45 protein-coding genes (1 of these 45 only partly in view) are annotated in these 57,671 nt (G+C 60.0%); 26 read left to right on the forward strand and 19 right to left on the reverse strand.

What is annotated here, in order from left to right:
• The 5 genes from ACRC4F_RS08950 to betI all read right to left on the reverse strand — a co-directional run.
• A protein-coding gene (locus ACRC4F_RS08950) for a TldD/PmbA family protein (RefSeq protein ID WP_438658974.1) crosses the window boundary here: on the reverse strand, nt 1-101 show its beginning. It extends 1,237 nt beyond the left edge of the window; only the first 101 of its 1,338 coding nucleotides appear in the window; its start codon is at nt 99-101; the stop codon falls past the left edge of the window.
• Entirely contained in the window at nt 101-1,543 is a 1,443-nt protein-coding gene (locus ACRC4F_RS08955; RefSeq protein WP_438658975.1) for a TldD/PmbA family protein, read from the reverse strand. Before ACRC4F_RS08955 ends, ACRC4F_RS08950 begins: the two co-directional genes overlap by 1 nt.
• A 289-nt stretch (nt 1,544-1,832) precedes the next feature.
• Nucleotides 1,833-3,536 carry a choline dehydrogenase gene (betA, locus tag ACRC4F_RS08960; RefSeq protein WP_438658976.1) on the reverse strand — a complete coding sequence of 568 codons (1,704 nt, stop codon included), beginning with the start codon at nt 3,534-3,536 and terminating at the stop codon, nt 1,833-1,835.
• A gap of 151 nt (nt 3,537-3,687) precedes the next feature.
• Nucleotides 3,688-5,160 (reverse strand): betaine-aldehyde dehydrogenase, encoded by a 1,473-nt coding sequence (gene betB, locus ACRC4F_RS08965; RefSeq protein WP_438658977.1) that lies wholly within the window; start codon nt 5,158-5,160, stop codon nt 3,688-3,690.
• Nucleotides 5,161-5,268: 108 nt separating this feature from the next.
• Nucleotides 5,269-5,862, reverse strand: a complete 594-nt coding sequence (gene betI, locus ACRC4F_RS08970; protein ID WP_438658978.1) for a transcriptional regulator BetI — start codon at nt 5,860-5,862, stop codon at nt 5,269-5,271.
• A 379-nt stretch (nt 5,863-6,241) separates the two neighbouring features.
• Here betI and ACRC4F_RS08975 point away from each other — a divergent pair, with 379 nt between their 5' ends.
• Entirely contained in the window at nt 6,242-8,191 is a 1,950-nt protein-coding gene (locus tag ACRC4F_RS08975; protein ID WP_438659019.1) for a BCCT family transporter, read from the forward strand.
• A 198-nt stretch (nt 8,192-8,389) separates the two neighbouring features.
• Here ACRC4F_RS08975 and choV read toward each other — a convergent pair whose 3' ends face one another.
• From choV to ACRC4F_RS08990, 3 genes are all read right to left on the reverse strand, one after another.
• Nucleotides 8,390-9,568, reverse strand: coding sequence for a choline ABC transporter ATP-binding protein (gene choV / locus ACRC4F_RS08980; protein ID WP_438658979.1), 1,179 nt, complete (start codon nt 9,566-9,568; stop codon nt 8,390-8,392).
• The gene (choW, locus tag ACRC4F_RS08985; RefSeq protein WP_192416755.1) at nt 9,565-10,410 is read right to left on the reverse strand and encodes a choline ABC transporter permease subunit; all 846 of its coding nucleotides are present in this window, start codon (nt 10,408-10,410) and stop codon (nt 9,565-9,567) included. The genes choV and choW overlap by 4 nt, the downstream gene beginning before the upstream one ends.
• 66 nt (nt 10,411-10,476) lie before the next feature.
• Entirely contained in the window at nt 10,477-11,424 is a 948-nt protein-coding gene (locus ACRC4F_RS08990; protein ID WP_438658980.1) for a choline ABC transporter substrate-binding protein, read from the reverse strand.
• Nucleotides 11,425-11,859: 435 nt separating this feature from the next.
• Here ACRC4F_RS08990 and ACRC4F_RS08995 point away from each other — a divergent pair, with 435 nt between their 5' ends.
• Together ACRC4F_RS08995 and ACRC4F_RS09000 are read left to right on the forward strand one after the other, a co-directional pair.
• Nucleotides 11,860-13,236 (forward strand): L-serine ammonia-lyase, encoded by a 1,377-nt coding sequence (locus ACRC4F_RS08995; RefSeq protein ID WP_438658981.1) that lies wholly within the window; start codon nt 11,860-11,862, stop codon nt 13,234-13,236.
• Nucleotides 13,237-13,812: 576 nt separating this feature from the next.
• The gene (locus ACRC4F_RS09000; RefSeq protein ID WP_438658982.1) at nt 13,813-14,916 is read left to right on the forward strand and encodes a GlxA family transcriptional regulator; all 1,104 of its coding nucleotides are present in this window, start codon (nt 13,813-13,815) and stop codon (nt 14,914-14,916) included.
• Nucleotides 14,917-15,041: 125 nt separating this feature from the next.
• Here ACRC4F_RS09000 and ACRC4F_RS09005 read toward each other — a convergent pair whose 3' ends face one another.
• From ACRC4F_RS09005 to choX, 6 genes are all read right to left on the reverse strand, one after another.
• Complete coding sequence (locus ACRC4F_RS09005) at nt 15,042-15,305, reverse strand: hypothetical protein (protein WP_438658983.1); 264 nt, start codon at nt 15,303-15,305, stop codon at nt 15,042-15,044.
• 401 nt (nt 15,306-15,706) lie between these two features.
• Nucleotides 15,707-16,867: a gamma-butyrobetaine dioxygenase gene (locus ACRC4F_RS09010; RefSeq protein WP_438658984.1), complete on the reverse strand. Its 1,161-nt coding sequence runs from the start codon at nt 16,865-16,867 to the stop codon at nt 15,707-15,709.
• A 14-nt stretch (nt 16,868-16,881) separates the two neighbouring features.
• Entirely contained in the window at nt 16,882-17,358 is a 477-nt protein-coding gene (locus ACRC4F_RS09015) for a thioesterase family protein (RefSeq protein WP_438658985.1), read from the reverse strand.
• Nucleotides 17,359-17,582: 224 nt separating this feature from the next.
• Nucleotides 17,583-18,548, reverse strand: coding sequence for an L-carnitine dehydrogenase (locus ACRC4F_RS09020; RefSeq protein ID WP_077747265.1), 966 nt, complete (start codon nt 18,546-18,548; stop codon nt 17,583-17,585).
• Nucleotides 18,549-18,699: 151 nt separating this feature from the next.
• Nucleotides 18,700-19,587, reverse strand: a complete 888-nt coding sequence (locus ACRC4F_RS09025) for a 3-keto-5-aminohexanoate cleavage protein (protein ID WP_017341199.1) — start codon at nt 19,585-19,587, stop codon at nt 18,700-18,702.
• A gap of 75 nt (nt 19,588-19,662) precedes the next feature.
• Entirely contained in the window at nt 19,663-20,607 is a 945-nt protein-coding gene (gene choX, locus ACRC4F_RS09030) for a choline ABC transporter substrate-binding protein (RefSeq protein ID WP_438658986.1), read from the reverse strand.
• A gap of 210 nt (nt 20,608-20,817) precedes the next feature.
• On the opposite strand from choX, the gene ACRC4F_RS09035 reads away from it, so the two are divergent.
• Nucleotides 20,818-21,768 carry a GlxA family transcriptional regulator gene (locus tag ACRC4F_RS09035; RefSeq protein ID WP_438658987.1) on the forward strand — a complete coding sequence of 317 codons (951 nt, stop codon included), beginning with the start codon at nt 20,818-20,820 and terminating at the stop codon, nt 21,766-21,768.
• A gap of 110 nt (nt 21,769-21,878) precedes the next feature.
• Here the strand turns inward: ACRC4F_RS09035 and ACRC4F_RS09040 are convergent, their stop codons facing one another.
• On the reverse strand, nt 21,879-22,295 hold the full coding sequence (locus ACRC4F_RS09040; protein WP_438658988.1) for a DUF3010 family protein: 417 nt from the start codon (nt 22,293-22,295) through the stop codon (nt 21,879-21,881).
• 225 nt (nt 22,296-22,520) lie between these two features.
• Between ACRC4F_RS09040 and ACRC4F_RS09045 the strand changes: the two genes are divergently transcribed.
• From ACRC4F_RS09045 to ACRC4F_RS09055, 3 genes are all read left to right on the forward strand, one after another.
• A complete protein-coding gene (locus ACRC4F_RS09045; protein WP_438658989.1) occupies nt 22,521-23,492 on the forward strand; it encodes a tyrosinase family protein in 972 nt (323 codons plus the stop codon).
• A gap of 296 nt (nt 23,493-23,788) precedes the next feature.
• Nucleotides 23,789-24,085: a helix-turn-helix domain-containing protein gene (locus ACRC4F_RS09050; RefSeq protein ID WP_438658990.1), complete on the forward strand. Its 297-nt coding sequence runs from the start codon at nt 23,789-23,791 to the stop codon at nt 24,083-24,085.
• A complete protein-coding gene (locus ACRC4F_RS09055) occupies nt 24,082-25,320 on the forward strand; it encodes a type II toxin-antitoxin system HipA family toxin (protein ID WP_438658991.1) in 1,239 nt (412 codons plus the stop codon). Before ACRC4F_RS09050 ends, ACRC4F_RS09055 begins: the two co-directional genes overlap by 4 nt.
• Nucleotides 25,321-25,325: 5 nt before the next feature.
• Here the strand turns inward: ACRC4F_RS09055 and ACRC4F_RS09060 are convergent, their stop codons facing one another.
• Nucleotides 25,326-25,727: a lysozyme inhibitor LprI family protein gene (locus tag ACRC4F_RS09060; RefSeq protein WP_094470273.1), complete on the reverse strand. Its 402-nt coding sequence runs from the start codon at nt 25,725-25,727 to the stop codon at nt 25,326-25,328.
• A 236-nt stretch (nt 25,728-25,963) separates the two neighbouring features.
• On the opposite strand from ACRC4F_RS09060, the gene ACRC4F_RS09065 reads away from it, so the two are divergent.
• From ACRC4F_RS09065 to ACRC4F_RS09115, 11 genes are all read left to right on the forward strand, one after another.
• Entirely contained in the window at nt 25,964-26,941 is a 978-nt protein-coding gene (locus tag ACRC4F_RS09065; RefSeq protein WP_008033250.1) for a dipeptidase, read from the forward strand.
• 78 nt (nt 26,942-27,019) lie between these two features.
• Nucleotides 27,020-27,550 carry a DUF5943 domain-containing protein gene (locus ACRC4F_RS09070; protein WP_008033249.1) on the forward strand — a complete coding sequence of 177 codons (531 nt, stop codon included), beginning with the start codon at nt 27,020-27,022 and terminating at the stop codon, nt 27,548-27,550.
• Between the two features lie 15 nt (nt 27,551-27,565).
• Nucleotides 27,566-29,626, forward strand: coding sequence for a dimethylglycine demethylation protein DgcA (gene dgcA / locus ACRC4F_RS09075; protein WP_415758822.1), 2,061 nt, complete (start codon nt 27,566-27,568; stop codon nt 29,624-29,626).
• A 171-nt stretch (nt 29,627-29,797) separates the two neighbouring features.
• Nucleotides 29,798-31,747 carry a dimethylglycine demethylation protein DgcB gene (gene dgcB, locus ACRC4F_RS09080; protein ID WP_438658992.1) on the forward strand — a complete coding sequence of 650 codons (1,950 nt, stop codon included), beginning with the start codon at nt 29,798-29,800 and terminating at the stop codon, nt 31,745-31,747.
• Entirely contained in the window at nt 31,747-32,967 is a 1,221-nt protein-coding gene (gene etfA / locus ACRC4F_RS09085) for an electron transfer flavoprotein subunit alpha (protein ID WP_438658993.1), read from the forward strand. The genes dgcB and etfA overlap by 1 nt, the downstream gene beginning before the upstream one ends.
• A gap of 15 nt (nt 32,968-32,982) precedes the next feature.
• On the forward strand, nt 32,983-33,753 hold the full coding sequence (gene etfB / locus ACRC4F_RS09090) for an electron transfer flavoprotein subunit beta (protein ID WP_438658994.1): 771 nt from the start codon (nt 32,983-32,985) through the stop codon (nt 33,751-33,753).
• A 195-nt stretch (nt 33,754-33,948) separates the two neighbouring features.
• On the forward strand, nt 33,949-34,515 hold the full coding sequence (locus ACRC4F_RS09095) for a GNAT family N-acetyltransferase (protein ID WP_438658995.1): 567 nt from the start codon (nt 33,949-33,951) through the stop codon (nt 34,513-34,515).
• Between the two features lie 79 nt (nt 34,516-34,594).
• Nucleotides 34,595-35,764 (forward strand): retroviral-like aspartic protease family protein, encoded by a 1,170-nt coding sequence (locus ACRC4F_RS09100; RefSeq protein ID WP_438658996.1) that lies wholly within the window; start codon nt 34,595-34,597, stop codon nt 35,762-35,764.
• A gap of 972 nt (nt 35,765-36,736) precedes the next feature.
• Nucleotides 36,737-40,189, forward strand: coding sequence for a GMC oxidoreductase (locus ACRC4F_RS09105; RefSeq protein WP_438658997.1), 3,453 nt, complete (start codon nt 36,737-36,739; stop codon nt 40,187-40,189).
• 181 nt (nt 40,190-40,370) lie between these two features.
• On the forward strand, nt 40,371-42,239 hold the full coding sequence (locus tag ACRC4F_RS09110; protein WP_438658998.1) for a hypothetical protein: 1,869 nt from the start codon (nt 40,371-40,373) through the stop codon (nt 42,237-42,239).
• 27 nt (nt 42,240-42,266) lie between these two features.
• Nucleotides 42,267-43,511, forward strand: a complete 1,245-nt coding sequence (locus ACRC4F_RS09115) for a metallophosphoesterase family protein (protein WP_438658999.1) — start codon at nt 42,267-42,269, stop codon at nt 43,509-43,511.
• 107 nt (nt 43,512-43,618) lie between these two features.
• On the opposite strand, the gene gbcA is transcribed toward ACRC4F_RS09115, so the two are convergent.
• A complete protein-coding gene (gene gbcA, locus ACRC4F_RS09120) occupies nt 43,619-44,914 on the reverse strand; it encodes a glycine-betaine demethylase subunit GbcA (protein WP_438659000.1) in 1,296 nt (431 codons plus the stop codon).
• Nucleotides 44,915-45,198: 284 nt separating this feature from the next.
• On the opposite strand from gbcA, the gene gbcB reads away from it, so the two are divergent.
• Nucleotides 45,199-46,299: a glycine-betaine demethylase subunit GbcB gene (gbcB, locus tag ACRC4F_RS09125; protein ID WP_438659001.1), complete on the forward strand. Its 1,101-nt coding sequence runs from the start codon at nt 45,199-45,201 to the stop codon at nt 46,297-46,299.
• A gap of 211 nt (nt 46,300-46,510) precedes the next feature.
• On the opposite strand, the gene ACRC4F_RS09130 is transcribed toward gbcB, so the two are convergent.
• Together ACRC4F_RS09130 and ACRC4F_RS09135 are read right to left on the reverse strand one after the other, a co-directional pair.
• Nucleotides 46,511-47,335 (reverse strand): SDR family oxidoreductase, encoded by an 825-nt coding sequence (locus ACRC4F_RS09130; RefSeq protein WP_438659002.1) that lies wholly within the window; start codon nt 47,333-47,335, stop codon nt 46,511-46,513.
• A 253-nt stretch (nt 47,336-47,588) separates the two neighbouring features.
• A complete protein-coding gene (locus ACRC4F_RS09135) occupies nt 47,589-48,629 on the reverse strand; it encodes a threonine aldolase family protein (RefSeq protein WP_438659003.1) in 1,041 nt (346 codons plus the stop codon).
• 133 nt (nt 48,630-48,762) lie between these two features.
• Between ACRC4F_RS09135 and ACRC4F_RS09140 the strand changes: the two genes are divergently transcribed.
• The 7 genes from ACRC4F_RS09140 (at nt 48,763) to purU (ending at nt 57,536) form a co-directional block, all read left to right on the forward strand.
• On the forward strand, nt 48,763-49,479 hold the full coding sequence (locus tag ACRC4F_RS09140) for a TraX family protein (protein ID WP_438659020.1): 717 nt from the start codon (nt 48,763-48,765) through the stop codon (nt 49,477-49,479).
• Nucleotides 49,480-49,762: 283 nt separating this feature from the next.
• Nucleotides 49,763-51,016: a serine hydroxymethyltransferase gene (glyA, locus tag ACRC4F_RS09145; RefSeq protein ID WP_438659004.1), complete on the forward strand. Its 1,254-nt coding sequence runs from the start codon at nt 49,763-49,765 to the stop codon at nt 51,014-51,016.
• A 23-nt stretch (nt 51,017-51,039) separates the two neighbouring features.
• Entirely contained in the window at nt 51,040-52,290 is a 1,251-nt protein-coding gene (locus ACRC4F_RS09150) for a sarcosine oxidase subunit beta (protein WP_007947735.1), read from the forward strand.
• Between the two features lie 14 nt (nt 52,291-52,304).
• Nucleotides 52,305-52,634 (forward strand): sarcosine oxidase subunit delta, encoded by a 330-nt coding sequence (locus ACRC4F_RS09155; RefSeq protein WP_438659005.1) that lies wholly within the window; start codon nt 52,305-52,307, stop codon nt 52,632-52,634.
• Nucleotides 52,631-55,648 carry a sarcosine oxidase subunit alpha gene (locus ACRC4F_RS09160; protein WP_438659006.1) on the forward strand — a complete coding sequence of 1,006 codons (3,018 nt, stop codon included), beginning with the start codon at nt 52,631-52,633 and terminating at the stop codon, nt 55,646-55,648. The genes ACRC4F_RS09155 and ACRC4F_RS09160 overlap by 4 nt, the downstream gene beginning before the upstream one ends.
• 136 nt (nt 55,649-55,784) lie before the next feature.
• Nucleotides 55,785-56,417: a sarcosine oxidase subunit gamma gene (locus ACRC4F_RS09165; protein WP_438659007.1), complete on the forward strand. Its 633-nt coding sequence runs from the start codon at nt 55,785-55,787 to the stop codon at nt 56,415-56,417.
• A 261-nt stretch (nt 56,418-56,678) separates the two neighbouring features.
• Nucleotides 56,679-57,536: a formyltetrahydrofolate deformylase gene (purU, locus tag ACRC4F_RS09170; protein ID WP_438659008.1), complete on the forward strand. Its 858-nt coding sequence runs from the start codon at nt 56,679-56,681 to the stop codon at nt 57,534-57,536.
• The last annotated feature ends 135 nt before the right edge of the window (nt 57,537-57,671 follow it).

Here is a 57,671-nt window from a genome sequence, read left to right on the forward strand (position 1 = left end):
GCGGCGTAGCTGAGCGTGAACTGTTCAGGCTCACGAATCGCATCGCGCAGCCAGTTGACCAAGGCCTTGAACGACTCGGCCTGATTGTTTGAAGTACCCATCAGGCGTCTCCCCCGAATACATCCACGTTGCTGAATACGCAGGCTGGCGAGGCATGGCCGACGCGGATCACCTGGTTCGGTTCGCCCTTGCCGCAGTTCGGCGTGCCCAAAACCTTGAAGGTGCTGGCGTCGCCGACGGCGCTGAGGCTCTTCCAGAAGTGCGCGGAAATCGCCCGGTAGTTCGGGTTCTTCACCACACCTTTGAGCTCACCGTTTTCAATCAACTGCGCCCACTCGCAACCGAACTGGAACTTGTTGCGTGCATCGTCGATGGACCACGAGCGGTTGGTGCTCATCAGGATGCCATTTTCGATGTTGCCGATCAGTTGTTCCAACGGTTGATCGCCAGGCTCGATATTCAAGTTGGCCATGCGGTCGATCGGCGGACGGTTCCAGCCGCACGCGCGGCTGTTGGCGACGCCGTCCATGCCCGCACGGAATTGCGACAGCGCGCCGCCCAACGGACGCAGCAACAGACCTTTTTTAATCAGGAATTGCTTGCTCGCGGCGGTGCCATCGTCGTCATGGCCGTAGCTGGCGAGCTGCTCGGGAATGTCGGGATCGAAGGTTACGTTGAGCAGTTTCGAACCGTATTGCAGATGGCCGAAGTCTGCTGCCTTGACGAAACTGGTGCCGGCGTAATTGCGTTCATCGCCGAGGATGCGGTCCAGCTCCAGCGGATGACCGATGGACTCGTGGATCTGCAGCATCATCTGGTCGGGCATGAGCAACAGATCGCGCGGACCTTGTGGAGTGTTGGGGGCCAACAGCAATTGTAGCGCCTGATCGGCGATTTTCGGCCCGGCACCGACCAGGCCACAGCGACTGATCACATCAAAGCCACCCTGCTGGCCGAAGTTCTCGCGGCCGAGGGTGCGGGTCTGGCTGTCGCTGCCGTCGTAGGCGGTGACTTCCAGGCTCGGGTAAACGAAACGCTGGGCCTGACGCAGTTCGGCGCCAGCGCTGCTGAGGTAGATTTGCTCAACGTTGGTGATGCCGATGCTCACCTGCCAGTTCACCAGTCGCTCGTCCTTGGGCACGGACGCGGATTCGGCGCCGAGCAGTTGATAGCAATCGCTCAGGGACGGGAAGGGCTGGTCGAAGTTCGGCGAAAAGTAGTCGGCGCGGTCGCTCGAGACAATCTGCGCGCTCAGGTCGAGCAATGCGTGGGGCTTGAGTCGGCGGGCTTGCTGCTCGGCCTTTTCCAGCGCGGCTTGCAGGCCTTGTTGCGATAGGTCGTTGGTCGCAGCGTAGGCTTCGACGCCGTTGACGCGCACGGTCAGCATCGCGCCTTCGTCACGGCTCAGGCTTGGAGGTTCGGCGACATTCTTGCGCACCGACAGGTACTGGCCGGACTCGCGCACATAACGCAGAGAAAAGAATTCAGCGCCCGTACGCAAGGCAGCGAAGCGCTGCTTGAGCTGGGGGTGGAAATCGAACATTCGGGAACCTCCTTGGTATGGAGTGGCGGTGCAGCGGTGTTGCGAAGGGGGGTGAAACGTTTGCGTGGCGCTAGATTAGGCCTGGGCGGGGGGTAGGATCAAGCTTGGATCGGTGTAGGAAGGGATTGCCGGGGTGTGTCAGAAAGAGATGTGTTGTTTGGTCGGGCCCCATCGCCGGCAAGCCGGTCTCGCTCCCACAGGGGTTGGGGTTGATCGCAAATCTGCAATCCAACCCAAAACCTGTGGGAGCGAGCCTGCTCGCGATTGGCCATGACGCGGTGTAACGGTATTACTGAGCGGTAAGGCTCACATCCCGCATCGGCTTGCCACGCACTGGCGCATCGCCGGCCACGAAGTAGTCAGCCTTGCTTCGCGGCAACGGCTGGCGACCACGGATCTTGTCGGCGATTTTCTCGGCGATCATGATCGTCGGCGCGTTCAGGTTGCCGGTGGTGATGATCGGCATGATCGAGGCATCGACCACACGCAGGCTCTGCATGCCGTGCACACGACCTTCGCCATCGACCACGGCCATGTCGTCGGTGCCCATCTTGCACGAGCAGGACGGGTGGAACGCGGTTTCAGCGTGTTCGCGGATGAACTTGTCGAGCTGCTCATCGGTTTGCACGTCGATGCCCGGGCTGATTTCGCGGCCACGGAAGGCGTCCAGTGCAGGCTGTTGCATGATTTCACGGGTCAGGCGGATGCCATCGCGGAATTCCTGCCAGTCCTGCTCGGTGGCCATGTAGTTGAACAGGATGCTCGGGTACTCGCGCGGATCCTTGGACTTGGCCTGAATGCGACCGCGGCTCGGCGAACGCATGGAACCCATGTGCGCCTGGAAACCGTGCTCTTTCACGCCGTTGCTGCCGTTGTAGTTAATGGCAACGGGCAGGAAGTGATACTGGATGTTCGGCCAATCGAATTCTTCGCGGGTACGGATAAAACCGCCGGCTTCGAACTGGTTGCTGGCGCCGATGCCGGTGCCGTTGAACAGCCATTCGGCACCGATGGCCGGCTGGTTGTACCAGAGCAGCGACGGGTACAGCGAGACCGGTTGGGTGCAGGCGTATTGCAGGTACAACTCGAGGTGATCCTGCAGGTTTTCGCCGACGCCTGGCAGGTCGTGGACCACCGGGATGTCGAGCTTGTTCAGCAGTTCGGCCGGGCCGACGCCGGAGCGTTGCAGGATCTGCGGCGAAGCGATGGCGCCGGAGCACAGCAGCACTTCTTTGCGGGCGCGGGCTTCAACGCGTTCTTCCGCGGCGCCGATCAGGTAACGCACGCCAACGGCACGCTTGCCTTCGAACAGGATCTTGTCGGTCAGGGCGTGGGTGACGATGGTCAGGGTCGAACGCTTCTTGGCGACGTCCAGGTAACCGCGAGCGGTGCTGGCGCGACGGCCGTTCGGCGTCACGGTACGGTCCATCGGGCCGAAGCCTTCTTGCTGGTACCCGTTCAAGTCTTCGGTGCGCGGATAACCGGCTTGCACGCCTGCTTCAACCATCGCGTGGAACAGCGGATTGTTGCCGGCTTTCGGCGTGGTCACGCTGACCGGACCGTCGCCACCGTGGTAGTCGTTCGGGCCGATGTCGCGGGTTTCGGCCTTGCGGAAATACGGCAGGCAGTTCAGGTAGTCCCAGTCTTCAAGACCTGGAAGCTTGGCCCAGTTGTCGTAATCCATCGCGTTGCCACGGATGTAGCACATGCCGTTGATCAGCGAAGAACCACCCAGGCCCTTGCCGCGACCGCATTCCATCCGGCGACCGTCCATGTGTGGCTCTGGATCGGTTTCGTACGCCCAGTTGTAGCGACGACCTTGCAGCGGGAACGCCAAAGCGGCCGGCATTTGCGTGCGGAAGTCCAAGCGGTAGTCCGGGCCGCCCGCTTCGAGCAGCAGGACTGTGACGCCTTCGTCTTCAGTCAGACGGGTCGCCAAGGTGTTACCGGCCGAGCCGGCACCGATGATGATGTAATCGAATTCTTGGGACATTGAATGCACCCTCTTTGAAGTTGGTCAGGTCAGGCCATGGCGAGTGCTGCGCACTCGATCGCCAGCGGGCTGGCTCCCACAGGAGTTCGCATTCCAATGTGGGAGCCAGCCTGCTGGCGATGACGGCCTGGCAGGCGAAGCAAATGTCGCCTTAGAACACCGAGGCGTAATCGCCCAGTTCGACCTGTACCGATTTGATGCGTGTGAAGTTGTTCAGCGAGCTGATGCCGTTCTCACGGCCCACGCCCGACTGCTTGTAGCCACCGACCGGCATCTTCGCGTCGGACTCGCCCCAGGCGTTGATCCAGCAGATACCTGCTTCCAGTTGATGAATCACGCGGTGAGCGCGGTTCAGGTCCTTGGTGACGACGCCAGCGGCCAGGCCGAAGTCGGTGTCGTTGGCACGACGGATCACTTCTTCTTCAGTGTCGTAAGTCAGAATCGCCATGACCGGGCCGAAGATTTCTTCGCGAACGATGGTCATCTCGTCGGTGCAGTCAGTGAACACCGTCGGTGCCACAAATGCGCCTTTGGCGAACTCGCCTTCAGTCAGACGGGAGCCGCCGCACAGAACGCGAGCGCCTTCTTCCTTACCCTTGGCGATGTAACCCAGCACGCTTTCCATGTGGGCGAAGCTGACCAGCGGACCGAAGTTGGTGTTCTCGTCTTCCGGGTTGCCGATGCGGATGCGCGCAACGCGCTCAGCGATCTTGGCTTCGAAAGCGGCTTTCAGGTGAGTCGGTACGAACACGCGAGTGCCGTTGGTGCAGACCTGACCGGAGCTGTAGAAGTTGGCCATCATCGCGGTGTCGGCGGCGCGATCGAGGTCGGCGTCGTCGAAGATGATCAGCGGGGATTTGCCGCCCAGTTCCATGGTCACGTCTTTGAGCGACGATGCGGAAGCGCTGGCCATGACCTTCTTGCCGGTGTCGGTGCCGCCGGTGAAGGAGATTTTTTCGATGCGTGGGTGCTCGGTCAGCCAGGTACCGACTTCACGGCCGCTGCCGGTCAGTACGTTGAACACGCCGGCCGGCAGGCCTGCTTCGGTGTAGATCTCGGCCAGTTTCAGCGTGGTCAGAGAAGTGACTTCGCTTGGCTTGAAGATCATCGCGTTACCGGCTGCCAGGGCAGGAGCGGATTTCCACAGGGCGATCTGGATCGGGTAGTTCCACGCGCCGATACCGGCCACAACGCCCAACGGCTCGCGACGGGTGTAGACGAACGAAGTGGTGCGCAGCGGGATCTGCTCGCCTTCGATGGCGGGCACCAGGCCTGCGTAGTATTCCAGCACGTCAGCACCGGTGACGATGTCGACGTACTTGGTTTCGGAGAACGACTTGCCGGTGTCCAGGGTTTCCAGGGCGGCCAGTTCATCGTTGCGCTCGCGCAGGATGTCCACGGCACGACGCAGGATGCGCGAACGCTCCATGGCGGTCATCGCGGCCCAGATTTTCTGGCCTTTTTCAGCGCTGACAACGGCGCGCTCAACGTCTTCTTTGGTCGCACGTTGTACTTTTGCGAGGACTTCACCGTTAGCCGGGTTGATGGCTTCGAAAGTGGCGTCGCTGCTGGCGTCGCTGTAGCCGCCATCGATGTAGAGTTTTTGCAGTTCGAAACGGGCCATAAAGTCCTCGCAAGAGCATAAGTGGTTGGCGTTGGCCACCGGGCGTGCCCTATAGCTTTGGGCAACGCTGGTCAGCGGCGGTTCAGGGGCTGAGCGGTTATGTGTGCTCTAACTCACCTGCTTGGCCAGTTGAAAATCCATGTATTCGTAAGCGATCTGGTGCGCTTGCCCGGTGTCGAAAGCATCTCCCGACAGCGCGCCGCGCAACCACAAACCGTCAATGAGGGCTGCCAGGCCCCGGGCTGCACTGCGCGCGTCATCGAGCGGCAATACGCGGCGGAACTGGCAGCACAGGTTGGAATACAGACGGTGATCGTTGATCCGCTGCAACCTGTGCAAAGACGGGTGGTGCATGCTGGTGGCCCAGAAGGCCAGCCAGGTTTTCATTGCCGGGCCATTGACCTGGCTGGCGTCGAAGTTGCCTTCGATGATCACCTGCAGATGCGCCCGTGGGCTGTCATCTGTCAGCGCCTGACGGCGCGCGGTGACGTTCTCGCTCAGGACACTCATCAGGTACTGCGCCGTGGCAGCGATCAGGCCGTTCTTGTCCTGAAAATAGTGACTGATGATGCCATTCGAGACACCGGCCAAACGGGCGATCAGCGCAATGCTGGCGTCCCCCATTCCGACCTGATCGACAGCCAGCAATGTGGCTTCGATCAATTGCTGGCGGCGGATGGGTTGCATACCGACCTTGGGCATCTTGCACATCTCCTTAGGCCTACCGATGGACGTCAAACGTCTATCGGATTGAGGGCCAGTCTATTTTGTTTTGATTGAACGTTCAATCAACAAAGAATAAGATCTGCGACAAATCGTCGCTGCCTACAGGTTTTTCCTACGTGTAGTGGGCGGAAAAACGACATCCGAAATCGCTCGAAACCCACGCGCACTGGCGCTCCCGGGCTTCGGGCTTTTTTCGGGGTGTCTTTATATCACCCGTCGGTCGGCTGCCAACTAACCGATTAGTCGGGTACCGCGTTGCCTTGCGTTCTTCTCTCGCACTGCCTGGAGCATCTGTGCCATGAGTTCTGCCTCTCTTATAAAGACCCCACCCGAGAAGGTGACGGTCAACGGTTGGGTGTTCTACACCTCTACCGCGTTGATTCTGTTGTTGACCGCCATTCTGATCATCGCCCCGCAAGAGGCCGGCAGATTGCTCGGCATCGCCCAGGCCTGGTTGTCCCGTAGCTTCGGCTGGTACTACATGGTGGTGATTGCCGCCTATCTGGTATTCGTTGTTGGCCTGGCGTTTTCGTCTTACGGCAAACTCAAGCTGGGCAGCAAGGACGACACCCCGGACTTCAGCTACGGCGCCTGGGCGGGGATGCTGTTCTCGTCGGGTATCGGCATCTCGCTGCTGTACTTCGGTGCATCCGAGCCGCTGGATCACTACTTCAACCCGCCGGAAGGCGTGGCCGGCAGCAACCTTGCCGCACGTCAGGCGGTACAGCTGACGTTCCTGCACTGGGGCCTGCATGGTTGGGCGATCTACGCCTTGGTCGGTTTGGCCGTGGCTTACTTTGCTTACCGTCATAACCAGCCGCTGGCGTTGCGTTCGGCGCTGTACCCGCTGGTTGGCGAGCGTTGGGTCAAAGGCGCGGCCGGTCACGCGGTGGACGGCTTCGGCATGTTCGTGACCCTGCTGGGTCTGGTGACGAACCTGGGGATTGGTTCGCTGCAAGTGTCGTCGGGCCTTGAAAACCTGTTTGGCATGGAACACAGCAACACCAACCTGCTGATCGTCATCATTGTGATGAGCACCGTGGCGACCATCGCCGCCGTGTCCGGCGTGGAAAACGGCATCCGTCGTCTGTCCAACCTGAACATCGTACTGTTCAGTGGCCTGTTGATTTTCGTGCTGCTGTTCGGCCCGACCCTGCACCTGCTCAACGGCTTCGTGCAGAACATCGGTGACTACCTCAACGGTATCGTGCTGAAAACCTTCGACCTCTATGTGTACGAAGGCAGTGGCGAGAAGAGCGAGCGCTGGATGGGCCTGTGGACCCTGTTCTACTGGGCCTGGTGGATTTCCTGGGCCCCATTCGTCGGCATGTTCATCGCGCGCATTTCCCGTGGTCGCACGGTGCGTGAGCTGGTGGCCGGCGTGCTGCTGATTCCACTGGGTTTCACCTTGGCATGGCTGTCGATCTTCGGTAACTCGGCCCTGGACCTGGTGATGAACCATGGGGCGGTGGAGCTCGGGAAGACGGCGCTGGAACAGCCGTCGATGGCGATTTACCAATTGCTTGAGCATTACCCGGCGTCGAAGATTGTGATCGGCGTGTCGATCTTCGTCGGTTTCGTGCTGTTCCTGACCCCGGCGGATTCCGGTGCGGTGATGATGGCCAACCTTTCGTGCAAGGGCGGCAATGTCGACGAAGATGCACCGCACTGGCTGCGGATCTTCTGGTCGGCGGTGATCACGCTGGTGACCATCGGCCTGCTGTTCGCCGGTAACTTCGAAGCCATGCAAACCATGGTGGTGCTGGCCGGCCTGCCGTTCTCGGTGGTGCTGGTGTTCTTCATGTTCGGCTTGCACAAGGCCATGCGCCAGGACGTGCAGATCGAACAGGAGCAAGCGGAGCTCGCAGCGCGTGGTCGTCGTGGTTTCAGCGAGCGTCTGACGCAGCTGGACCTGCAACCGAATCAATCGATTGTTCAGCGTTTCATGGACAAGCAGGTCAGCCCTGCGCTGGAAGATGCGGCGGTGCAATTGCGGGCTCAGGGGCTGGACGTGCAAACGTTGCTCGGCAAGTCCAAGCGTTGCATGGGCGTACGGATCGAGATGGAAGAGGGCAACCCTTTTGTCTACGAAGTGAGCCTGGATGGTTATCTGGCGGCGGCGAGCGACACGGTCTCGGCTGAAAGCGCTGATGAACCGCGCGCACGCTACTACCGCGCCGAGGTGTACCTGCACAACGGCAGCCAGGATTACGACTTGATGGGCTTCACTCAGGATCAGATCACCCGTGACGTGCTCGATCAGTTCGAAAGCCATCGGCAACTCCTTGGCCGGGTCTATAGCTGAGTTTCGATAGGGCGCAGTGTTTCGATCTGAAGCATCGCGTCGGCTTCATCGCCAGCAGGCTGGCTCCCACAAGGGAATGCATTCCAATGTGGGAGCCAGCCTGCTGGCGATGGGGGTTTCAACTTCAATACGGCATCACCCGATATCCCATAAACAAAAACGCCGCGATCCTCTCGCGGCGTTTTTGTGTCTGCTGCCTTACCCCAGGTTCTTGCCGAGCAGCGCGTGGTACAGCTCGCTGTCGCCCAGAATCCCGACAACCTTGTTGTTGTCGTGCAACACCAGCTTATTGCCCGTCTGGTAACGAATCTGCAGCGCATCGCGCATACCGATGTTCGAGTCCACCAGCGTTGGCCGACGACCCAAGCCCTCAACCGCTTGCCCTGGAATCCAGTTCTGCAGGTCCAGGCTCGCACCGTTCTGGCGTGCGCCTTTGATGGTGTTGCCCTCGGCCAGGTCCAGCCACGAGTCGCCGCCCGGATCGAGGCACACCGAACCGTTGATGCGTTTGCAGTTGTCCAGGGTGCGCATCAGGCTGCGACCGCACAGCACGTTCAGCGGATTGGTATGCGCAACGAAGGTCCGCACGTAGTCGTCCGCCGGGTTCAACACGATCTCTTCCGGCTTGCTGTACTGCACGATACGGCCATCTTTCATGATCGCGATCCGGCTGCCCAGCTTCAGGGCTTCATCGAGGTCGTGGCTCACGAACACAATGGTTTTGTTCAGCTTGCTTTGCAGTTCCAGCAGTTCGTCTTGCAGGCCCTGGCGGATCAGCGGGTCGAGTGCCGAGAACGGTTCGTCCATCAGCAGAATGTCGGCGTCCATCGCCAGCGCACGGGCCAGGCCCACGCGTTGTTGCATGCCACCGGACAGCTCGTTGGGTTTCTTGTTGCGCCACTGGGTCAGGCCCACCAGCTCAAGCTTGTCGTCCACCAGTTTGCGCCGTTCCTTCTCGGGACGACCCTGCATCTCCAGGCCGAAACTGATGTTTTCGCGAACGGTCAACCAAGGCATCAGCGCGAACTTCTGGAACACCATCGCAATGCGCTTGGTGCGCATCATTTTCAGTTCTGCCGGAGTGCAGGAGGCGATGTCGATCTGCTTGCCTTCGTGCTCGACGAACAGCTTGCCGCGGCTGACAGTGTTAAGGCCGTTAATGCAGCGCAGCAGACTGGACTTACCCGAACCGGACAGGCCCATCAGTACGCAGATTTCACCTTTTTCGACGTCCAGGCTGGCCTTTTCCACGCCAACGATCTGCCCGGTCTTTTTCAGGATCTCGTTGCGGGTCATGCCTTGATCCAGCAGCTTGAGTGCCTCGCGTGGATCCTTGGAGAAGATTACGTCGACGTCTTCGAAGCGAATAATGCTCATGCGTCACCCCCTACTTTAGCGTCGGGTTGTTTGCAGATACGGTCGAGCATGATCGCCAGCAGTACGATCGCCAGGCCTGCTTCGAAGCCCAGGGCGATATCAGCAGTGTTCAGTGCGTTGACCACGGGTTTGCCCAGGCCGTCGGCGCCTACCAGTGCCGCGATCACCACCATCGACAACGACAGCATGATGCACTGGGTGATACCGGCCGCGATGCTTGGCATGGCGTGGGGCAGTTCGATTCGCGAGAGCAGCTGACGTCGCGAGCAGCCAAAGGCCTTGCCGGCGTCCATCAATTCTTCCGGGACATCACGAATGCCCAGGTAAGTCAGGCGGATAGGCGCGGCAATCGCGAACACTACCGTCGAGATCAGGCCCGGGACCACACCCAGACCGAAGAGGGTCAGGGTAGGAATGAGGTACACGAAGGTCGGCACGGTCTGCATCAGATCGAGCACCGGCCGCATCAGTGTGTAGAACATCGGTTTGTGCGCGGCGACGATACCCAACGGTACGCCGATAACCACGCAGACCAGGGTCGCGAAGAGCACCTGGGCGAGGGTTTCCATGGTTTCCTGCCAGTAACCCAGATTGAGGATGAGCAGGAAGGAGGCGATGACGAAAACGGTCAGCCCCCACTTTCGTTGAATGAAGTGTGCCAGTAGCGCGATGAGGCCGATCAATGCCAGCGGGTTGAACCAGGTCAGCGCGAAAGTCACGCCGTGGATCATCGTTTCCAGTGACACGGCGATTGCGTCGAAGGTGTTGGCGCCGTGTTGCGTCAACCATTCAACGAAGCCCGCGATGTACTGGCCTAGAGGTATTTTCTGATCAATCAGCATGGTAGTGAACGTCCGCATGCAAGGAAATAAACAGCCCGGACGGCCTGGGCCGTCCGGCGTAAGCGATTACTGGGCGAGCTTGGCTTTCACGGCCTCCAGGCCTGGTTTACCGTCAATGGTGGTCACGCCAGCGAGCCAGGTATCGAGGACCTGTGGATTCTTTTTCAGCCAGGCCTTGGCGGCCGCGTCAGGCTTCATTTTGTCGTCCAGGACGTTGCCCATCAGCGTGCTTTCCATGTCGAGGGTGAACACCAGGTTTTTCAGCAACTGGCCCACGTTGCTGCATTCCTGCGCGTAGCCCTTGCGGGTGTTGGTGAAGATGGTCGCCTGACCGAAGTTCGGGCCGAAAAAGTCGTCGCCGCCAGTCAGGTACTTCATCTTGAAACGTGTGTTCATCGGGTGCGGTTCCCAGCCCAGGAACACCACGGCGGTGTTGCGGCGCTGGGCGCGATCGACTTGCGAGAGCATGCCTGCCTCGCTGGACTCGACCACCTTGAAGCCGGCGTCTTTAAGGCCGAAAGCGTTCTTGTCGATCATGCTCTGGATCAGGCGGTTGCCGTCGTTGCCTGGTTCGATGCCGTAGATCTTGCCGTCGAGTTCTTTCTTGAACTTGGCGATGTCGGCGAAATCTTTCAGACCCTTGTTATACAACTCTTCGGGCACCGCGAGTGTGTATTTTGCGTTTTCCAGGTTGGCGCGCAGGGTGTCCACGGTGCCGGCATCGCGGTAGGCCTTGATGTCGTTTTCCATGGTCGGCATCCAGTTACCCAGGAACACATCCATGTTCTTGCCGTCGGCCAGGGACTTGTAGGTCACTGGTACGGAAATCATCGTGGTTTTGGTTTTGTAGCCCAAGGCATCGAGAACGACGCTGGTGGTGGCGGTGGTGACAGTAATGTCAGTCCAGCCGACATCGGAGAAGTTTACGGTGCTGCACTGAGCGGGTTCTGCGGCTTGAGCCAGTAACGGCAGACTCAGCATGGCGGCCAACAACAACGACGGGGAACCTTTCATGGATGGACTCCTTGGTGTTTTTTTTGGCAGTGTTCCGACTGGACCACCGCACTTATAGGTTGCGGTTGGATGGCGTTTTGGAGACATCTCTACCACGGCGCCTTGCAATCGAGTCGATACGATCATGTACCAGTGAAAATCTGACGCCTACAGGGTGCGTCGTAACCAGTACAGGGATGGTCGCATCCAGTGTCGGTGACGTCGTTTACAGATTTTTTCAGCCCCCTTTACCCCTCTGATCCGCAAAAAAACGGCGAAAATGCAGCGTAAAACGCCCGCGGCGTTGGTGAGCATGAGTGCGTCGGTGTGAGACGTCGAACGACACGGCAAAAGCCTGATGATGCGGCCATCTCGGCGGATTGCAGCTTGAGCGTAGCAGCTCCGTCACTGGGCGCTTTTGCGTCTGGAGTTGGCACATCCAGGAGTTCGGCAGTAATGGCTATCAGCGTTTTCGACCTGTTCAAAATCGGCATCGGCCCTTCCAGTTCGCACACCGTAGGACCCATGCGGGCCGCCGCACTGTTCGTGCAAGGTTTGCGTGAGCAGGGACTTTTGGAGCAAGTGCGTCGCATCGAAGTTCAGCTTTATGGGTCGCTGTCGGCCACCGGCATCGGTCACGGCAGCGACAACGCGGTGATCATGGGTTTGATGGGCGAGTGGCCGGACGCGATCGATCCGTCGCAAATCGGCATCCGTATTGCCACCCTGCGCGAGACCCACACCCTGTTGCTCGACGGTCGCCTGTCGGTGCCGTTTATCTGGGCCCGCGACATGCGCCTGATTGACGAAAACCTGCCGTTCCACCCCAACGCCATGACCTTGATTGCCGAAGGCGATGACGGTGAGCTGCATCGCGACACCTACTATTCCATCGGCGGCGGTTTTGTCGTGGATGAAGCACAGGCTTCCAGCGGCGTGGTTGACCTGGACCGCACCGTGTTGCCGTACGATTTCTCCAGCGCCGTCGAACTGCTCAGCCTCTGCAAGCAGCACAACCTGCGCGTTGCCGAATTGATGATGGCCAACGAGAAAGTCTGGCGCAGCGAAGAAGAAATCCGCAGCGGCCTGATGAAACTGTGGCGTGCCATGCAGGATTGCGTCGACCAGGGCCTGAAACACGAAGGCATCCTGCCCGGTGGACTGAACGTGCGCCGTCGTGCGGCCAAATTGCATCGCAGCCTGCAAGAGCTGGGCAAACCCAACGTCATCGGTTCGACCTTGAGCGCCATGGAGTGGGTCAACCTGTTCGCGCTGGCGGTCAACGAAGAGAACGCTGCCGGCGGGCGCATGGTCACGGCGCCGACCAACGGCGCGGCGGGGATCATTCCGGCGGTGTTGCACTACTTCATGAAATTCAGCGAGGCGGTGACGGACGCCAACGTGGTCGACTATTTTCTCAGCGCCGCTGCGGTGGGAATTCTGTGCAAGAAGAACGCTTCGATTTCCGGTGCGGAAGTCGGTTGCCAGGGCGAGGTCGGTTCAGCCTGCGCGATGGCGGCGGCCGGGTTGGCGGAGATCCTTGGCGCGACGCCGGAGCAGCTATGCAACGCGGCGGAAATCGGCCTGGAACACAACCTCGGCCTGACCTGCGACCCGGTGGGCGGACTGGTGCAAGTGCCTTGCATCGAGCGCAACGCGATTGCCGCGGTGAAAGCGATCAACGCGGCGCAGATGGCGCTGCGCGGGGATGGTCAGCACTTTATCTCGCTGGATCGGGTGATCCGCACCATGCGCGATACCGGCGCGGACATGCATGACAAATACAAAGAGACATCGCGCGGTGGGTTGGCGGTTAGCGCGGTCGAGTGCTGAGACCGGGTTGACCCTGTGGCTAGGGGGCTTTTGTGGTGAGGGGATTTATCCCCGTTGGGTCGCGAAGCGGCCCCAAAATCTTTACGACTGCTGCGCAGCCGAACGGGGATAAATCCCCTCGCCACAACAGATCACATTGCACCAGCCCGCACCAGTCAAAACTGCGCGCAAAGTGAACACGGGATCTCAAACCCGCCACCTTTTAGAGCGTCGCTTACAGATAAGCGACTAACCCCGGAGCAGGGATCCAAGACGGCCATTACCGCCTGTCACCCGTGCTTGCGGTGACACTCTCCCTCAGGTCGCCGTAGCCCTGTTCCCACAAGTGCTACCGATTTGCTCAAGCCCAACAGGGCAGAGCGCCTCCCGCCGATAATGGCACTTATAACCCCCACTCGCGGCGCGGCTTATATAGACGCGCCGCGACGTCGTTTTCAGGAGTTATTGAATGGCCATTCAACTTTAGGCATGGCAATTGCTCTGTCATTACAAAGCCCGTCTCCCACGCGAGAACGATGGCAATAACAAGAGCCTCCGCCTGAGGCCATCACCCGCTTTGTGTGAGGAGATACCGCGATGACGACGTCCAACTCCGGGGCCCAACCCCAGAACCGTGCGCCTCAATCCATCGGCTTTCTGCTGTTGGACAATTTCACGCTTATTTCTCTGGCCTCCGCAGTCGAACCCTTGCGCATGGCCAACCAATTGTCCGGCCGCGAGCTGTATCGCTGGACCACGCTCACCGTCGACGGCGGTCAGGTCTGGGCCAGTGACGGTCTGCAGATCACCCCCGATTGCTCCATGCACAAAGCGCCCCCGCTGGACACCATCATTGTCTGCGGCGGCATCGGCATCCAGCGCACCGTTACCCGCGAACACGTGTCGTGGCTGCAAAGCCAGGCGCGTCAGTCCCGCCGTCTCGGTGCGGTCTGCACCGGCAGCTGGGCCCTGGCCTGCGCCGGCCTGCTGGATGGTTTCGATTGCAGCGTGCACTGGGAATGCCTGGCGTCGATGCAGGAAGCGTTCCCGCGTGTGGCCATGAGCACGCGCCTGTTCACCCTCGACCGTAACCGTTTCACCAGTTCGGGCGGCACCGCGCCGCTGGACATGATGCTGCACCTGATCAGCCGCGATCACGGCCGTGAACTGTCCGCCGCGATCTCGGAAATGTTCGTCTACGAGCGCATCCGCAACGAACAGGATCACCAGCGCGTGCCGCTCAAGCACATGCTTGGCACCAACCAGCCGAAATTGCAGGAAATCGTTGCGCTGATGGAGGCTAACCTGGAAGAGCCGATCGACCTCGATGAACTGGCAGTGTATGTCGCGGTTTCCCGTCGTCAGCTGGAGCGCCTGTTCCAGAAATACCTGCACTGCTCGCCGTCGCGTTACTACCTGAAACTGCGCCTGATTCGTGCCCGGCAGCTGCTCAAGCAAACGCCGATGTCGATCATCGAAGTGGCGTCGGTGTGCGGCTTCGTGTCCACGCCGCACTTCTCCAAGTGCTACCGCGAATACTTCGGCATTCCGCCGCGTGACGAGCGCGTAGGCTCCAACACCACGCAACAGGTGGCGATGATGCCGCTGCCGCAAGCGCTGGTGCTGTCGCCGCTGTCCGGGCCGTTGTCGGCGTTGAGTCAGGCGCGCAATGAATCGACGTTCGCCAGCGTAAGGCTCTAAACCGCGCAGGCAATTGTGGCGAGGGAGCTTGCTCCCGTTGGGTCGCGCAGCGGCCCCAAGATTTTACGGCTGCTGCGCAGCCGAACGGGGCGATGCGGCGTTCCGACAAGCTCCCTCGCCACAGATCAGGCGCTACGGCTCTGCTGATACTCCGCCAGCGCGGGCAGCAATTGCCTGTCGATGGCCTGGCGCACCGCCGGCAGGATGGTCGCGCTGCTGGTGTACATCTGCTTGACCATGGTCCGCAGGACTATCGCCCGCTCATCGTTCAAGCCTCTCACCGCGCACTCGCAAGCCTGCTCGGCCGTGGCGCCGCTCGGCACTTGAAAACCCAACGATTTCAGCTGGCCCAGCAGGTCTTCCTGGTCAATCAAATCGGCGTACATCATGACGCAATCCTTCTTCAGGGAACGGTGTCGTGGCTCGATTCTCGTAGGGGTAGGGGGTGGCGGCAAGGACGATTTGTCGCAATGGCCGCGATACCTATGAACAGGTCGTTTTCGGCTAACTTGCATGAGTGGAGAGTGGGCACACTGGATTCAGCTGGCTTCACGAAGGTTTGGTCACCCTCGCGCAACGGCTCCTCAACAGTACCCTCCTCAGCTCCGATCTTGTCACGGCTTGATCGGGGTTTTTTTTGCCTGTGAATCAGGGTTTTTGTGTCGCCTGTGCAGACGCCATCGTCGGAACGCCGCCCGGAGCCGGCTCGCTCCCACATTTAACTGCATTCCCCTGAAGGAACTCGGTCAACTGTGGGAGCGAGCCTGCTCGCGATGAACGATGACGCGGTCTAGCGTTGCAGCACCAATATCCGCGACAACAACTCATCACGATCGACATAGCATCCCTGGAAATGCCGGGCGCCACTGGCGGGGTCGAAGGCGTTGCGGGCGTGGAGGGTACGGCGGTTGTCGAAGCACCACAACTCGCCGGGATTGAGCCGCGTCATCACTCGGAATCGCGCTTCACGGGTCATCGCAATGAACCGCCGATAGGCGCGGTACAGCTTGGGCATGTCCTCGATCGAGGCATCAAACGGCCCACGCAGGAAGTTCGCCATGCGGATCTCCGACACCTGCCCCAACGCATCGAGGGCGATGATCGGCGCCAGGCAGCGGTAGTCGCTGTGGCGGTCCTTGTTGCGAAACTCGACGGGGATTTCACACAAAGCCTTGAACGACTCGGGATCCTCCTCGCGCAACGCGTGTGCGATGGCAAAACCGTCAACGAAAATACTCTCGCCACCGTCCGCATCATTGACCAGGCAATGCAGAAATTGCAGCCCCGGTTGCAGCTCCCGGGTCGGCAAATCGCTGTGCAGCGGCAGGTTGAAAGCGGTGTACGCATTGCTGTCGGCATCAGCTTTGGATTGCACGTTGAACAGTACGCCGAAATTGCTCTCGCGGATGAAGGAAATCCGCTGGGCAATCAGCTTCAGCGAACCGGGTTCGGTGGGCACGCCACGCACTTGCGTCAGGCCGATATCGCGCACGGCAAGCAGCCATTGCAGCAAGGCGTCGTTGTCGTTCATCAGCACTTGATAGTCGAACACCGGCAGCTGCAAGTTGCTTTTCCACAGCCGGGATTTTGGCTTGCCGGCCCGGCGTTCGGCGCGGGATTCATCGTCATAGGCGTGAGCCCGCAGCCAGCCTGGATCGAAGCGGCTGAGGTGGCCGTCTTGCCATTCGACGCTGAGGCAACCTTCGGCATCGACGTTTGCCGCTGTGGGCGCCAGGTCCTCTGCGACGTCAACGATTTCCAGCACTTGCTCGCGAGTCACGGTGTAGACACAGTGCGGGCACGGGCAGTTGTCGCGAAGCCATTGATGATGAAACGGGCTGACCCGGCCGTCAGCCCACTGCACTTGAATTCGGTCCGCCAGGGTGTGCACGGCGGTCAACGCGCTGATCAACGGGTAGGTACGGAAGTCGGCAAAAGCGGCGGTGTTCAATGGCGATCTCCTTGTTATTTTTTAGGGGGTAATGCGATCACTCGGCCAATGTACGCGGGGGTAGGCAGGTCGGCTTGCTCGGCAACGATGGCTTGCAGCTTGCTCAAGGTGTCTTCGCTGAACGGTGCGGAGCGCGGCCCGGCGAGGTCGACGTGCAGGAGCATTTGCTCGTTGCCCGCCAGTTCCCTGTCATCGCCCACCAGATGCAGGCTGTGATAGAGGTGCAGGCGTTTGCTGTCGTGGCCGATGATTTGGGTGTGCACTTCGACGTCGGCGTCGAGCTTCACTTCGTGCAGGTAATTGAGGTGCAGTTCGAGGGTGAACAACGAATTGCCGCTGGCTTCGCGGTTGTTGCTGTCCATGCCCAAGCAATCCATCAGCGCGTCGGTGGCGTAGCTGAAGATGAGCAGGTAGAAGGCATCGCGCAGGTGGCCGTTGTAGTCGACCCAGTCGGGGATGATTTTGGTTTGGTAGGTGGTGAGGGTGGGCATAATTGGGGTTCCGGCAGGTGGGTATGGGTTTCATTGAAGATCCACCCCTCACCCCAACCCTCTCCCCAGTGGGGAGAGGGGGAAAGGGGGCCGATCGGGGGCTTTTCAGAACCTGAGTTCGACTCGGACTTTCAGGTCGATGTAGCTCCAAGAACACCTCGGTCAGTCCCCTCGCCCCTTTGGGGAGAGGGTTAGGGTGAGGGGTGGATTCAAGCCGATCACTATCAGTCGGCAAACGCCATCCCATGCTTTTCCTTGGTAGTCTTCACCGCCTCCAGCACCGCGAGCAGGCAATCATCACGATAGCGCTCCAGCGCCGAAATGCTGTGCGTCCCCAGCTGATCACTGGTGCCATCCACCACATCATCAATCAACTTGTCGGTCAGTTCCGGCGCTGGCAAGTACGTCCACGGCAACTGCAATGCCGGACCGAACTGCGCCATGAAGTGGCGCATCCCCGCATCGCCACCGGCAAGAGTGTAGGTCAGGAAAGTACCCATGAACGACCAGCGCAACCCCGCGCCAAAGCGAATTGCGTCGTCAATTTCACCAGTGGTCGCCACACCATCGTTGACCAGGTGCAGCGCCTCACGCCACAGCGCTTCCAGCAAGCGGTCGGCGATAAACCCCGGCACTTCCTTGCGCACATGCAGCGGACGCATGCCCAGCGATTCATACACTTTCATTGCCGCTTGAACCGCTTCAGGCGCCGTGTTTTTACCGCCGACCACTTCCACCAAGGGCAGCAGGTAAACCGGGTTGAACGGGTGCCCCACCACGCAGCGCTCCGGGTGCGTCGAGCTCTCGTAAAACTCGCTCGGCAACAGGCCCGAGGTGCTGGAGCCGATCAAGGCGTTGGGCTTGGCCGCTGCACTGATTTTGCTGTGCAATTCCAGTTTCAGATCGAGGCGTTCCGGAGCGCTTTCCTGAATGAAATCTGCATCACGAACGCACTCTTCAATCGTCGCGACAAAGCGCAACCGATCCTGCGAGGCACCCGGCGCCAGGCCTTGTTTCTCCAGCGCACCCCAGGCATTGGCGACGCGCTTGCGCAGCGCGGCCTCGGCACCGGGCGCCGGGTCCCAGGCGACAACATCGAGGCCGTGGGCGAGGGCGCGGGATACCCAGCCGCTGCCGATGACACCGCTGCCTAACGCTGCGAAGGTTTTGATTTCGGTGATAAAGCTCATGGCGACTTCCTGAATTTGGCTCGGATAAACTGTGGGAGCGAGACCGGCTTACCGGCGATGGCGTCGGTACATCCGATGCATCATCTGCGGCAGGAAGACCGCCATCGCCGGCAAGCCGGTCTCGCTCCTACAGGGGGAAAGTGTTGTGGGTTTAACCGCGCTTGGTCAGGCCCATTTTTGCCCGGCCTTCCGCCGGGGTCAGGACGCGGGCGCCGAGGCGGCTGAGGATTTCCGAGGCGCGTTCGACCAGTTGGCCGTTGGTCGCCAGCACGCCCTTGTCCAGCCAGATGTTGTCTTCCAGACCGACCCGCACGTTGCCGCCGAGCAGCACCGCTTGCGCCGCCATTGGCATTTGCATGCGACCGATGCCGAAGCCGGCCCACACCGCGTTCGCGGGCAGGTTGTCGACCATGGCTTTCATGGTGGTGGTGTCGGCCGGGGCGCCCCACGGGATCCCCAGGCACAGTTGGAACAGAGGGTCGTCAAGCAGGCCTTCCTTGATCAGCTGTTTGGCAAACCACAGGTGACCGGTGTCGAAGATTTCCAGCTCGGCCTTTACGCCCAGCTCTTGAATACGTTTGGCGCCAGCACGCAGCTGGGCTGGAGTGGACACGTAAATGGTGTCGCCATCGCCAAAGTTCAGGGTGCCGCAATCGAGGGTGCAGATTTCCGGCAGCAGCTCTTCAACGTGGGCCAGACGGGTCAGCGGGCCGACCAGATCGGTGTTCGGGCCGAACTCCATTGGGTTCTCGCCGGCGCCGATTTCCAGGTCGCCGCCCATGCCGGCGGTGAGGTTGACGATGATGTCGACGTCGGCCTCGCGGATGCGCTCCATCACTTCGCGGTACAGCGCCACATCACGGCTGAACTTGCCGGTTTCCGGATTGCGAACGTGGCAGTGAACGACGGTGGCGCCGGCCTTGGCGGCTTCCACGGCGGCGGCGGCAATTTGTTTCGGGGTGACCGGCACATGTGGGCTCTTGCTGGTCGTGTCGCCAGCACCGGTGAGTGCGCAGGTGATGATGACGTCGTGGTTCATGAGGCGGGTTCCTTGCAGGCGTGATGATTCCGTTCGCAGCCCGGTCGGGCTGCGAGTCGGTGATTCAATCGGGGTTTATTTGCTGGTCAGTTTCAAATTTTCAGCCGCCGGTTTGCCATCGAAGGTGGTCACGCCTTCGAGCCAGCGTTGCTTGTCTTGCGGGTGATCTTTCAGCCATTGCTTGGCCGATTCGAAGGCGTCCTTGTGATCGAGCAGCGGTTGCATCATCCGGCTCTCGTCTTCGGCGGTGTAGGTCAGGTTGCTCAGCAATTTGCCAATGTTCGGGCATTGCTGCGCGTAGTTCGGCGAGGTGACGGTCCAGACCGTGGCCATGCCTTCGTTCGGGCCGAGGGCGTCTTCACTGCCGGTGAGGTAAGTCATCTGCACGTTGACGTTCATCGGGTGCGGCGCCCAGCCGAAGAACACCACAGCCTCTTTGCGACGTACTGCGCGATCTACCGCCGCGAGCATGCCGGCCTCACTGGATTCGACCAGCTGGAATTTGCCGAGGCCGAACTGGTTCTTGGCGATCATCGCCTTGATCTGGGTGTTGGCGCCCGAGCCCGGCTCGATGCCGTAGATCTTGCCGCCCAGCTCTTTCTCGAACTTGGCGATGTCAGCGAAGGTTTTCAGGCCCTTGTCGGCGAGGTACGTCGGTACGGCGAGAGTGGCGCGGGCATCTTTCAGGCTCGGCGCTTCAAGCATCTTGACCTGGTTGGCGTCGACGAAAGGCGTGATGGTCTGGGTCATCAGCGGGTTCCAGTAGCCCAGGAACAGGTCCAGGCGCTGGTCGCGGATCCCGGCGAAGATGATTTGCTGGGACGCGCTGGTTTGTTTGGTGTTGTAGCCGAGGCCATCGAGCAGGACCTGGGTCATGGCGCTGGTGGCAATCACGTCGGTCCAGTTCACGACGCCCATGCGCACGTTCTGGCATGAAGCAGGTTCGGCCGCCATGACGCTGGCGCTCAGGAAAGCGGTACCGCTGAGTGCAAGAACACAGCTGCTGATCAGTCGTTTCATCTCGGGTTTCCTCGGCAGTTCGTTATTGTGGGTCCGGTCGTCTTCGTGCGCCGGTGATGCCAAGTTACGCAGCTTGAGGCCCGTCAAAGCGCACTACGGCGACCAGCTCTTGCACTGCAGCGACCTGACCTCTTGAATGCCGCTTGCAAGTGGCGTATCAACGTCCACACGCTCCCCGCCCTCTCGCTACCTGCCAATCGAGTGCGCCCTATGTCCCAGGATTTCTACTTCATGTTGATGCCGGGTTTCTCGGCCATCGGGTTTATCTCGGCGATCGAGCCGCTGCGGGTCGCCAACCGGTTTCGCGGCGAGTTGTATCGCTGGCACGTGTTGAGCGCTGACGGCGGGGCGGTTCTGGCCAGCAATGGCATGTCGGTCAACGCCGATGCGGCGCTGGAGCCGCTGAAGAAAGGTGCAACCCTGCTGGTGGTCGCCGGTTTCGAACCGCTGAAATTCGCCACGCCCGCGCTGGAGCACTGGCTGCGCCGCCTGGACAACGAAGGTGTCACCCTCGGCGCCATCGACACCGGCAGCTTCGTCCTCGCCGAAGCCGGCCTGCTCGACGGCCACCGCCTGACCCTGCACTGGGAAGCCATCGACGCGTTCAAGGAATCCTATCCACAGCTCAGCGTCACCCAGGAGCTGTTCGAGATCGACCGCCGGCGTATCACCTCAGCCGGCGGTACCGCGTCCATCGACCTGATGCTCGACCTCATCGCCCAGGCCCATGGCCCGGAACTGGCGATCCAGGTCAGCGAACAATTCGTGCTCGGCCGCATCCGCCCACGCAAAGACCACCAGCGCATGGAAGTCGCCACGCGGTATGGCATCAGCAACAAGAAACTGGTGCATGTGATCGGGGAGATGGAACAGCACAGCGAACCGCCGCTGAGCACGCTGGAATTGGCGGAGTCGATCAAGGTGACGCGGCGGCAGCTGGAGCGCCTTTTTCGGCTGCATTTGAACGACACGCCGAGCAATTTCTATCTGCGGTTAAGGCTGGAGAAGGCGAGGCAGTTGTTGCGGCAGACCGACATGAGCGTGCTGGAAGTGAGCATTGCGTGCGGGTTTGAATCGCCGTCGTATTTCACCCGCAGTTATCGGGCGAGGTTTGAGCGGTGTCCGCGTGAAGACCGCCGTCGCGTTAGTCAGGTTGAATGATTCATTGTGGCGAGGGAGCTTGCTCCCGCTGGCTGCGAAGCGGCCCCCAATAACGACTGCTGCGCAGTCGAACGGGAGCAAGCTCCCTCGCCACAGTTTTTGTGTGAACCTTACTTCTTCATCAGGGCGGAGCAGGCCGCTTTATAAGCCTCATGCTGATACTTGTTCAGAGTCTCCGGCAGCGCGAAGTCAAACTTCTTGTTCTGCGCATTGATCGTCTGCGGCGACAGCAACGTCACCTCGCAACTCTCCAGCAACTGAAAAACGCCCTCGATCTTGAACGTCGTCGGCCCACCGGCAAACTCACCTTTCTTGCTGCGCTTCTTGATCGCAATCCGGTCGATGGAATTCTCACGCACAAACGACGCCACCTGAGCAGCAAACACTTTGACGTTTGCGGCTTCGTCGTCATCGTCGAGGGCGATTTTCTTGGTGGCCAGAGCGTCGTGGCTCAACGTCTGACCGTCCAGCGAGGCCACGGCGATGATCGCTTCGCTGCCTTTGATTTCGATGCCGCAGATTTTCATGAACTGATGTCCCTATGAGCGAGCCGGATGGCCTTGATGTTGACGTAGTTGAGGCATGAAGTCATCTCGCCGCGTGGCCGCAGCCTAACTCTGACCGTTCGTCGGCAACCCACATTGACCTGTTATTTCTGACAGTAGACGCCGATCAGTGCCATGCCTATGTTTAATCGACACCAGCCCAGTTCAGGGCCTTCAGTACTGTTAACCACTCAAGGATCGGGTCAGATGAAACTTCGGAAAAATGTTCGTTCGTTGACCGATGCTGAAAAACAGAAATTTGTCGCCGCGTGTCTCCAGCTCAAGGCGTCAGGCCGTTACGATCAGTATGTGCATCAGCATCATCACGTCATGGTGCCCACCGTTCTATCCCATGAGCCGAACGACCCCAACTACAGAAACGGTGCCCATCGGGGGCCGTCATTCCTGCCGTGGCATCGAGCGTTCCTGCTTCAGTTTGAAGCTGATCTTCAGGCTATCGACCGTTCGATCACCATTCCTTACTGGAACTGGACAGAGGATTTCTCCGATCCGCTGAACTCCCCGGTGTGGAAAGCCGACTTCATGGGTGGCAATGGTGTGGAGAGCGACGAATGGCGGGTGGCAAGTGGTCCTTTTGCCTACAAGAACGGGAATTGGGACGTCCCGCCATACCCTGATGACGGTCTGCCAGGGCGGGGATTGAAGCGTCAGTTCGGTCTGGTGGTGAACTCCCTGCCCACCCCTGAAGATCTGCAGATGGCCATGCGCGAGAGCTTGTATGACACGCCGCCGTACGACTCCAGTCATTGCGTACGCGGTTTCAGAAACCGTCTGGAAGGCTGGATCACACAGCGAGGCGATCCTCAGGTCAAAACCTCGAGTTCCCAGTTGCACAATCGGGTTCATCTTTGGGTGGGTGGCAACATGCTGCCGATGACTTCTCCAGATGACCCGGTGTTCTTTCTTCATCACTGTTTCATCGACAAAGTCTGGGCTGACTGGCAAGCGCGGATGGCACAAGACAACGATCAATGGGCGCCGCATTACGCGCCACTTACGAACGGCCCTGAAGGCCACAATTACCATGACGTGCTCAAACCCTGGGCGCTAAAGATCAGCGAGGTCATGGACATTGAAGCGTTGGATTACGAGTACGAGCAGGCGCCAAGCGTGATGTTGGTACCTCAGCGACGTAATAAATCGCCGTTTCTGGAGTGACTAGGATTGAATCAGTAAATCAGTGGGAGGGCCAAAAGATCGCAGCCTGCCGACGGCTGCTATTTTTTGGCTCATTTCTTACAGATCAAGTTGATCGGCGTTGATGCCAAACGCCACTGCAACTCTTTCACGGTCCGCCTTGTGCGGAGAGAGTGGTTATCGGTATTGTGATTGTTAAAGACAAAATGTTGTCCATAAAGCAAAAATAATCGATATAGGTAGCCATATATAGTCCGTTAAAAGAAACTTGTTTCTTGCGCTGCTACACTTGCTCACACTCCAAACGAGGTCGACTCATGGCCCTTACCCATATCCTCTATTCCCCCGGAGAGATTGCTTTACAGATTGCCGGGAATGCCAAGCGTCTGAGGCTCAGCAAAAACCTTTCGCGGCGCACGCTCGCGCAAAAATCAGGTGTCCCTGAGTCAAACATCAAGCGCTTTGAAACGACCGGGAAGATTTCGCTGGACGGTTTGTTGCTGATTTCGATCTGTCTCGGGGTAGAGGAACCGCTGACCCATTTGTTCGCCTCTACCCAGTCGCTGACGCTTCAAGAACTGAAAAACTACGAAAGGGCTCGTGGCCGACAATGAAATCCGTCAACGCACTCAGCGTCATGCTTCAAGGATCACGGGTCGGTGAACTGGTCGCGATTCCTCGTCAGGGTGTGTTCTTTTCCTATGACCCGGGCTGGTTGGCGAAAGGATTCAACCTCGCGCCGTTTCATATGGATTTCTCGGTCAAACCCCAGAAGGCGGCTGATCCGCTGCTGTTTGACGGCCTGCACGGTGCCTTCAGCGATTCGTTGCCCGATGGCTGGGGATTGCTGCTCATGGATCGGTTCTTTCGCAGTCAGTTGGGCGTCGAGCGTCACGCAATCGGCCCGCTGGATCGTCTGGCCTATATGGGTAATCGCAGCATGGGCGCGCTTGAATACGTGCCGATGTTTGAAACTGTTGAAGCAGACGAAGACCTTGATCTGGCTGCGCTCTACGAGGCTTCACAAACAATACTTTCAGGCAGCGCCGACGAGGTTATCAATTCTCTGCGATTGGCGGGTGGCTCACCCGGTGGTGCCCGTCCCAAAGCGGTGATAGGCCTTTCGCCGGACAAGCATCGCGCTGTTTCGTCATTCGGTGAAATGCCCAAGGGATATGAGCACTGGTTGATCAAATTTCGCTGCGAGGAGGAGCATCGAGATAGCGGTGCTATTGAGCAGGCTTATGCTCTGACAGCTCGCCGGGCTGGGGTCGAAATTTCCGAGTCGAAACTGTTTCAGGTAGAAACCAGCAAGGGAGCAGAGCAGTTTTTCGCCACGAAACGCTTTGATCGGGAAGACGGTGCCAAGCGCCACATGCTGACCGCTGCGGCGATTTTATACGCCGACTTCCGTACGCCAAGCCTCGATTACAGTGATTTGCTACGAGCGACCTTGGCAATGACCAAGGACGCTGCCGAGGTCGAGAAAATGGCTCGGTTGATGGTCTTCAATGCTCTTGCTCATAACCACGATGATCATGCGAAGAACTTCTCGTTTTTTGGCGGCAAGGATGGCTGGAAAATGGCACCGGCCTACGACCTGACCTTTTCCAGTACCGCAGGGCGAGGTAATGAGCACACCACCGCTTTCGCGGGAAGAGGCAAACCCACGGGCAAGGCACTCATTGAAGTTTGCAAGCCGTTCAGTTTCCTTGAGCCCGAACGCTACATCGAGCAGACGCTGGATGCTTTTTCGGATTGGGTTAACTGTTGCGCCAATCTGGATATCGAAAAAGCGGAAAGCAAAAAAATGCTGACCGCCCTTGAGTCAGTGTGGCAGGCGCTCTGACGCCGTCACTCCTGCCCGATCGACTCCAAAAACTCCGACCGCTCATCACTCATCCGCGCCACGCAATCATTCTGCGCAATGGTGAACGCCTTGCTACCACTGGTCGCCGGAAACGCCTCGACCGCGCAATCCGCATCCCGGGTTTTCAGCCACTGCTGTTGCGCGGCCTTGAGCTTGGCGGTGATGTCGGTCAGTTGGGCCGGGTTCTTGCCGTAGGCCGTTTGCATGCGCTCGTTCAGGCTTTGGTAGTTGTCTTTGAGCAGGTCTTCGGCGGTGGTTCGGCTGTAGGCGGAGCATTCCAGGGTCTGGACGTCGTTTTCGACCTTGTCGCAAGGGTTGTCGTCAGCCTCTTCCGCCGCGTGTACGCCGGTCGCTATCAGTGCCAAAGCCAGGAAGATCGTTCTCATTGCGACGCAGCCCCTATTTTTCAGTGCTAATCCAGTAATGCAGCGAATTCTGGCCCAAGCAGCGGCCCTTGAACAGGTGGGCGATTGCGTCCATCAACGACCCTTTGTCGCGGATTGACGCTTTCGGCAAACCCCCTGTCGTTTTTGCACCCGGCTGCACCGGTACTCAGGCATATGCTGGCCCCAAAGCGCCGGCACACGATTCGGCGCATGAATCGCTAATAGGGGACAGCCTGATGAGCCCAGCCGAATTGCACGCCGACAGCATCGTTATCGACGGGCTGATTATTGCCAAGTGGAACCGTGAGCTGTTCGAAGACATGCGCAAGGGCGGTCTGACCGCGGCCAACTGCACCGTGTCGGTGTGGGAGGGCTTCCAGGCCACCGTCAACAACATCGCCGCCAGCCAGAAGCTGATCCGCGAGAACAGCGACCTGGTGATTCCGGTTCGCACCACCGCCGATATCCGCAAGGCCAAGGAGCAGGGCAAGACCGGCATCCTCTTCGGCTTTCAGAATGCTCACGCGTTTGAAGACCAGATCGGCTATGTCGAGGTGTTCAAGCAGCTCGGCGTCGGTATCGTGCAGATGTGCTACAACACCCAGAACCTGGTCGGTACCGGCTGCTACGAGCGCGACGGCGGCCTGTCGGGCTTCGGTCGTGAAATCGTTGCCGAGATGAACCGCGTCGGCGTCATGTGCGACCTGTCCCACGTGGGTTCGAAAACCTCCGAAGAAGTCATCCTCGAATCCAAGAAGCCGGTCTGCTACTCCCATTGCCTGCCGTCGGGCCTGAAAATTCACCCGCGCAACAAATCCGATGAAGAACTGAAGTTCATCGCCGATCACGGCGGTTTCGTCGGTGTGACCATGTTCGCGCCATTCCTGGCCAAAGGCATCGATTCGACCATCGACGATTACGCCGAAGCCATCGAATACACCATGAACATCGTCGGCGAAGACGCCATCGGCATCGGCACCGACTTCACCCAGGGCCATGGTCAGGACTTCTTCGAATACCTGACCCATGACAAGGGCTACGCCCGCCGTCTGACCAGCTTCGGCAAGATCATCAACCCGCTGGGCATCCGCACCGTCGGCGAGTTCCCGAACCTGACCGAAACCCTGCTCAAGCGCGGCCACTCCGAGCGCGTGGTCCGCAAGATCATGGGCGAGAACTGGGTCAACGTTCTCAAGGACGTCTGGGGCGAGTAAGCCGCAGCACCTCTGAATCCTTTCCCCCGGCCGTCCGTGCCGGGGGCAACACCAAAATTTTTCTGGAGTTAAGTTTCCATGGCCAAGATCGCCCCGCAATTGCCAATCGAAGTCGACAGCGAAACCGGTGTCTGGACCTCCGACGCCCTGCCAATGCTGTACGTACCGCGTCATTTCTTTGTGAATAACCACATGGGCATCGAGGAAGTGCTGGGCGCCGACGCCTACGCCGAGATCCTCTACAAGGCCGGCTACAAATCCGCCTGGCACTGGTGTGAAAAAGAAGCTGAATGCCACGGCCTGGAAGGCGTTGCGGTGTTTGAGCACTACATGAAGCGCCTGTCGCAGCGCGGCTGGGGCCTGTTCAAGATCCAGGACATCGACCTCGACAAAGGCACCGCCAGCGTCAAGCTCGAACACTCGGCGTTCGTCTACGTGTACGGCAAGGTCGGGCGCAAGGTCGACTACATGTTCACCGGTTGGTTTGCCGGCGCGATGGACCAGATTCTGCAGGCCCGCGGCAGCAAGATCCGCACCGTTGCCGAACAAGTCTACGGTGGCTCCGAAGAAGGCCACGACGACGGTTTGTTCACCGTCAAGCCGTTGTAAGTCGAGGAACCCGCCATGGCTTTCGAAGCAATGTTCCAGCCGATCCAGATCGGCAAACTGACCATCCGCAACCGCGTGCTCAGCACCGCGCACGCCGAGGTGTATGCCACCGACGGCGGCATGACCACCGACCGGTACGTCAAGTATTACGAAGAGAAAGCCAAGGGCGGGATCGGCCTGGCGATTTGCGGCGGTTCTTCCAGTGTGGCCATCGACAGCCCGCAAGGCTGGTGGAAGTCGGTCAACCTGGCCGATGACCGGATCATTCCGCACTTCCAGAACCTGGCCGATGCCATGCACAAGCATGGCGCCAAGATCATGATCCAGATTACCCACATGGGTCGTCGTTCCCGTTGGGACGGCGAGCATTGGCCAACCCTGCTGTCGCCGTCGGGCATCCGCGAGCCGGTGCACCGTGCGACCTGCAAAACCATCGAGCCGGAAGAAATCTGGCGGGTGATCGGCAATTACGCCAGCGCTGCGGCACGGGCCAAGGCCGGTGGCCTCGACGGCGTCGAACTGTCCGCCGTGCACCAGCACATGATCGACCAGTTCTGGAGCCCACGGGTCAACAAACGTACCGATGAATGGGGCGGCAGCTTCGAGAACCGCATGCGTTTCGGCCTGGAAGTGATCAAGGCTGTGCGGGCTGAAGTCGGCCCGGATTTCTGCGTCGGCATCCGTCTGTGCGGTGACGAATTCCACCCGGACGGCTTGTCCCACGAAGACATGAAGCAGATCGCCAAGTACTACGACGACACCGGCATGATCGACTTCATCGGCGTGGTGGGTTCGGGTTGTGACACCCACAACACCCTGGCCAACGTTATCCCGAACATGAGTTATCCACCGGAGCCATTCCTGCACTTGGCCGCCGGTATCAAGGAAGTGGTGAAGGCACCGGTGCTGCACGCGCAGAACATCAAGGACCCGAACCAGGCGACCCGTATTCTGGAAGGCGGCTATGTGGACATGGTCGGCATGACCCGCGCCCACATCGCCGACCCGCACCTGATCGCCAAGATAAAAATGGGCCAGGTTGACCAGATCAAGCAATGCGTCGGCGCCAACTACTGCATCGACCGTCAGTACCAGGGTCTGGACGTGCTGTGCATCCAGAACGCCGCGACCTCCCGTGAATACATGGGCGTGCCGCACATCATCGAGAAATCGACCGGTGTGAAGCGCAAAGTCGTGGTGGTCGGTGCCGGTCCTGCCGGGATGGAGGCGGCTCGCGTGTCGGCCGAACGTGGCCACGACGTGACTCTGTTCGAGAAGAAAGAATTCATCGGCGGCCAGATCACTACCGCGTCGAAAGCTCCACAGCGTGACCAGATCGCCGGTATCACCCGTTGGTTCCAACTGGAATTGGCGCGTTTGAAAGTCGATCTGCGCCTGGGCGTGGCGGCGGATGCAGCGACTATTCTCGACCTGCGTCCAGACGTGGTGGTGCTCGCCGTCGGCGGTCATCCATTCCTGGAGCAGAACGAACATTGGGGCGCGGCTGAAGGCCTGGTGGTCAGCAGCTGGGACATCCTTGACGGCAAGGTTGCGCCGGGCAAGAACGTGCTGGTCTACGACACCATTTGCGAATTCACCGGGATGTCGACTGCCGACTTCCTCGCCGACAAGGGCAGCCAGGTCGAGATCGTCACCGACGACATCAAACCAGGTGTAGCGATTGGCGGCACCTCGTTCCCGACCTACTACCGCAGCATGTACCCGAAAGAAGTGATCATGACCGGGGACATGATGCTCGAGAAGGTCTACCGCGAAGGCGACAAGCTGGTGGCGGTGCTGGAAAACGAATACACCGGCGCCAAAGAGGAGCGGGTGGTGGACCAGGTCGTCGTCGAAAACGGCGTGCGTCCGGACGAAGAAATCTATTACGCCATGAAGGAAGGCTCGCGCAACAAAGGCCAGATGGACATCGAAGCCCTGTTCGCGATCAAGCCGCAACCTTCGTTGAGTCAACCGGGCGACGGCTACTTGCTGTTCCGCATCGGCGACTGTGTGGCGCAACGCAACACCCACGCGGCGATCTACGACGCGTTGCGCCTCTGTAAGGATTTCTAACGGCTTGTAGATAACCCTGTGGGAGCGAGCCTGCTCGCGAAAGCGGTGGATCAGTCGACATCAATGTTGAATGTCAGTCCGTCTTCGCTAGCAGGCTAGCTCCCACAGGAATTGAGCAAGACACCCAGGTTTCTGTGCCTGCAAGACCCTGCGGTCTTTGGGAGCTCCACCATGTTGAACACCCTTCTTCCAATCCTGTTGTTCGCTGCCCTGGGCCTCGCTGTCCTCGGCGCGTTGCGGCGGGTGGCCATGTGGCGCCGAGGTCGAGCTTCGAAAGTCGACCTGATCGGCGGCCTGTTCGCCATGCCCAAGCGCTACATGGTCGACTTGCACCACGTCGTCGCGCGGGACAAATACATCGCCAACACCCACGTGGCCACGGCCGGTGGTGCGGTGGCGTCCGTTGTGCTGGCGATTCTGGTTCACGGTATCGGCCTGCATAACCGCATCCTCGGCTACGCGCTGTTGTTGATGACGGTGGTGATGTTCGTCGGTGCGATCTTTGTCTACCTGCGTCGTCGCAACCCACCGGCTCGCCTGTCCAAAGGACCGTGGATGCGTCTGCCGAAGAGCTTGTTGGCGTTCTCGGCGAGCTTCTTCCTGTTGACCCTGCCGGTCGCCGGCATCCTCCCGGAAAACTTCGGCGGCTGGGTGGTGGCTGCAATTCTCGGCATCGGTGTGCTGTGGGGCGTCAGCGAACTGTTCTTCGGCATGACCTGGGGCGGGCCGATGAAGCACGCCTTCGCCGGTGCCTTGCACCTGGCCTGGCACCGTCGCGCCGAACGTTTTGGTGGCGGTCGCTCCACCGGATTGAAACCGCTGGATCTGAACGACCCGACCGCGCCGCTGGGCGTGGAAAAACCCAAGGATTTCACCTGGAACCAGCTGCTCGGTTTCGACGCCTGCGTGCAGTGTGGTAAATGCGAAGCCGCCTGCCCGGCGTTCGCTGCCGGCCAGCCGCTGAACCCGAAAAAACTGATTCAGGACATGGTGGTTGGCCTGGCCGGTGGCACCGATGCGAAGTTCGCCGGCAGCCCGTATCCGGGCAAAGCCATTGGCGAACACGCGGGCAATCCGCATCAACCGATCGTCAACGGTCTGGTGGACGCCGAAACCCTGTGGTCCTGCACCACTTGCCGCGCCTGCGTCGAGGAGTGCCCGATGATGATCGAGCACGTCGATGCCATCGTCGACATGCGCCGCCATCTGACTCTGGAAAAAGGCGCGACCCCGAACAAGGGCGCCGAAGTCCTGGAAAACCTGATCGCCACCGACAACCCTGGCGGCTTTGCGCCGGGCGGGCGGATGAACTGGGCGGCGGACTTGAACCTTAATCTGCTCAGCGAGAGGAAATCGGTCGACGTGCTGTTCTGGGTCGGCGACGGTGCTTTCGACATGCGCAACCAGCGCACATTGCGTGCCTTCGTCAAAGTGCTGAAAGCGGCCAAGGTCGACTTCGCGGTACTCGGTCTTGAAGAGCGCGACAGCGGTGACGTAGCCCGACGCCTGGGCGACGAAGCGACTTTCCAGTTGTTGGCCAAACGCAACATCCAGACCCTGGCCAAGTACAGCTTCAACCGCATCGTCACCTGCGACCCGCACAGCTTTCACGTGCTGAAAAACGAGTACGGCGCCTTCGACGGCAACTACCTCGTGCAGCACCACAGCACCTACATGGCCGAGATCATCGGCGCTGGCGCCTTGAACCTCGGCCAGCACAAAGGCAGCAGCGTGACCTATCACGACCCGTGCTACCTCGGTCGCTACAACGGCGAATACGAGGCGCCGCGTGAAGTGCTGCGTGCTTTGGGAATCGAAGTGAAAGAGATGCAACGCTCCGGTTTCCGTTCGCGCTGCTGCGGCGGTGGTGGCGGTGCACCGATCACTGACATTCCGGGCAAACAACGTATCCCCGACATGCGCATGGAAGACATTCGCGAAACCGGCGCCGAACTGGTGGCCGTGGGTTGCCCACAGTGCACCGCGATGCTCGAAGGCGTGGTCGAACCGCGTCCGCTGATCAAGGACATCGCCGAACTGGTAGCAGACGCCTTGCTCGAAGACGCCACCCCAAGCAAGCCGACCACCCCGGCCCAACGTGAACCTGCGGAGGCCCACTGATGAGCGACATTATCCGCCGCGACCCCCGCGCCGAATGGATTGCCCGTAACCGCCTGCATCCGCTGCACGCGGCCATGCAACCGGCGCAACACAGCTGGATGGGGCCTAACGGCGTCATCCGCAAGAACTTGCATGGCATCGGTTTTATCGGTCCGAACGGCATCAAGCGCATCGACCGTAGCGGCGCGCAGCAGGGCGGGGCGACCAAACGCTCGGCTGCTGTTGAAGTGCAACTTCCGCTGCATCAAGTGCCTGCGCCTGCGTTTTACATCAGCGTTGTGCCGGACATGGTCGGCGGCCGCTTGAGCAGTCACGACCGCGACTTGCTCGGCTTGGCCCACCAGTTGGCCGGCAAGGACGGCGCGGTACTGGCTGTGGTCTTCGGCGAACACAAGGAAAACGCCTTCGCCACCGCCGGCGTCGATCGCTTGCTGGTCCTGGATGGCGACGAATTCAGTGGTTATGCACCGGAACAACGGGTCCAGGGCCTGCGGGCTGTGGATAACCAGTTCAGCCCGCGTCACTGGCTGCTGCCGGACAGCCGCAGCGGTGGCGGCGAGCTCGGTCGACGCTTTGCCGCTGCACTGGGTGAACGCCCGGCCACACGGGTCTGGCAGGTCAAGGATCAAGAATGCATCGGCCGCGCCGGTGCGGGTCTGCAAGATCTTGCACGCCCGGTTGCACGCCTGATCCTGGCTGCCGTCGAATGCGCCGAACCGGTCAGCGAAACCCGTCACGAAGCCTTGCCGGTGGAGTTATCCACAGCGGTCGCACGAAGCTTGTCGCGCATCGAGGACCTGGGCGCTGTGGCCGTGGATCCGGCGGCCATTCCGATGGCTGAAGCGGAGTTCATCTTCTCGGGCGGCAACGGCGTCAAGGACTGGGGACTTTTCCACAGGACAGCCGAAGCGCTCGGCGCCACCGAAGGCGCGTCCCGAGTGGCAGTGGACGATGGCTTCATGGCGCGCGACCGTCAGGTCGGTGCGTCCGGCACCTGGGTCACCGCACGGGTTTACGTAGCGGTGGGGATTTCCGGGGCGATCCAGCACCTGCAAGGCATCGGTGCCTGCGACAAGGTGGTGGCGATCAACCTCGATCCGGGTTGCGACATGATCAAACGCGCCGACCTGTCGGTGATCGGTGAGAGTGCCGAGATTCTTCAAGCCTTGATCGATGCGGTAGAGGCTTACCGCAATGAAGCCAAGCGCGATGCGGCTTAAGGAAAGGAAAGGGTTATGAGCACGAAAATCATCAGCCTGGTGTCCATCGGTGCCCACCCGACCTCCGGCCGGCCACGTCGCGCGGAGCAGGATGCACGGGCGGTAGAGCTGGGTCTGCAACTGGCTGGGGATAACCTGCAAGTGCTGCATGCCGGCGATGTTGCGGAACCGGCGCTGCGCGCTTATCTGGGCATGGGCCTGGAACAATTGCATGTGCTCGAACAACCGGAAGGCGCCGATGCATTGCCGGCGTTGACCGCGTATTTGCGCGACGCCGGAGCTCAGGTGGTGTTGACGGGGAGCCAAGCCGAAACCGGTGAAGGCTCGGGCATGTTGCCGTTTCTGCTGGCGGAAAGCCTCGGTTGGCCGCTGGTGGTCGGGCTGGCTCAGGTGGAATCCATCGATGGCAGTTCGGCGCTGGTGCTGCAAGCGTTGCCCCGTGGTCAGCGTCGTCGGTTGAAGGTTCGGTTGCCGTTTCTCGCCACTGTGGATAACGCAGCACCGAAGCCTCGGCAGAGTGCTTATGGCCCGGCGCGGCGGGGTGTGTTGCAGGCAGAAGACGTTGAGGTCATCGACGATGAACTACTGGCGGTCGCCACCCTGCAACCGGCCAAGCCACGGCCTAAACGCTTGAAAGTGATCAAGGCCAAGAGCGGCGCCGACCGGATGAAAGCGGCAACGGCCAAGGCCAGTGGTGGCGGTGGGCAAGTGCTCAAGGGCGTGACGGCGCAGGCCGGTGCCGAAGCCATTCTCAAGTTGCTGATCGAAGAAGGCGTGGTTCGCTGACACTCGCTCAAACTGAATCAAAAGTGTGGGCTTGCTGTACTTCCAGTCAGTAGAAGTTGAACAAGCGACGAATAAATTGTGGCGAGGGGATTTATCCCCGTTGGACTGCGCAGCAGTCCCATTTTTTGGGGCCGCTACGCAGCCCAACGGGGATAAATCCCCTCGCCACAGGTTTGTTTTTCACAAGGAAAAGTAATGGCCGTTGAATTTCGTTCGGCAGTGCGCGCCGATGCGCGGGAGATTGCGCGTCTGTTTCAAATCACATCGGAGGGGGCTGCCGATTACATCTGGAGCCAACTGGCGCAGCCCGGTCAGGATCTGCTGGACGTCGGCGCCAGCCGTTACGCCCGTGACGACGTGGACTTCTCCTGGCAGAACTGCCTGATCGCCGAGTCCGATGGCAACGTCATCGGCATGATGCACAGTTACGTGATGCGTCACGATCCGCTGGCAGAGCCGACGACCGATCCGGTCCTGGCGCCCTACGCGAAGATGGAAATCCCCGACACCCTCTACATTTCCAGCCTGGCGCTGCATGAGGGCTGGCGGAACCAGGGCCTGGGCAAGCAATTCCTCGCCTATGCCTACGACCGTGCCAACCAGCTCGGGCTCAATGGCTTGAGCCTGATCGACTACGCCGTCAACACCGGTGCCCGCCGCTTCTACGAGCGCCACGGCTTCCGGATCGTCGACACCTGCCAGATCACGCCCCATCCGATGATTCGGGTCACGGGAGAGGCCTACCTGATGTATCGGCCCTAGTGAGCTACATTTCTCTATGAGCGGCCCAATCCGGCAGCAGCGCTAATTCATACAACGCGTTTTCAACTATGGGTTGAACATGAGCGCGGTCAGTCGACGTGAGACATGTCTGATCTGTGCCGTGATGGTGCTGCTGGTGGTGTCGACGTTTTCAACGGCTGAGACCGGCAAGGAACCAGATTTTTACCACTGGCTGGCGTCGGAACCGGGACGAAAAGCCTCGCTGGCGCAGATGAAGCAGCAGTGCGACAAGGTGTTGGCGGCTGATGAAAACCTCAATTGTTCAGTGACCGTGCTGGCCCGCATCTTCGAAGTCAAAGCCGCCAACCAGCTCCCTGATTACTACCTGGCGATCAAGCGTCGCCATGCCCTGGCCATCGCGAGCGACCCGGAACTCAAAGTGTTGTTTTCCATGTTCGGCAGCCAGTCGATCGCGACCTTGCGCACGGTCGGCGATTTTTCCGTGGAAAGAACCAGGCACCGCGAAGTCCTTGCGATTCACCCCTACGCCGCTGATGATGTCGTGATTGACGAAGTGCTGCCCTATATCGATGTCACCGCGGCCAATGGCTTCTCGTCACGCTTCATTCTGGACACCGGAGCCCCGCAAACCCGGGTCAACGCCGACACCGCGAAGCGGATGGGGATCAAGCTGCTAACCGACTCTCACTATGGCTACAGCACGTTTTACGGCGAGCGCGACCTGTCGGCCAAACTCGGGATTCTCAAGTCGGTGAAGATCGGCGCCACTGAGTTCAGGAATGTGCTGGTGTTCGTCAGTGACCGAGACAACCTGCTGGGGCTGGACCTGATCGGCAAGTTGGGGCGCCTTAAAGTCACGAAGAAAACCCTGGAGCTCAACGCCCGACCTCCCGCCCGATGCGATTCACCGATTACCTATACGCGCATGGACATCAATCAACGATTGACCGTCGCCGCACGGCTGGACCGTCGGGCAACCCTGGGGATTATCGACACCGGCAATGTGGATTACCTGACGTCCGCCGCGCCGGGCAGCGCTCCCGTTCACGTCGCCGCCAGGCCCAGCTACCAAACCTTCCAGGGCGAGCTGAATCTGTCGGGTCATACTGCGCCGGTCACTTATAAACACTACCCGAGCTTTACGATCCCGCCGTCGTTACTGGCGGGGCGCTACGTGCCTTCGATTTTGTTCGGTTGGCGTGCATTCGATGACTATGAGCTCAATCTGGACATCGACTCGGGCTTGTCCTGTTTCAATAGGCGCTGAGCGGTTTTACCCACAATCCCTGTTAGCGCTTCTGTGGATAACATGTTCGCCCATCGCTGCACCCCATACAAACCAAGCCCTGCAACCCTTCGTATAAAAAACAACCAAGCTAACTTGCGGTTTTTTCACGCTTTTTCCAGAGGATAACTTTTTGCGTGAGCCAGTACTTGCCCCCAATCTCTGTTAGCGCATCTGTGGATAAGATGTTCGCTGTCCTCTACAGGCCATATAAAACGGGGTTATCCGCTGGGTGATCAAAAAACGATCAAATCACCGTTTCAGCGCGAAAAACTATCTGCAAACCTTGATAAATCGTGGTTTGCGCGGGTTTTCCACAGATCCACCGAAGTTGCCCCCAAAGTCTGTTGGCGCATCTGTGGATAAGGTGTTCGCCATCCGCTGCACGCCACGTATAACGTGCCCTGCAAGCTATAGATCAAAAAACAACCAAACCCTGTTCAAAACCCTCCTTCTGGATAAGTCACGGTTTTTATTCACTTTGTGAGGAGAAAGTTTCCAGAAATTCCACACTTGTCCCCATTAGCTGTGGGTGGAGGTGTGGATAACTTGTTCGCCAAACCCTGCAAGCCACGTCCCGTATAGGCTTGAATGGAATAGATCAGATTTCATACAGTTCTAAGCCGCTGGCTTGACTTCGAACGGGGGCCTGTCTTCACTCACAGGGCACAAGGACAGCCGTCATTTATCCACATCTGGTTCAGGGAGAACGCGTGATGGATAGCCAGCCCGCCCCCGTTTTCTTCGCAACCTGCGTGCCCCTGCCGGCGGCTTTGATGCGTAAACGCATTCACCGACACGCCGCCAATCAGCGCGCTCGCCTATAGCGCCTGACTTTTTTCCAGCACCGCCCGCCCGCTGCCGCTGAGTTCACTCAGTGGCCAGGTACTCGTTCGCCCATCGATTGCAGGCAACCGCAGAGTTGCCCTATCTGCCTGATAGAGGAAAAGTCCCATGACACGGATCGCAACGCCCATCAGCGACATCAAGGAACATTACGACGTGATCGTCATCGGCTCGGGGTACGGCGGCGGGATCGCTGCGTCGCGCCTGTCCCGCGCCGGCAAGCGGGTCTGCCTGCTTGAGCGCGGCCGGGAGATGCAACCCGGCGAGTACCCGAACACGATGCTGGCGGCAACCGAGGAATTGCAGGTGCATGACCCGGACGGTCACATCGGTTCGCGCACCGGGTTGTTCGACCTGCACGTCAACGCCCAGCAAAACGTGGTGGTCGGTTGCGGGCTGGGCGGTACGTCGCTGATCAACGCCAACGTCGCCCTGGAGCCGGAGCCCGGTGTCTTCGACGACCCGCGCTGGCCACTGGCGGTGCGCGAACATCGCGACACCTTGCTCAAGGACGGTTACGCCCGGGCCCGGGAGATGCTCAAGCCCAATCCGTACCCGAGCACCTCACCGGTGTTGCCGAAACTGGAAGCCAACAAGAAATCGGCGGACTACCTCAAGCAAGGCGCGCATTTCTACCGGCCGCCGATCAACGTGACCTTCGACAAATTGCCGAATAACCTCAACCACGTCGGCGTCGAGCAACTGCCTTGCAACCATTGCGGCGACTGCGTCTCCGGTTGTAACAACAAGGCCAAGAACACCACGTTGATGAACTACTTGCCGGACGCCTGGAATCACGGCGCGGAGATTTTCTGCCAGGCCGAGGTGCGGCATCTGGAACGCGACGGCGATGGCTGGATCGTGCACTTCCAGTACCTGGATAGCGGCCGCGAGAAGTTCTCCGCGCCTACGCTGTTCGTCAAGGCCGACATCGTCGTGGTCTCCGCCGGCACCCTCGGCTCCACGGAAATTCTCCTGCGCTCCCGGGACAAAGGCCTGTCGATGTCCGGTCAGCTCGGCGAGCACATGAGCGGCAACGGCGACATCCTCGGCTTCGGTCACAACTGCGGGCAACCGATCAACGGCATCGGTTTCGGCGCGCATCCGGCCAAGGAGTTGCAACCGGTCGGTCCGTGCATCACCTCGGTGATCGACATGCGCACCGAAGGCGACTGGCGCAGTCGCATGGTCATCGAAGAAGGCTCGATTCCCGGCGCCCTCGGCCGGCCGATGGTGCCGAGCATGGCCGGGTTCGCCGAGCTGATCGGCCAGCCCACCGACGACAGTTTTACCGGCCGGTTGAAGTACAAGGAACGTGAAGCGGAAAGCTTCCTCCGCGGCCCGTATTACGGCGCGCTGCACAACATGCAGACGTACCTGATCATGAGCCACGACGACGGCAAGGGCTGCATGGTGCTGGACGGCAAGGATCAGCTGCGCATCGATTGGCCGGGCGTCGGCGAGCAGGAAAACGTCAAGATCGGCAACGAACGGCTGCACCTGAGCACCAAGGCGCTGGGCGGCATCTGGGTCGAGAACCCGATCTGGACCCAGCTGCTCAAGCACAGCATCGTGTCGGTTCACCCGTTGGGCGGATGCGTCATGGGCGAGGACGCGGGGCAGGGTGTAGTCAACCACAAGGGGCAGGTGTTCAGTGGTTCGAGCGGAACTGACGTGTATGCCGGTTTGTACGTGACCGACGGCGCGGTGATTCCGACGTCCCTGGCGGTGAATCCGCTGCTGACCATTTCCGCCGTGAGCGAACGCAATATGGGCCTGCTGGCTGCCGATCGCGGTTGGCAGATCGACTACACGCTGCCCTCGGCGCCGCGCAAACAAGTGGCGCCGCCAACCCTCGGCGTGCAGTTCACCGAAACCATGAAGGGCTACTTTTCCCGCGCCTTCACCGCAGCCCAGAGCACTGACCTCAAAGTTTACGAAGCAGCGGCCAAGCGCGGTGAGTCGGATAACTCGCCCATCGACTTCACCCTTACCATCACCGCCGCCGACCTCAACCGCATGATCAAGGAGCCGGAACACGCCGCGACTCTGGTGGGTACGGTCAACGCACCGAGCCTGTCGCCACAACCGCTGACGGCCAGCAACGGCGTGTTCAACCTGTTCGAGCAGTATCAGCAACAGGTCGGCGTACGCCACATGAAGTACGACATGAAACTGACCGCCGAGGACGGCAACGACTTTTACTTCAGCGCCTTCAAAACCGTGCCCGAAGACAACGGAGTGCTGAACATCTGGCACGACACCAGCACCCTCTATGTCACGCTTTATCGCGGGCCGGACAAGAGCGGCGAAGTAATCGGCACCGGGGTGATGCACATCCATCCGACCGATTTCGCCAAGCAAATGACCACCATGAAGGTGCTCAACGCCCGTACCGAACGCGAACGCATTGAAGGCCTGGCGAGGTTCGGCAAGTTCTTCGCCGGGATCCTCTGGGAGAGCTACGGCGGCGTGTTCGCCGGCGATATCTACTTCAATCCTGACGCACCGCCTCGGCTCAAACGACCGCTGGATGCGCCGTCGCCCGTGGTGCATTTCTTCCAGACTGAAGACAACGTCGAACTGCGCCTGACCCGTTATCAGGGCGGCAGCAAAGGGCCGGTGATGCTGGTTCACGGCTTGGGCGTAGGTTCGAACATTTTCTCCACCGACACCATTCAGACCAACCTGCTGGAGTACTTGTGCAAGCACGAGTACGACGTCTGGCTCCTGGATTTGCGGGTGAGCATCCTGCTGCCGGCGAGCAAGAAGGAATGGAACGGCGACCAGATCGCTCAATACGACTTCAAGGCCGCCATCACGCAGATCCAGCAATTGACTCAGGCAGTGGATGTGCAATGCGTGGTGCATTGCTACGGCGCGACGACCTTCTTCATGTCGTTGCTCGCCGGGTTGCAGGGCGTGCGCTCGGTGGTCTGCTCGCAGATCGCGGCGGATACGGTGGTCGCCACGGCAACCGGGCTCAAGGCCGGTTTGCACCTGCCGGGCATGCTCGACGCCATCGGCATCAAATCCCTCACGGCGTATGCCGACAACAAGGAGAACTGGTTCAACAAGCTCTACGACAAGGCCCTCAACGGCTACGCCCGCATTGAGGCCCAGGGTTACTGCACCAACCCGGTGTGCCATCGCATCACTTTCATGTACGCGTCACTGTATCGCCACGACACCCTCAACGAAACCCTGCACGACAACCTGCACGAGCTGTTCGGCGAGTCGAACATGCACACCTTCGAGCACCTGGCACTGATCGTGCGCAAAGGGCATCTGGTGGACTTCAAGGGCGAGGACGTCTACATGCCGCACTTCGACCGGTTGAGCATGCCGATCTGCTTCATCAGCGGTGCGGACAACCAGTGCTACCTGCCGGAAAGCACGCTCAAGACCTATGACCGTGTGTGCAAGGTCCACGGGCCGGAGCGTTATAGCCGGCATGTGGTGCCGGGCTACGGCCATATCGACTGCATGTTCGGCAAGGATGCGGTGGTCGATGTGTACCCGATCATCCTGCAACACCTGGAGAAAACGGCCCTCGGCTAACTCCGCTTCCCTTGTGGCGAGGGGATTTATCCCCGTTCGGCTGCGAAGCAGTCGTAAATCCAGACAACTTGGTCTGTCTGATAGGACGCTGGGGCTGCTTCGCAGCCCAACGGGGATAAATCCCCTCACCACAAAAAGCCGTGTGTTGACTTGGATGGGAGACAACAAGGAAATGGATGATATGGACAGCTACATCCGCTGGTTTCAACGCTTCATCTGGCTAGGCATCGTGATGAACATGGTCTTCGCGATCCCGGCGCTTTTCGCCCCGGCGCTGTTGACCTCGATGCTCGGGATGCCGCCGCAACTCTCCGACCCGTGGCTGGAAAACGCCGGCATGCTGCTGGTGGGCATCAGCGTGTTCTACATGCCGTCGGGCTTCAACGCGCCACGGTTTGTTGTGCATTCCTGGTTGTGCGTGTTGTCGCGACTGATCGCCGTGGCGTTCTGGATCTACCTGATCAACACCAGCAGTCAGGCAACGGTGTTCGTGCCGATGCTGATGGGCGATCTGAGCATGTTCCTGATCCTCGGCATCCTGCTGTACCTGGGCAGCACGCCGGCCAATCGACCGCTGGCCTTGCTCTGTGACGGCTGGCGGGAATGGCGCGCGGGCTGGGCGCTGCGCTGGCAGCGGCACAGCTTCAAAGTCGGCACGCTGATCGTGGTGTTGCTGCTGGGGTTTATCGGTTACGAAACCTGGTACCAGATGCTGCGCGTGGTGCCGGCCGAGAAGTACGCCTCCGACGAAGACCACTACAAATACGCCGCCATCGGGTTGGGCATCGAAGCACGCATCCCGTATTACCTGTTCGCCGTGTTGCCGCAGATGTGCCCGGAAAAACTGCCCAAACCCGGTGGTTATGAAGTCTTCGGTTTCCTCTACGAAAACGGCAAGGACCTGCCCATCGGCATGGCCAAGCGGCAAATCGGCTACCCGACCGTGGAGCCGAACTGCGCCCTGTGTCACACCGGTTCCTACCGGGCCAATGCCAGCGATGTCGCCACCCCGGTGGCCACCGCGCCGGCCAACACCCTGCAACTGCAAGCCTTTCAGTGGTTCGCCTACGATTGCGCGAGCGATCCGACATTCACCACCGATGCGGTGATGACCGCGATCAACGGCAAGTTCCAGCTCGGGTTTTTCGAGCGCTTGTACAACCGCTACCTGATCATTCCGATGGCCAAGAGCGCGCTGCTCAAACAGAAACAGGCCTATGCCTGGCAGAAGTTGCGCCCGCAACAAGGCCCGGGGCGCACCGACACCTTCAACCCGACAAAAATGGTGGTGTTCGGCTTCCCGGATGACTCGACCATCGGCACCGTCGACCTGCCGCAAGTGTGGAACCAGAAACCCCGTGAATCGCTGTACCTGCACTGGGACGGCAACAACAACGACATCCATGAGCGTAACTACGCAGCGGCCATGGCCGTGGGCGCGACGCCGGAATCGGTGCTGCCGGAAAGCTTCAACCGGGTGACCAACTGGCTGCTGGGCACCAAACCGCCGGCTTGGCCGTTCGCGCTGGATCAGGCCAAGGTCGCCCAAGGCAAACCGGTCTGGGATCAGAACTGCGCCGGCTGTCACGACTTCGGTCGCACCGACACTGGTCAGGTCACCACCAACATCGACGAACTGGGCACCGATCCCCATCGCCTGAACTCGTTCACCACGGGGTTGGTGGAGGCCTTCCACACCTTCAAGAAACCGCCGTTCGACTTCAACGCCTATCGCAAGACCCAGAGCTACAGCAACACGCCTACCGACGGCATCTGGTTGCGGGCGCCGTATCTGCATAACGGTTCGGTGCCGACCCTATGGGATTTGCTGCAGCCACCGGAACAGCGCCCGCAAGTGTTCTTCACCGGCTCCGATGTGTACGACCAGGACAAGGTCGGTTTCGTGACGAGCGGGGCGCAGGCCAAAGCTTCGGCGGATTTCAAATACGACACGCGTCTGGAGGGAAACCACAACAGCGGCCACCTGTACGGCACGCAGCTGTCGGACGTCGATAAACGGGCGCTCATCGAGTTCATGAAAACCCTGTGATCCCACTACGGATGGAGGAATGCCAACATGTCATTAGTCGCTCATTGGGAACATGAATACGACAAGGTCAAAGTCCGCCTGCATGGGCTGTACACGCGGCTGGAAATGTCCTGGAAAAAACTCATCAGCGAGCTTGAACCCGAGGAGTTCCAGGCCATCGTCGCGCTGTTGCAGCGCGGTCACGATCAGGCGCAATACGTGCTCAAACACGGCGACTTGCCGGACGATCAGCCGAGCGTGCCGTGGGAGCTATCCCACGGGTTGTCGATCCTGCACATCGGCAACGCCACGCCGTTGCCGCAATCGGTGGACGAGTTGCAGACCCGGGTGCTCAAGGACGGCAGTTTGCTGGGCTGTCGCAAGTGGGAACTGCTGGATCTGCTGTGGAGTGAAGCGCTGTTGAAGTGGATCGAAAACCTGCGCCATCACGCGCCGTTCGCCACCAACCCGGCGCTGATGAAGATGGACAGCGACGTGGTGCTGGCGATCGCCGGCGACTGGGGCACCGGCCCGTTCGACAGCCATGCGCCAGCGGTGGCGGTGGCCAACCAGATGCAACTGGCCCAGGCCGATTTCACCATTCACCTCGGCGATGTGTATTACGCCGGTACCCACTCCCAGGAAGACGTCGACATGGTCGGCTGGCCCATGGGCAAGCACGGCTCATTCACCCTCAATTCCAATCACGAGATGTACAGCGGCGCCCACGGTTATTTCAAGGAGCTGGCCAAACGCTTTCCGGCGCAACAGGGCACCAGTTATTTCGCGTTGTACAACGACGACTGGCTGGTGGTCGGGCTCGATACGGCGTACGCGTCAGATGCAATCAATCTGTACATGGACGGTACGTTGAACAAGGAACAGATCGCCTGGATGAAAGAACTGCCACAGCGCAAGAAGATCATGGTGCTCAGTCATCATCAGGGGTTTGATATTTCCGGGCACAACAAGACGGCGTTGTATCAGCCGGTGTGTGATGCGCTGGGTCGGGAGCCGGATTACTGGTATTGGGGGCATTTGCACAACGGCATCTGCTATGCCGCCCAGGGTGGGCTGCATGCGCGTTGCGCCGGGCATGGGGCGATTCCGTATGGCAATGCCAGCGAGCTGGACGGGCATTCGCGGGTGTTGTGGTCGGAAACCGAAAATGCGCGGGATGAGGCGTATCCGGATCGGGTGTTGAATGGGTATGTGAAGGTGAGGTTGGTGGGGGAGAACATTGAAGAGACGTTTATCGGGGAGGATGGGTCGGTGCGGTGGTCTTCCAGTTGATGGGGTGAATGTGAGGGCCCCATCGCGAGCAGGCTCGCTCCCACATTTGATCTTCGGCGCACCAAAGATCCCCTGTGGGAGCGAGCCTGCTCGCGATGCTTTTGATCTTAGCCTTGTACTGGGACGCCTTTGAGGTATGGGGCTGGCTCGGCACCGAGGTTGTTCAGCAGCCGCTCGCTGTACCAGTCCACAAAGTTCACCACACCAAATTCATAGGTCTTGGAGTATGGGCCTGGCTGGTAGGCAGTGGAGTTGATCCCGCGCTGGTTCTCTTCGGCCAGGCGACGGTCCTGGTCGTTGGTGGCATCCCAGACCTGGCGCATGCGCTCCACGTCGTAGTCCACGCCTTCCACCGCGTCCTTGTGGACGATCCACTTGGTGGTGACCATGGTTTCCTGAGCGCTGATCGGCCACACGGTGAACACGATGATGTGGTCACCCATGCAGTGGTTCCAGGAGTGGGGCAGGTGCAGGATGCGCATCGAGCCCAGGTCCGGGTTCTGGATCCGGCCCATGAGTTTTTTGCAGCCCTGTTTGCCATCGATCGTCATCGACACGGTGCCCTTGAGCAGCGGCATGCGCACGATGCGGTTACGCAGGCCGAAACTGGCGTGAGCGTAAGGAATCTTCTCGGCTTCCCAGGCCGCAGCCGAAGCAGCGACGTGGTCCTTGAAGGCCTGGTCGGCACGCGGGTCGGTGACGTCGTCCCATTCCAGCAGGGTTTTCAACAGTTCCGGGTGCGACGCGTTGCAGTGGTAGCACTCGCGGTTGTTTTCCAGCACCAGTTTCCAGTTGGCTTTTTCGAACAAGGTGGTCTGAATCGCCACCTTGGTGTTCTCCATGTCATACGGTTCCATGTAATGGTTCAGCGTCGACAGGAAGTCATCAATGGCCGGTGGGTTTTCCGACAGGCTGATGAAGATGTAACCGCCAGCGGTTTTCACGTTCACAGGCTTCAAGCCGTACTGCTTCATGTCGAAGTCGGCGCCCATTTCGGTGCCGGCGAACAGCAGGCGACCGTCCAGCTCGTAGGTCCACTGATGGTAATGGCAGACCAGTTTGGCGACCTTGCCTTTTTCACTGGTGCACAGACGGGAGCCACGGTGGCGGCAGACGTTGTGGAACGCATGCACCACGCCCTCGGCGCCACGAATGACGATGATCGGGTTCTTGCCGATCTGCAGGGTCAGGTAGTTGCCTTTGGCCGGGATCTCGCAGGTCATGCCGGCGATCAACCACTCTTTCTGGAAGATTTCCTGCATGTCGATATCAAACAGCCGCTCGTCAGAGTAAAACGGCTGCGGCAGCGAGAAAGTACGCTCGCGCTCTTGCAGCATCTGCGCGGTGGCCTTGCGTGCGGGTTCCAGCGGATCGCCCAGGCTGATTTTTGCGGTGACGTCCATCGATTTGATCCTCAAGGCCATTCTGTGTGGCCGGCGAAAGTGGCTAATCAGGTTTTGCGACGCAAGGTGTAAAGATTGTGTCTTGGTATGGGGCGAGTGTGGGGCCGGCGCATACCAGAACCTTATCCATGGGCGACATGGCCCAATCTGTTCCCGACGCGCAACCCCCGGTAGTTGGGGGCTGGTCGCGATAAGTATGTGAATGTCGCAGATAGGTAAATGGGTGGCTCGCGCTATACGCAGAATCGCCAACATAAGGCCGACCATCGGCGGTGGAGAACAGCATGTCCAACAGCTTCCTGAATCCGGTAACCACCCAGACCTGGGCCAACGGTCGACACATCGTCCGTTGCGTCAAAGTCATCCAGGAAACCTGGGATGTGCGCACCTTCTGCTTTATGGCCGACCAGCCGATCCTGTTCTTCTTCAAACCGGGGCAGTTCGTCACCCTGGAGCTGGAAATCGAAGGCGTGCCGATCATGCGCTCCTACACCATTTCCAGCTCGCCGTCGGTGCCGTACAGCTTTTCGGTAACGATCAAGCGTGTGCCGGGCGGCAAGGTCTCGAACTGGCTGCACGACACCCTGCATGAAGGTCAGGAACTGGCGGTGCACGGGCCGGTCGGGCTGTTCAACGCCATGGATTTTCCTGCGCCCAAGGTCTTGTACCTCAGTGGCGGCGTCGGTATTACGCCTTGCATGTCCATGGCGCGCTGGTTCTACGACACCAACGGCAACGTCGACATGGTGTTTATCCACAGTGCCCGCTCACCGAAAGACATCATTTACCACCGCGAGCTGGAACACATGGCGTCGCGGATCGACAACTTCAGCTTGCACCTGATCTGCGAGAAGCACGGTCTGGGCGAGCCGTGGGCCGGTTATCGCGGTTACCTGAACCACAAGATGCTCGAACTGATGACGCCGGACTTCATGGAGCGCGAAGTGTTCTGCTGCGGCCCGACGCCGTACATGAACGCGGTCAAGCGCATGCTTGAGGCCGCTGGCTTCGACATGAAGCGCTATCACGAAGAATCTTTCGGCGCCACGCCGCCGGAAGCCCGCGCCGATGCGGTGGAGCAAGCCGAACAAGCGGCGGACGCGCCGGAAGTCGATGCGGCGGACCTGCATCAGGTGGAATTCATTACCTCCGGCAAGAGCATTCGTGTGGCGCCGGGCGAGACTGTCCACGCCGCAGCGGCCAAGGTCGGTTTGCTGATTCCCAAAGCGTGCGGCATGGGTATCTGCGGCACGTGCAAGGTGCTGAAGCTGGGGGGCGAGGTCGAAATGGACCACAACGGCGGGATCACCGAGGAAGACGAAGCCGAGGGCTACATCCTGTCGTGCTGCAGCGTGCCGAAGGGGGATGTTCGCATCGAGTTTTGATAGAGGCTTAACTTCAAGATCCACCCCTCACCCCAGCCCTCTCCCCACAGGGGAGAGGGGGGAAAGGGAGCAGATCTTCAAGCTTTTCAAACCTGAGTTCGACTCGATATTTCAGGTCGATGTAACTCGAATGAGCACCTTCGTCAGTCCCCTCGCCCCCTTGGGGAGAGGGTTAGGGTGAGGGGCGGATCTTACTGGCACCCTAAGCCACTCAGTCGACAAACAAATCCGGCATCAGCTTGTCGCTGCTGCCGGGCTCGAAGCGGTAATGATCGAATTCGTTTACGCCATGCTCCCGCAAAATCTCCTCATCAATCAGCAATCGCCCGGTAATGCTTCGACCGCTGCTGTCCAGAATCAAATGTGCCGCATCCGCCATGATCGCGGGCGTGCGCGCATGTTTGAACGACTCCCGTGAACCCAGCTGAAACTCGATGGCGGCGGTGGCAATCATCGTCTGCGGCCACAGCGAGTTGACGCTGATGCCGTAACTGGCAAATTCCTCGCTCATGCCCACCGTGAGCATGCTCATCCCGTATTTGGTCACGGTGTAGGGGCTGTACTGGGCGAACCATTTGCTCGCCAGATTCAGTGGCGGCGACAGGTTGAGGATGTGGCCGTTGCTCTTCTTCAGGTAAGGCAGGGCCGCCTGGCTGCACAGCAACACGGCGCGGGTGTTGATCTGGTGCATCAGGTCGAAGCGTTTGAGTTCGATGTGTTGGACGCCAGTCAACTTGATCGCCCCGGCGTTGTTGATCAACGCATCGATACCGCCGAAATGTTCGTTGGCCTGGGCCAGCGCGTCACGCACCGCGACCTCATCACGTACATCCACCTGCAAAGCCAGGGCCTTGCCGCCCGCCGCTTCGACTTCCTGCGCCACGCTGAAAATCGTCCCCGGTAATTTGGGATGGGGCGCGGCACTTTTAGCGGCAATCACAATATTGGCCCCGTCCCGCGCGGCCCGCAGCGCGATCTCGCGCCCAATCCCGCGGCTGGCGCCGGTAATGAACAGGGTTTTGCCTTGTAATGACATGCGTACGCTCCTGATTGTTATTGTCTGAGCGGAGGGCTCGACAAACAATGTAGACGATGGAGCTGACGCGGGCGGGGGGAGTGGAGGAGCGCCCTTGTGGCTAGGGGATTTATCCCCGTTCGGCGGCGCAGCCGTCGTAAAACCAGCCAATGCGGTCTGCCAGACAGACCGCATTCTCAGTATTTAGGGCCGCTTCGCAGCCCAACGGGGATAAATCCCCTCACCACAGAGTACTGGATTGCTGCTTGAGGGATCAGTGGAACATCACTTCGCGGATATCCGCCGCGAGTTCACGGACACGTTCTTCTTCGGTGTCCCACGAGCACATGAAGCGTGCGCCGCCGTTGCCGATGAAGGTGTAGAAGCGCCAGCCCTTGGCGGTCAATGCGGCGATGGCCGGCTCCGAGAGTTGCAGGAATACGCCGTTGGCCTGTACCGGGAACATCAGTTCCACGCCTGGAATGTCGCTCACCAGCTCAGCGAGCAACTGCGCGCAATGGTTGGCGTGGCGGGCGTATTTGAGCCAGGCGTCGTTTTCCAGGATCCCGACCCATGGCGCAGAGAGGAAGCGCATTTTCGAGGCGAGCTGTCCGGCCTGTTTGCAGCGGTAGTCGAAGTCTTCGGCCAGTTTGTGGTTAAAGAACAGAATCGCCTCGCCCACCGCCATGCCGTTTTTCGTGCCGCCGAAGCACAACACATCGACGCCGGCCTTCCAGGTCAGGTCCGCCGGGGAGCAGCCGAGGAACGCACAGGCATTGGAGAACCGCGCGCCGTCCATGTGCAGGTTCAGGCCCAGCTCTTTGCAGGTGGCGCTGATGGCGCGGATTTCTTCCGGGGTGTAGACGCTGCCGACTTCCGTGGCTTGGGTCAGGGTCACGACGCGAGGTTTCGGGTAGTGGATGTCCTGACGCTTGAGTGCTACTTCGCGGATCGATTCCGGGGTCAGCTTGCCGTTTTCGGTGCGGGCAATCAGCAGCTTGGAACCGTTGGAGAAGAATTCCGGCGCGCCGCATTCGTCGGTTTCGACGTGGGCGGTTTCCGAGCAGATCACGCTGTGGTAACTCTGGCACAGCGACGACAGCGCCAGCGAGTTGGCGGCGGTGCCGTTGAAGGCGAAGAACACTTCGCAGTCGGTTTCGAACAGTTTTCGGAAATCATCGGACGCGCGCGCAGTCCATTCATCGTCGCCGTAAGCGCGTTGGTGGCCGTGGTTGGCCTGTTCCATGGCAGCCCAGGCTTCAGGGCAGATACCGGAATAGTTGTCGCTGGCGAATTGTTGGCTCTTATCGGTCATGGCCCTGCTTTCCGTGGTCGAGGCGCTTATGGTGAAGCGTCTCGTGGTCAATGATGGTGCGCACTTTACCGAAGATCATCCGGGGAGCACACGGGATGTGTCTGACAGAAAAATTCAAAGACGACGGGCAATTATGCACATGACGCAACGGGATGGGGCACTGGATCTGCTCAAGTGGCTGGCGCTGCTCAGCATGGTGCTCGATCACCTGCGATATATCGGTTATTCCGTCGATCTGCTGTATGTGCCGGGCAGGTTGGCATTCCCTTGGTTTTGCCTGGCGATGGCGGCCAATCTGTCCCGAGCCCGGAGCCAAGCAACTGAAGGTCAGTGGCGTTATCTGGGTTGGTTGCTGCTGTTTAGCGCCATCAGCGAAATTCCCTACCGTATGTTCATACCTGATCCCGACACGTTGAACGTGATGCCTACGTTGGCGCTGGGGTTGTTGGTGGCACGTGGCTGGCAGGATCGAAGCTTGCAATCGCGACTGCTCGCGGTTGGCGCCCTGGCGCTGGCGGCGCTGTTCCCGCAATGGCTGATGTTCGGCTTTTTCGGCGTGCTGCTGCCGTTGGCGATATTGCTGGTGATCACGCGGCCCTGGTATTTCAGCCTGTTGCCAGCGTTGGTGTGCCTTGCGGCCAATCAATGGGAGGTGCTGTTTTACTCGGCGCGGTTCGGTAATGGAGCCGCCATCCTTGGCATCTCCGCTTGTCTGATTGCGCCATTGCTGGGGCTGGTCTTGTTGCGACATGCCAAACATCTCCAGCCTCCGCCGATGCGACGTTGGGCGTATGCCTTGTATCCGCTGCATTTTCTACTGCTGCTCGCAGTGCGCCAGATAATCGCCTGACCCTGTGGGAGCTAGCCTGCTAGCGATGAGGCCGTCCCAGCCAGCATTGATGTTGCCTGACCCACCGCTATCGCGAGCAGGCTCGCTCCCACAGGGGATCCTGGCTGAATTGAAGACTGTGTCCGGTCAGCCATTTCAGCCCATGTCGTAAACGCACCTTTGCGTGGCGTCCGTAGGCATTTGGCCTGTCTGCGCCGGTCATACCATCGCATCAAAGGGCACTGTCGAAACACCGGTGCCTTACCGAGACGAATGGCGCATAGATGCCGCTGGGAGAGACGCGATGTTCAGCAAGCAAGACCAGATCCAGGGTTACGACGATGCACTGCTGGCGGCGATGAATGCCGAGGAGCAACGCCAGGAAGATCACATCGAGCTGATCGCGTCAGAGAACTACACCAGCAAACGCGTCATGGAAGCGCAAGGCAGTGGCCTGACCAACAAATACGCCGAAGGCTATCCGGGCAAGCGCTACTACGGTGGCTGCGAGCACGTCGATAAAGTCGAGGCGCTGGCCATCGAACGCGCCAAGCAGCTGTTCGGCGCCGATTACGCCAACGTCCAGCCGCACTCCGGTTCCTCGGCCAACAGCGCCGTTTATCTGGCCCTGCTGCAGGCCGGCGACACCATTCTCGGCATGAGCCTGGCCCACGGTGGTCACCTGACCCACGGCGCCAAAGTGTCGTCTTCGGGCAAGCTGTACAACGCCGTGCAGTACGGCATTGACACCAAAACCGGTCTGATCGACTACGACGAAGTCGAGCGCCTGGCCGTCGAGTGCAAGCCAAAGATGATCGTTGCTGGCTTCTCGGCTTATTCCAAGACCCTGGACTTCCCGCGTTTCCGTCAGATCGCCGACAAGGTCGGTGCGCTGCTGTTCGTCGACATGGCCCACGTTGCCGGTCTGGTCGCAGCCGGCCTGTACCCGAACCCGCTGCCGTACGCCGACGTGGTCACCACCACCACCCACAAGACCCTGCGCGGTCCTCGTGGCGGCCTGATCCTGTGCAAGTCCAACGAAGAAATCGAGAAGAAGCTCAACGCGGCAGTCTTCCCGGGTGCCCAGGGCGGCCCGCTGATGCACGTGATCGCCGGTAAGGCGGTGTGCTTCAAGGAAGCGCTGGAGCCAGGTTTCAAGGCCTACCAGCAACAAGTGATCGACAACGCCCAGGCCATGGCCGGCGTGTTTATCAAACGCGGCTACGATGTAGTGTCCGGCGGCACCGATAACCACCTGTTCCTGGTCAGCCTGATCCGTCAGGGCCTCACCGGCAAAGAGGCGGATGCAGCACTCGGTCGCTCGCACATCACCGTGAACAAGAACGCTGTCCCGAACGATCCACAGTCGCCGTTCGTGACCTCCGGCCTGCGCATCGGCACCCCGGCGGTGACCACTCGCGGCTTCAAGGTAACTCAGTGCGTCACGCTGGCCGGCTGGATCTGCGACATCCTCGACAACCTCGGCGACGCCGACGTCGAAGCCAATGTCGCCGAGCAAGTGTCGGCCCTGTGCGCGGACTTCCCGGTTTATCGCTGAGCGCGGTTTTGGAGTAAATGACTATGCAACGCTACTCAGGCTTCGGCCTCTTCAAACACTCCCTCAGCCATCACGAAAACTGGCAGAAAATGTGGCGCACGCCGACCCCTAAAAAGGTCTATGACGTGGTCATCGTCGGCGGTGGCGGGCATGGTCTGGCGACCGCCTACTACCTCGCCAAAGAGCACGGCATCACCAACGTGGCCGTGGTCGAGAAGGGCTGGCTGGGCGGCGGTAACACCGCGCGCAACACCACCATCGTTCGCTCCAACTACCTGTGGGACGAGTCGGCGCACCTGTACGAACACGCGATGAAATTGTGGGAAGGCCTGTCTCAGGACCTGAACTACAACGTGATGTTCTCCCAGCGTGGCGTCTACAACCTGTGCCACACCCTGCAGGACATACGTGATTCCGAGCGTCGGGTCAGTGCCAACCGCCTCAACGGCGTGGACGGCGAACTGCTCGATGCCAAGCAAGTGGCCGACGAGATTCCGTACCTCGACTGCTCGAAGAACACCCGTTACCCGGTGATGGGCGCCACCGTCCAGCGTCGCGGCGGCGTGGCCCGTCACGATGCCGTGGCCTGGGGCTTTGCCCGTGCCGCTGACGCCTTGGGCGTGGACCTGATTCAACAGACCGAAGTGATCGGCTTCCGCAAGGAAAACGGCGTGTGCATCGGCGTTGAAACCAACAAAGGCTTTATCGGCGCCAAGCGCGTCGGTGTAGTGACCGCCGGTAACTCCGGGCACATGGCCAAACTCGCCGGTTTCCGTCTGCCGATCGAATCCCACCCGCTGCAAGCGCTGGTGTCCGAGCCGATCAAGCCGATTATCGACAGCGTGATCATGTCCAACGCCGTACACGGTTACATCAGCCAGTCCGACAAGGGCGACCTGGTGATCGGGGCCGGTATCGACGGCTACAACGGTTACGGCCAGCGTGGTTCGTACCCGGTGATCGAACACACCATCCAGGCCATCGTCGAAATGTTCCCGGTGTTGTCCCGCGTACGCATGAACCGTCAGTGGGGCGGCATCGTCGACACCACGCCGGATGCGTGCCCGATCATTTCGAAAACACCGGTACCGAACATGTTCTTCAACTGCGGTTGGGGCACCGGTGGCTTCAAGGCAACACCTGGCTCGGGCAACGTGTTTGCCGCGAGCCTGGCCAAGGGTGAAATGCACCCATTGGCTGCACCTTTCTCCATCGACCGTTTCCACAACGGTGCGTTGATCGATGAACACGGCGCTGCTGCGGTTGCCCACTAACAGGAGAAATCCCCATGTTGCATATCTTCTGTCCTCACTGCGGCGAGCTGCGCTCTGAAGAGGAATTCCACGCATCCGGCCAGGCGCACATCCCGCGTCCACTGGATCCGAACAGCTGCACCGACGAGGAGTGGGGCGACTACATGTTCTTCCGCGATAACCCTCGCGGCCTGCACCACGAGCTGTGGGATCACGTCGCCGGTTGCCGTCAGTATTTCAACGCGACGCGTGACACCGTGACCTACGAGATTCTCGAGACCTACAAGATCGGCACCAAGCCGCAGTTCACCGACAAGACCGATAGCCCGAAAGCGGCCACGACGGCTCTGGGAGAGAAGGTATGAGCCAGATCAATCGCCTGTCCAACGGTGGACGGATCGACCGCAACAAAGTGTTGAGCTTCACCTTCAACGGCCAGGTCTACAAAGGCTTCGAAGGCGATTCGCTGGCCGCTGCCCTGCTGGCCAACGGGGTCGACATCATCGGTCGCAGCTTCAAGTATTCCCGTCCGCGCGGCATCTTTGCCGCCGGTGCCGAAGAGCCGAACGCCGTGCTGCAGATCGGTGCGACCGAAGCCACGCAAATCCCGAACGTGCGCGCCACGCAACAAGCGCTGTACCAAGGTCTGGTCGCCACCAGCACCAACGGCTGGCCGAGCGTGAACAACGACATGATGGGGATTCTCGGCAAGGTCGGCGGCAAGCTGATGCCGCCGGGCTTCTACTACAAAACCTTCATGTACCCGCAATCGTTCTGGATGACTTACGAAAAGTACATTCGTAAGGCCGCCGGTCTTGGCCGCTCGCCGACCGAGAACGATCCGGACACCTACGACTACATGAACCAGCACTGCGACGTGCTGATCGTCGGTGGTGGCCCCGCAGGTCTGGCCGCCGCATTGGCAGCTGCGCGCAGCGGTGCCCGTGTAATCCTCGCCGATGAGCAGGAAGAGTTCGGCGGCAGCCTGCTCGATTCCCGCGAAAGTCTCGACGGCAAGCCAGCGGCCGAGTGGGTCGCCAGCGTCATCGCCGAATTGAAAGACACCCCGGACGTGCTGCTGTTGCCGCGCGCCACGGTCAACGGTTACCACGACCATAACTTCCTGACCATTCACGAGCGCCTGACCGATCACCTTGGCGACCGCGCCCCGATTGGCCAGGTGCGTCAGCGTATCCACCGGGTTCGCGCCAAACGTGTGGTGCTGGCGACCGGCGCTCACGAGCGTCCACTGGTCTACGGCAACAACGACGTGCCAGGCAACATGCTCGCCGGCGCTGTGTCGACTTACGTGCGCCGTTACGGCGTGGCACCGGGCAAAAAACTGGTGCTGTCGACCAACAACGATCACGCCTACCGCGTGGCTCTGGATTGGCTCGATGCCAGCCTGCAAGTCGTGGCCATCGCCGACGCCCGCAGCAATCCGCGCGGTGCGCTGGTTGAAGAAGCGCGCGCCAAAGGCATCCGCATCCTGACCGGCAGCGCCGTGATCGAGACCCGTGGCAGCAAGCACGTGACCGCCGCTCGCGTCGCCGCGATCGACGTCAAAGCACACGCCGTCACCAGTCCTGGCGAGTGGCTTGATTGCGACCTGGTCGCCAGCTCCGGCGGTTACAGCCCGGTGGTTCACCTGGCTTCGCACCTGGGCGGCAAGCCGATCTGGCGTGAAGACATCCTCGGTTTCGTGCCGGGCGAAGCACCGCAGAAACGCGTGTGCGTCGGTGGCATCAACGGCGTCTACGGTCTTGGCGATTCGTTGGCCGATGGTTTTGAAGGCGGCGCTCGCGCAGCCAGCGAAGCCGGTTTCAGCGTGGTCGAAGGCACATTGCCGAAAGCCCTGAGCCGTCTGGAAGAGCCGACTTTGGCGCTGTTTCAGGTGCCTCATGAAAAGAACTCCGCTCGTGCGCCGAAGCAATTCGTCGACTTCCAGAACGACGTCACCGCGGGAGGCATCGAACTGGCAACCCGCGAAGGCTTCGAGTCGGTCGAGCACGTCAAACGCTACACCGCACTGGGCTTCGGCACGGACCAAGGCAAGCTCGGCAACGTCAACGGTCTGGCCATTGCCGCCCGCTCGTTGAACGTGACCATTCCGCAGATGGGCACCACCATGTTCCGTCCGAACTACACGCCGGTGACCTTCGGCGCCGTGGCCGGCCGTCACTGTGGGCACATCTTCGAACCGGTGCGTCACACCGCGCTGCATCATTGGCACGTGAAAAACGGCGCCGAGTTTGAAGACGTCGGTCAGTGGAAGCGCCCTTGGTACTTCCCGAAAAACGGTGAAGACATTCACACCGCCGTCAAACGCGAATGCAAAGCCGTGCGCGACAGCGTCGGCCTGCTGGACGCTTCGACCCTGGGCAAGATCGACATTCAAGGCCCGGATGCGCGCGAGTTCCTCAATCGCATCTACACCAACGCCTGGACCAAGCTCGATGTGGGCAAGGCGCGTTATGGCCTGATGTGCAAAGAAGACGGCATGGTCTTCGACGACGGTGTAACCGCTTGCCTCGCCGACAACCATTTCGTGATGACCACCACCACCGGCGGCGCTGCACGCGTGCTGCAATGGCTGGAAATCTACTCCCAGACCGAATGGCCAGAGCTGAAGGTGTACTTCACGTCCGTGACGGATCACTGGGCAACCATGACCCTTTCCGGGCCGAACAGCCGCAAGCTGCTCAGCGAAGTCACCGACATCGACCTGACCAACGAAGCGTTCCCGTTCATGACCTGGAAAGAAGGCCTGGTCGGCGGTGTGCCGGCGCGGGTGTTCCGGATTTCGTTTACCGGTGAGCTGTCGTACGAAGTCAACGTGCAAGCCGACTACGCCATGGGCGTTCTCGAGAAGATCGTCGAGGCTGGCAAGCAGTACAACCTGACCCCGTACGGCACTGAAACCATGCACATTCTGCGGGCCGAGAAGGGCTTCATCATCGTCGGTCAGGACACTGACGGCTCGATGACCCCGGACGACCTGAACATGGGCTGGTGTGTCGGTCGCACCAAACCGTTCTCGTGGATCGGCCAGCGCGGCATGAACCGTGAAGACTGCGTGCGTGACCAGCGCAAACAGCTGGTGGGCCTGAAGCCGATCGATCCGAACAAATGGCTGCCGGAAGGGGCGCAACTGGTGTTCAACACCAAGCAGACGATCCCGATGACGATGGTCGGTCACGTCACCTCCAGCTACCTGCACAACTCCCTGGGCTATTCGTTTGCCATGGGCGTGGTGAAGGGCGGTTTGAAGCGCATCGGCGAGCGGGTGTTCGCACCGCTGGCGGATGGCAGCGTGATCGAGGCGGAAATCGTTTCTTCGGTGTTCTTCGATCCGAAGGGTGATCGCCAGAACGTGTGATGGTCTCGAGATCTGTGGGCGGGCTGCCAATCGCCAGCAGGGCTAGCTCCCACAGTTGAATGTGGGAGCTAGCCCTGTTGGCGATGACGGCAGTGCAGCCACTACAAGAACCAACAGAATTCAGGAAAGGTGCTTTATGACCGCAGCCAATGTTTACCAACAACGCCCAACCACTGGGGCCAAGGCCGAGTCGTCGCTGCATCATGCCGACCTCGCCAGCCTGGTGGGCAAGGGCCGCAAAAGCGCCGGCGTGACCGTGCGTGAGAAAAAACTCCTCGGCCACCTGACCATTCGTGGCGATGGCCATGATGCGGCCTTCGCTGCCGGCGTGCACAAGGCCCTCGGCATCGAGCTGCCGGCTGCGCTGACCGTCGTGGTCAAAGGTGAAACCAGCCTGCAATGGATGGGGCCGGATGAATGGCTGCTGATCGTGCCGACCGGTGAAGAATTCGCCGCCGAGCAAAAACTGCGCGAAGCGCTGGGCGATCTGCACATCGCGATCACCAACGTCAGCGGCGGCCAGCAGATCCTCGAACTGAGCGGCCCGAACGTGCGCCAGGTGCTGATGAAGTCCACCAGCTACGACGTGCACCCGAATAGCTTCCCGGTGGGCAAGGCTGTGGGGACCGTGTTTGCGAAGTCGCAACTGGTGATTCGCCACACGGCCGAAGACACCTGGGAGCTGTTGATTCGTCGCAGCTTCTCGGATTACTGGTGGTTGTGGTTGCAGGATGCGGCTGCTGAGTATGGGTTGAGCGTTCAGGCTTAAAAGTGGGGCTGGTTTGAGAGCCACCCCTCACCCCAGCCCTCTCCCCACGGGGGAGAGGGGGAAAGGGGGCCGATCTCCAGTGTTTTCAATGTTTGTGTTCGACTCGAAATCGCTTTTATAGAACCTGAGTTCACCTCGGTATTTCAGGTCGATGTAGCTCCAAGAACAACTCGGTCAGTCCCCTCGCCCCTTTGGGGAGAGGGCTAGGGTGAGGGGTGGATTTCCCTGACACCCAGCACAATGAACAGGAGTCACCGCACTATGAGCCGCGCCCCAGACACATGGATTCTGACCGCCGACTGCCCAAGCGTCCTCGGCACCGTGGACGCGGTGACCCGCTTTCTGTTCGAGCAGGGCTGCTACGTCACCGAGCACCATTCCTTCGATGACCGGCTTTCAGGCCGTTTCTTCATTCGCGTGGAATTCCGCCAGCCCGACGGCTTCGACGAACAAGCCTTCCGCGCAGGCCTCGAAGAACGTGGTCAAGCGTTCGGCATGATCTTCGAACTGACCGCGCCGAACTACCGGCCGAAAGTGGTGATCATGGTCTCCAAGGCCGATCACTGCCTCAACGATTTGCTCTACCGCCAGCGCATCGGCCAGTTGTCGATGGACGTGGCCGCCGTGGTCTCCAACCACCCCGACCTCAAGCCGTTGGCCGACTGGCACCAGATTCCGTACTACCATTTCCCGCTCGACCCGAACGACAAACCGTCGCAAGAGCGCCAGGTGTTGCAGGTGATCGAAGAGTCCGGTGCCGAACTGGTGATTCTTGCGCGTTACATGCAGGTGTTGTCGCCGGAGCTGTGCCGCAAACTCGACGGCAAGGCGATCAACATCCATCACTCCCTGTTGCCCGGTTTCAAGGGCGCCAAGCCTTATCACCAGGCCTACAACAAGGGCGTGAAACTGGTCGGCGCCACGGCGCACTACATCAACAACGACCTGGACGAAGGTCCGATCATCGCCCAAGGCGTAGAGGTCGTGGACCACAGTCATTACCCGGAAGATCTGATCGCCAAGGGGCGGGATATCGAGGGGCTGACGTTGGCGCGGGCCGTGGGTTATCACATTGAGCGGCGAGTGTTTTTGAACGCCAACAGAACCGTCGTTCTTTAGGTCGTCATCGCTAGCAGGCTAGCTCCCACAGGGTTTTGGGTTGTTCACAAATCCTGTGCTCACCCGAATCACTGTGGGAGCTAGCCTGCTAGCGATGAGGCCATAACAAACAACACAAGACACACAGGCAATAAC

Origin of the sequence: Pseudomonas sp., assembly GCF_051660785.1 — a bacterium.
In the GTDB taxonomy this organism is placed as follows: domain Bacteria; phylum Pseudomonadota; class Gammaproteobacteria; order Pseudomonadales; family Pseudomonadaceae; genus Aquipseudomonas.

Excerpts from the sequence above, each read along its gene's own strand:
- ACRC4F_RS08955 (WP_438658975.1), bottom strand. The coding sequence starts at position 1,543 with ATGTTCGATTTCCACCCCCAGCTCAAGCAGCGCTTCGCTGCCTTGCGT.
- betA (WP_438658976.1), bottom strand. The coding sequence starts at position 3,536 with ATGTCCCAAGAATTCGATTACATCATCATCGGTGCCGGCTCGGCCGGT.
- betB (WP_438658977.1), bottom strand. The coding sequence starts at position 5,160 with ATGGCCCGTTTCGAACTGCAAAAACTCTACATCGATGGCGGCTACAGC.
- betI (WP_438658978.1), bottom strand. The coding sequence starts at position 5,862 with ATGCCCAAGGTCGGTATGCAACCCATCCGCCGCCAGCAATTGATCGAA.
- choV (WP_438658979.1), bottom strand. The coding sequence starts at position 9,568 with ATGAGCATTATTCGCTTCGAAGACGTCGACGTAATCTTCTCCAAGGAT.
- choW (WP_192416755.1), bottom strand. The coding sequence starts at position 10,410 with ATGCTGATTGATCAGAAAATACCTCTAGGCCAGTACATCGCGGGCTTC.
- ACRC4F_RS08990 (WP_438658980.1), bottom strand. The coding sequence starts at position 11,424 with ATGAAAGGTTCCCCGTCGTTGTTGTTGGCCGCCATGCTGAGTCTGCCG.
- ACRC4F_RS08995 (WP_438658981.1), top strand. The coding sequence starts at position 11,860 with ATGGCTATCAGCGTTTTCGACCTGTTCAAAATCGGCATCGGCCCTTCC.
- ACRC4F_RS09000 (WP_438658982.1), top strand. The coding sequence starts at position 13,813 with ATGACGACGTCCAACTCCGGGGCCCAACCCCAGAACCGTGCGCCTCAA.
- ACRC4F_RS09005 (WP_438658983.1), bottom strand. The coding sequence starts at position 15,305 with ATGATGTACGCCGATTTGATTGACCAGGAAGACCTGCTGGGCCAGCTG.
- ACRC4F_RS09015 (WP_438658985.1), bottom strand. The coding sequence starts at position 17,358 with ATGCCCACCCTCACCACCTACCAAACCAAAATCATCCCCGACTGGGTC.
- ACRC4F_RS09020 (WP_077747265.1), bottom strand. The coding sequence starts at position 18,548 with ATGAGCTTTATCACCGAAATCAAAACCTTCGCAGCGTTAGGCAGCGGT.
- ACRC4F_RS09025 (WP_017341199.1), bottom strand. The coding sequence starts at position 19,587 with ATGAACCACGACGTCATCATCACCTGCGCACTCACCGGTGCTGGCGAC.
- choX (WP_438658986.1), bottom strand. The coding sequence starts at position 20,607 with ATGAAACGACTGATCAGCAGCTGTGTTCTTGCACTCAGCGGTACCGCT.
- ACRC4F_RS09035 (WP_438658987.1), top strand. The coding sequence starts at position 20,818 with ATGTCCCAGGATTTCTACTTCATGTTGATGCCGGGTTTCTCGGCCATC.
- ACRC4F_RS09040 (WP_438658988.1), bottom strand. The coding sequence starts at position 22,295 with ATGAAAATCTGCGGCATCGAAATCAAAGGCAGCGAAGCGATCATCGCC.
- ACRC4F_RS09045 (WP_438658989.1), top strand. The coding sequence starts at position 22,521 with ATGAAACTTCGGAAAAATGTTCGTTCGTTGACCGATGCTGAAAAACAG.
- ACRC4F_RS09050 (WP_438658990.1), top strand. The coding sequence starts at position 23,789 with ATGGCCCTTACCCATATCCTCTATTCCCCCGGAGAGATTGCTTTACAG.
- ACRC4F_RS09055 (WP_438658991.1), top strand. The coding sequence starts at position 24,082 with ATGAAATCCGTCAACGCACTCAGCGTCATGCTTCAAGGATCACGGGTC.
- ACRC4F_RS09060 (WP_094470273.1), bottom strand. The coding sequence starts at position 25,727 with ATGAGAACGATCTTCCTGGCTTTGGCACTGATAGCGACCGGCGTACAC.
- ACRC4F_RS09065 (WP_008033250.1), top strand. The coding sequence starts at position 25,964 with ATGAGCCCAGCCGAATTGCACGCCGACAGCATCGTTATCGACGGGCTG.
- ACRC4F_RS09070 (WP_008033249.1), top strand. The coding sequence starts at position 27,020 with ATGGCCAAGATCGCCCCGCAATTGCCAATCGAAGTCGACAGCGAAACC.
- dgcA (WP_415758822.1), top strand. The coding sequence starts at position 27,566 with ATGGCTTTCGAAGCAATGTTCCAGCCGATCCAGATCGGCAAACTGACC.
- dgcB (WP_438658992.1), top strand. The coding sequence starts at position 29,798 with ATGTTGAACACCCTTCTTCCAATCCTGTTGTTCGCTGCCCTGGGCCTC.
- etfA (WP_438658993.1), top strand. The coding sequence starts at position 31,747 with ATGAGCGACATTATCCGCCGCGACCCCCGCGCCGAATGGATTGCCCGT.
- etfB (WP_438658994.1), top strand. The coding sequence starts at position 32,983 with ATGAGCACGAAAATCATCAGCCTGGTGTCCATCGGTGCCCACCCGACC.
- ACRC4F_RS09095 (WP_438658995.1), top strand. The coding sequence starts at position 33,949 with ATGGCCGTTGAATTTCGTTCGGCAGTGCGCGCCGATGCGCGGGAGATT.
- ACRC4F_RS09100 (WP_438658996.1), top strand. The coding sequence starts at position 34,595 with ATGAGCGCGGTCAGTCGACGTGAGACATGTCTGATCTGTGCCGTGATG.
- ACRC4F_RS09105 (WP_438658997.1), top strand. The coding sequence starts at position 36,737 with ATGACACGGATCGCAACGCCCATCAGCGACATCAAGGAACATTACGAC.
- ACRC4F_RS09110 (WP_438658998.1), top strand. The coding sequence starts at position 40,371 with ATGGACAGCTACATCCGCTGGTTTCAACGCTTCATCTGGCTAGGCATC.
- ACRC4F_RS09115 (WP_438658999.1), top strand. The coding sequence starts at position 42,267 with ATGTCATTAGTCGCTCATTGGGAACATGAATACGACAAGGTCAAAGTC.
- gbcA (WP_438659000.1), bottom strand. The coding sequence starts at position 44,914 with ATGGACGTCACCGCAAAAATCAGCCTGGGCGATCCGCTGGAACCCGCA.
- gbcB (WP_438659001.1), top strand. The coding sequence starts at position 45,199 with ATGTCCAACAGCTTCCTGAATCCGGTAACCACCCAGACCTGGGCCAAC.
- ACRC4F_RS09130 (WP_438659002.1), bottom strand. The coding sequence starts at position 47,335 with ATGTCATTACAAGGCAAAACCCTGTTCATTACCGGCGCCAGCCGCGGG.
- ACRC4F_RS09135 (WP_438659003.1), bottom strand. The coding sequence starts at position 48,629 with ATGACCGATAAGAGCCAACAATTCGCCAGCGACAACTATTCCGGTATC.
- ACRC4F_RS09140 (WP_438659020.1), top strand. The coding sequence starts at position 48,763 with ATGCACATGACGCAACGGGATGGGGCACTGGATCTGCTCAAGTGGCTG.
- glyA (WP_438659004.1), top strand. The coding sequence starts at position 49,763 with ATGTTCAGCAAGCAAGACCAGATCCAGGGTTACGACGATGCACTGCTG.
- ACRC4F_RS09150 (WP_007947735.1), top strand. The coding sequence starts at position 51,040 with ATGCAACGCTACTCAGGCTTCGGCCTCTTCAAACACTCCCTCAGCCAT.
- ACRC4F_RS09155 (WP_438659005.1), top strand. The coding sequence starts at position 52,305 with ATGTTGCATATCTTCTGTCCTCACTGCGGCGAGCTGCGCTCTGAAGAG.
- ACRC4F_RS09160 (WP_438659006.1), top strand. The coding sequence starts at position 52,631 with ATGAGCCAGATCAATCGCCTGTCCAACGGTGGACGGATCGACCGCAAC.
- ACRC4F_RS09165 (WP_438659007.1), top strand. The coding sequence starts at position 55,785 with ATGACCGCAGCCAATGTTTACCAACAACGCCCAACCACTGGGGCCAAG.
- purU (WP_438659008.1), top strand. The coding sequence starts at position 56,679 with ATGAGCCGCGCCCCAGACACATGGATTCTGACCGCCGACTGCCCAAGC.